33 protein-coding genes and 2 pseudogenes are annotated in these 43,483 nt (G+C 71.1%); 26 read left to right on the top strand and 9 right to left on the bottom strand.

Going from position 1 to position 43,483, the window contains the following annotated elements; genetic code table 11:
* The first annotated feature begins 34 nt into the window (after nucleotides 1-34).
* Entirely contained in the window at nucleotides 35-2,260 is a 2,226-nt protein-coding gene (locus tag DMH12_RS16705; protein ID WP_125492373.1) for a DEAD/DEAH box helicase, read from the top strand.
* Between the two features lie 7 nt (nucleotides 2,261-2,267).
* Here the strand turns inward: DMH12_RS16705 and DMH12_RS16700 are convergent, their stop codons facing one another.
* Complete coding sequence (locus tag DMH12_RS16700; protein WP_125492372.1) at nucleotides 2,268-3,200, bottom strand: LysR substrate-binding domain-containing protein; 933 nt, start codon at nucleotides 3,198-3,200, stop codon at nucleotides 2,268-2,270.
* A gap of 115 nt (nucleotides 3,201-3,315) precedes the next feature.
* Between DMH12_RS16700 and DMH12_RS16695 the strand changes: the two genes are divergently transcribed.
* The 9 genes from DMH12_RS16695 (at nucleotide 3,316) to DMH12_RS16655 (ending at nucleotide 14,117) form a co-directional block, all read left to right on the top strand.
* Complete coding sequence (locus tag DMH12_RS16695) at nucleotides 3,316-4,146, top strand: oxidoreductase (RefSeq protein WP_125492371.1); 831 nt, start codon at nucleotides 3,316-3,318, stop codon at nucleotides 4,144-4,146.
* Nucleotides 4,147-4,388: 242 nt separating this feature from the next.
* On the top strand, nucleotides 4,389-5,969 hold the full coding sequence (locus DMH12_RS16690; RefSeq protein ID WP_125492370.1) for a S8 family peptidase: 1,581 nt from the start codon (nucleotides 4,389-4,391) through the stop codon (nucleotides 5,967-5,969).
* A gap of 243 nt (nucleotides 5,970-6,212) precedes the next feature.
* On the top strand, nucleotides 6,213-7,424 hold the full coding sequence (locus DMH12_RS16685) for a DUF4190 domain-containing protein (RefSeq protein WP_125492369.1): 1,212 nt from the start codon (nucleotides 6,213-6,215) through the stop codon (nucleotides 7,422-7,424).
* Between the two features lie 147 nt (nucleotides 7,425-7,571).
* Nucleotides 7,572-8,324: a GntR family transcriptional regulator gene (locus DMH12_RS16680; RefSeq protein ID WP_064729647.1), complete on the top strand. Its 753-nt coding sequence runs from the start codon at nucleotides 7,572-7,574 to the stop codon at nucleotides 8,322-8,324.
* Between the two features lie 553 nt (nucleotides 8,325-8,877).
* Entirely contained in the window at nucleotides 8,878-9,069 is a 192-nt protein-coding gene (locus DMH12_RS16675) for an SPOR domain-containing protein (RefSeq protein ID WP_122616045.1), read from the top strand.
* Between the two features lie 43 nt (nucleotides 9,070-9,112).
* Nucleotides 9,113-9,535 (top strand): (deoxy)nucleoside triphosphate pyrophosphohydrolase, encoded by a 423-nt coding sequence (locus tag DMH12_RS16670; RefSeq protein ID WP_125492368.1) that lies wholly within the window; start codon nucleotides 9,113-9,115, stop codon nucleotides 9,533-9,535.
* A 134-nt stretch (nucleotides 9,536-9,669) separates the two neighbouring features.
* Nucleotides 9,670-10,080, top strand: a complete 411-nt coding sequence (locus DMH12_RS16665) for an ATP-binding protein (protein ID WP_185832356.1) — start codon at nucleotides 9,670-9,672, stop codon at nucleotides 10,078-10,080.
* A 229-nt stretch (nucleotides 10,081-10,309) separates the two neighbouring features.
* Entirely contained in the window at nucleotides 10,310-12,898 is a 2,589-nt protein-coding gene (locus DMH12_RS16660; RefSeq protein WP_125492366.1) for a SpoIIE family protein phosphatase, read from the top strand.
* A 97-nt stretch (nucleotides 12,899-12,995) separates the two neighbouring features.
* The gene (locus DMH12_RS16655; protein WP_260474230.1) at nucleotides 12,996-14,117 is read left to right on the top strand and encodes a glycoside hydrolase family 18 protein; all 1,122 of its coding nucleotides are present in this window, start codon (nucleotides 12,996-12,998) and stop codon (nucleotides 14,115-14,117) included.
* Nucleotides 14,118-14,126: 9 nt separating this feature from the next.
* On the opposite strand, the gene DMH12_RS16650 is transcribed toward DMH12_RS16655, so the two are convergent.
* The 4 genes from DMH12_RS16650 to DMH12_RS16635 are packed head-to-tail and all read right to left on the bottom strand — an operon-like array spanning nucleotide 14,127 to nucleotide 17,994.
* Nucleotides 14,127-14,894, bottom strand: a complete 768-nt coding sequence (locus tag DMH12_RS16650) for a succinate dehydrogenase/fumarate reductase iron-sulfur subunit (protein WP_125492365.1) — start codon at nucleotides 14,892-14,894, stop codon at nucleotides 14,127-14,129.
* Nucleotides 14,891-16,840 (bottom strand): fumarate reductase/succinate dehydrogenase flavoprotein subunit, encoded by a 1,950-nt coding sequence (locus DMH12_RS16645; protein ID WP_125492364.1) that lies wholly within the window; start codon nucleotides 16,838-16,840, stop codon nucleotides 14,891-14,893. The genes DMH12_RS16650 and DMH12_RS16645 overlap by 4 nt, the downstream gene beginning before the upstream one ends.
* Nucleotides 16,840-17,676 (bottom strand): hypothetical protein, encoded by an 837-nt coding sequence (locus DMH12_RS16640; RefSeq protein WP_125492363.1) that lies wholly within the window; start codon nucleotides 17,674-17,676, stop codon nucleotides 16,840-16,842. The genes DMH12_RS16645 and DMH12_RS16640 overlap by 1 nt, the downstream gene beginning before the upstream one ends.
* A 27-nt stretch (nucleotides 17,677-17,703) precedes the next feature.
* Nucleotides 17,704-17,994: a hypothetical protein gene (locus tag DMH12_RS16635; protein WP_125492362.1), complete on the bottom strand. Its 291-nt coding sequence runs from the start codon at nucleotides 17,992-17,994 to the stop codon at nucleotides 17,704-17,706.
* A 306-nt stretch (nucleotides 17,995-18,300) separates the two neighbouring features.
* On the opposite strand from DMH12_RS16635, the gene DMH12_RS16625 reads away from it, so the two are divergent.
* From DMH12_RS16625 to DMH12_RS16570, 12 genes are all read left to right on the top strand, one after another.
* Nucleotides 18,301-20,532: an ABC transporter family substrate-binding protein gene (locus DMH12_RS16625; protein WP_125492361.1), complete on the top strand. Its 2,232-nt coding sequence runs from the start codon at nucleotides 18,301-18,303 to the stop codon at nucleotides 20,530-20,532.
* A 142-nt stretch (nucleotides 20,533-20,674) separates the two neighbouring features.
* On the top strand, nucleotides 20,675-22,582 hold the full coding sequence (gene typA / locus DMH12_RS16620) for a translational GTPase TypA (RefSeq protein ID WP_125492360.1): 1,908 nt from the start codon (nucleotides 20,675-20,677) through the stop codon (nucleotides 22,580-22,582).
* An 865-nt stretch (nucleotides 22,583-23,447) separates the two neighbouring features.
* Nucleotides 23,448-24,479 carry an ABC transporter permease gene (locus DMH12_RS16615; RefSeq protein WP_125492359.1) on the top strand — a complete coding sequence of 344 codons (1,032 nt, stop codon included), beginning with the start codon at nucleotides 23,448-23,450 and terminating at the stop codon, nucleotides 24,477-24,479.
* Between the two features lie 112 nt (nucleotides 24,480-24,591).
* Entirely contained in the window at nucleotides 24,592-26,391 is a 1,800-nt protein-coding gene (locus DMH12_RS16610; protein ID WP_125492358.1) for an ABC transporter substrate-binding protein, read from the top strand.
* 111 nt (nucleotides 26,392-26,502) lie between these two features.
* Nucleotides 26,503-27,480 carry an ABC transporter permease gene (locus tag DMH12_RS16605; RefSeq protein WP_125492357.1) on the top strand — a complete coding sequence of 326 codons (978 nt, stop codon included), beginning with the start codon at nucleotides 26,503-26,505 and terminating at the stop codon, nucleotides 27,478-27,480.
* Between the two features lie 10 nt (nucleotides 27,481-27,490).
* Nucleotides 27,491-28,552: an ABC transporter ATP-binding protein gene (locus tag DMH12_RS16600; protein ID WP_125492356.1), complete on the top strand. Its 1,062-nt coding sequence runs from the start codon at nucleotides 27,491-27,493 to the stop codon at nucleotides 28,550-28,552.
* 27 nt (nucleotides 28,553-28,579) lie between these two features.
* On the top strand, nucleotides 28,580-29,725 hold the full coding sequence (locus DMH12_RS16595; RefSeq protein WP_125492355.1) for an ABC transporter ATP-binding protein: 1,146 nt from the start codon (nucleotides 28,580-28,582) through the stop codon (nucleotides 29,723-29,725).
* Nucleotides 29,726-29,923: 198 nt separating this feature from the next.
* On the top strand, nucleotides 29,924-31,555 hold the full coding sequence (locus tag DMH12_RS16590) for an ABC transporter substrate-binding protein (RefSeq protein WP_125492354.1): 1,632 nt from the start codon (nucleotides 29,924-29,926) through the stop codon (nucleotides 31,553-31,555).
* 9 nt (nucleotides 31,556-31,564) lie between these two features.
* Nucleotides 31,565-32,488 (top strand): ABC transporter permease, encoded by a 924-nt coding sequence (locus DMH12_RS16585; RefSeq protein WP_125492353.1) that lies wholly within the window; start codon nucleotides 31,565-31,567, stop codon nucleotides 32,486-32,488.
* Entirely contained in the window at nucleotides 32,481-33,461 is a 981-nt protein-coding gene (locus DMH12_RS16580; RefSeq protein WP_185832355.1) for an ABC transporter permease, read from the top strand. The genes DMH12_RS16585 and DMH12_RS16580 overlap by 8 nt, the downstream gene beginning before the upstream one ends.
* Nucleotides 33,462-33,470: 9 nt before the next feature.
* On the top strand, nucleotides 33,471-34,454 hold the full coding sequence (locus DMH12_RS16575) for an ABC transporter ATP-binding protein (protein WP_122616062.1): 984 nt from the start codon (nucleotides 33,471-33,473) through the stop codon (nucleotides 34,452-34,454).
* On the top strand, nucleotides 34,447-35,517 hold the full coding sequence (locus DMH12_RS16570) for an ABC transporter ATP-binding protein (protein WP_125492352.1): 1,071 nt from the start codon (nucleotides 34,447-34,449) through the stop codon (nucleotides 35,515-35,517). The genes DMH12_RS16575 and DMH12_RS16570 overlap by 8 nt, the downstream gene beginning before the upstream one ends.
* Before the next feature lie 131 nt (nucleotides 35,518-35,648).
* On the opposite strand, the gene DMH12_RS16565 is transcribed toward DMH12_RS16570, so the two are convergent.
* A complete protein-coding gene (locus DMH12_RS16565) occupies nucleotides 35,649-37,772 on the bottom strand; it encodes a prolyl oligopeptidase family serine peptidase (RefSeq protein WP_125492351.1) in 2,124 nt (707 codons plus the stop codon).
* A gap of 195 nt (nucleotides 37,773-37,967) precedes the next feature.
* Here DMH12_RS16565 and DMH12_RS16560 point away from each other — a divergent pair, with 195 nt between their 5' ends.
* Nucleotides 37,968-38,162: a hypothetical protein gene (locus DMH12_RS16560; RefSeq protein WP_029393692.1), complete on the top strand. Its 195-nt coding sequence runs from the start codon at nucleotides 37,968-37,970 to the stop codon at nucleotides 38,160-38,162.
* Here DMH12_RS16560 and DMH12_RS16555 read toward each other — a convergent pair.
* The 3 genes and pseudogenes from DMH12_RS16555 to DMH12_RS16545 all read right to left on the bottom strand — a co-directional run bounded on the left by DMH12_RS16555 (nucleotide 38,152) and on the right by DMH12_RS16545 (nucleotide 39,440).
* A complete protein-coding gene (locus DMH12_RS16555) occupies nucleotides 38,152-38,346 on the bottom strand; it encodes a DUF397 domain-containing protein (RefSeq protein WP_125492350.1) in 195 nt (64 codons plus the stop codon). The genes DMH12_RS16560 and DMH12_RS16555 overlap by 11 nt on opposite strands.
* A gap of 41 nt (nucleotides 38,347-38,387) precedes the next feature.
* Nucleotides 38,388-38,504, bottom strand: a pseudogene (locus tag DMH12_RS40510) (DUF397 domain-containing protein); the annotation flags it as partial.
* Between the two features lie 74 nt (nucleotides 38,505-38,578).
* Nucleotides 38,579-39,440: pseudogene (locus tag DMH12_RS16545) on the bottom strand (helix-turn-helix domain-containing protein).
* Between the two features lie 130 nt (nucleotides 39,441-39,570).
* On the opposite strand from DMH12_RS16545, the gene mshB reads away from it, so the two are divergent.
* From mshB to DMH12_RS16530, 3 genes are all read left to right on the top strand, one after another.
* The gene (gene mshB, locus DMH12_RS16540) at nucleotides 39,571-40,464 is read left to right on the top strand and encodes an N-acetyl-1-D-myo-inositol-2-amino-2-deoxy-alpha-D-glucopyranoside deacetylase (protein ID WP_125492348.1); all 894 of its coding nucleotides are present in this window, start codon (nucleotides 39,571-39,573) and stop codon (nucleotides 40,462-40,464) included.
* On the top strand, nucleotides 40,461-40,883 hold the full coding sequence (locus tag DMH12_RS16535) for a DUF6113 family protein (RefSeq protein ID WP_125492347.1): 423 nt from the start codon (nucleotides 40,461-40,463) through the stop codon (nucleotides 40,881-40,883). The genes mshB and DMH12_RS16535 overlap by 4 nt, the downstream gene beginning before the upstream one ends.
* Nucleotides 40,884-41,040: 157 nt before the next feature.
* The gene (locus DMH12_RS16530; RefSeq protein ID WP_125492346.1) at nucleotides 41,041-43,299 is read left to right on the top strand and encodes a hypothetical protein; all 2,259 of its coding nucleotides are present in this window, start codon (nucleotides 41,041-41,043) and stop codon (nucleotides 43,297-43,299) included.
* Nucleotides 43,300-43,483 lie beyond the last annotated feature (184 nt).

The raw sequence follows: 43,483 nt of genomic DNA, 5'->3' as shown, positions 1-43,483 counted from the left end.
GCCGGGGAGCGGCCGGGAGGGGGCGCGGGACCGGATGGGGCGCGATGAGCGGGAGGCGGTCGCACACGGCACCCGGCTGCACGAGGCGGCCCGGTCGCTGGCCGGTGACCACGAGCGGGCCGTCGAGGCGGTCCGGGCGGCGCTGAAGCCGCTGCACGACGAGGCGGTGGAGCAGGCCCTCGACGCCATCCCCGTGGCCCGGTTGCAGGACGTCACCGGCGGGCGGCTGCGGCTCGGCGCCGTCGAGAAGAGCGGCCTGGGCACGGTCCGCGCGGTCCTGGACGCGGGCCCCTACCGGCTGCGGCAGATCCCCGGCGTGGGACAGCGCACCGTCGACCAGATCATCGCCGCCGCACGGCAGTTGGCGGAGGCGGCCGCGGAGGCCGCCGCCGTGCACCTGGACGTGGACCGGCCCGAACCGCGCACGACCGCCCTGGTCGCCGCCCTGCACGTGCTGGTCGGGGCGGGCCCCGAGGCGCGGCGCGCGCTCGACGAGGCGGCCGGGCTGACACGGCGGCTCGGCCCGCTGCTGGCCGACGCCCGTCCGGCCGCCGGACGGATCGGGCTGCTGCTGGCCGGGCGGGCGAAGAAGGCCCGCGCGCTGGAGGCCGTGGCGGAGATCCGGTCCGTCACCGAGGAGGCCGAGCAGGCGGACACGGCCGGACTGCTGGCCCAGGCCTCGGTGGACCTGCTGCGCGGACCGGCGGGCGGCCTCGCGGCCTGGACGGACTTCGAACTGCGCTCCGCCGACTACTACGGCGTGCTGGGCGAGATCGCCGGACACCCCTCCGACACCGCCGCGGCCGAGGGGTTCCTGCCCGACGACATCGCCGAGCGGGTCCGCGGACTGCGGCTCGACGACTCCCGGCGCCGGGTCTCCCTGCGCGGCTACCAGGCGTTCGGCGCGCGGTTCGCCCTCGCGCGGCGCCGGGTGATCCTCGGCGACGAGATGGGCCTCGGCAAGACCATCCAGGCCATCGCGGCCATGGCGCACCTCGCGGCCGGCGGGCACACGCACTTCCTGGTGGTCTGCCCGGCGAGCGTCCTGGTCAACTGGACGCGCGAGACCGAGGCCCGTAGCACCCTGCCGGTCCGCCCGCTGCACGGCCCCGACCGGCAGGACGCGTTCGCCGACTGGCGGGAGCGGGGCGGGGTCGCCGTGACCACCTTCGACTCCCTGCGCGGGTTCCCGGACCCGGGCGGCGACGACGGGCCGGACGGCGCCGGGCCGGCCGGGCCCCTCGCCCCGGCGATGCTCGTCGTCGACGAGGCGCACTCCGTGAAGAACCCGCAGGCCCTGCGGTCGCAGGCGGTCGACCGATGGGCCGGCCGGTGCGAGCACGTCCTGTTCATGACCGGTACGCCGATGGAGAACCGGGTCGCCGAGTTCCGCAACCTGGTCCGGATGCTCGACCCGGCGCTGGCGGACCGGCTGGACGACGGCACCGGGCTGACCGGCTCGGTCGCCTTCCGCAAGGCGGTCGCCCCCGTCTACCTGCGCCGCAACCAGGAGGACGTGCTCACCGAACTGCCCAGCCTCCAGCACACGGACGAGTGGGAGGAGCTGAGCGCCGCCGACGAGGACGCCTACCGGGAGGCCGTGCGCGAGGGCAACTTCATGGCGATGCGCAGGGCGGCGTACGCCCGCCCCGAGAAGTCCGCCAAGCTCGGCCGGCTCCGGGAGATCGTGCGGGAGGCCGGGGAGAACGGGCTGAAGGTCGTCGTCTTCTCGAACTTCCGGGACGTCCTGCGCGTGGCCGAGGACGCCCTCGGCGCTCCCGACGGTGCGGAACCCCGGGCGCATGGACCGGTGTTCGGCCCGCTCACCGGCGCAGTGCCGCCCGCCCGCAGGCAGGCGCTCGTCGACGCGTTCACGGCGGTGTCCGGACCCGCGGTGCTGCTGGCGCAGATCCAGGCGGCGGGGATCGGGCTCAACATGCAGGCCGCCTCGGTGGTGGTCGTGTGCGAGCCCCAGATCAAGCCGACCATCGAACACCAGGCGGTCGCGCGGGCCCACCGCATGGGCCAGGTCAGGCCGGTGCGCGTGCACCGGCTCCTCGCCACCGGCGGGGTGGACGAGCGGATGGTGCGGCTCCTGGAGAAGAAGACCCGCCTCTTCGACGCCTACGCCCGGCGCAGTGCGGTGGCCGAGGCGACGCCGGACGCCGTGGACGTGTCGGACACCGACCTGGCGCGCAGGATCGTCGAGGAGGAGCAGGCCCGCCTGGGCGTGAGCGACGAACGGACCGGGACGCCCTGAACACCCGTCACCCTGCCTCATCCTCGGCCCGCACCCGCCGGTACGCCTCCACGTACCCCCGCACCAGGGGCCGCCCCTCGTCCTCCCGGCGCCGGGCCAGGGCGTAACGGCAGGGGCTCAGGCCGCGGACCGGGCGGGTGGTCACGCCCCCCAGGGTGATCAGCGGAGCGTTGCCCTCGGCCACGAGGCAGATGCCGAGGCCCCCGACCAGCGCCTCGTACGTCTCCTCCGTGCCGGCGATCTCCGCCCCGATGCGCGGCGGCCGGGCGGCGGCACCCCCGAGGGCCCGCCGTTCCTCCAGCGCCAGCCAGAAGTCGCGCAGCACGCCCGCCTCCGGCGGCAGGGCGAGAAACGGCTCGTCGGCCAGGTCGGCGAATTCGAGCACCGGGCGCGCGGCGAGAGGGTGGGTCTCGGGGAGGGCGACCATACGGGGCTCCTCGGCGACCACCGTCCAGGCGTAGCGGCCGGCGTCGGGCAGCGGCAGCCACACGTACGCGACGTCGGCCGTACCGTCGGCGAGGCCCGCCGTCGGGTCCTCCCAGCGCGTCTGCCGCAGCCGCACCAGCGTCTCCGGGTGGGCCGCTGTGAAGCGGGAGCGGATGGAGGGCAGCAGACCGTCCCGGCCGGGACTGGTGCTCATGCCGACCACCAGGGTGCCGCGCCGCGCGGCCCGGACCGCCTCGACCGCCGCCGCGCCCTCGCCCCAGCCGGCCAGCACCCGCCGGGCGTGCGGCAGCAGCGCGGCGCCCGCCTCGGTGAGCGACACGCCCCGCGGCTCACGGCGGAACAGTTCGGCGCCCAACTGCCGCTCCAGCGCCCGGATCTGTTTGCTCAGCGCCGGCTGGGACACGTACAACCGCTCCGCGGCCCGCGTGAAGTGCAGCTCCTCGGCCACCGCGGTGAAGTAGCGCAGCTCCCGCACATGTACGTCCGTCGTCATGCCCGTTGGCTATCAGCGTGGGTCTTGGACGGGCAACCGGGTTTCCCGGCAGGGTGGTTGGCGGTTGCAGGGATGCGACGGACGCGAGTGACGGACGAGTGACGAGGGAGTCGGCATGAACAAGGTGTGGCTGGTGACCGGTGCGAGCAGCGGCTTCGGGCGGGCGATCGCCGAGGCGGCCCTGGCCGACGGCGACGTGGTGGTCGGCGCGGCGCGGCGCCCCGAGGCGCTCGACGACCTCGTCGCCGCGCACCCGGACCAGATGGAGGCGCTGCGCCTGGACGTCGCCGACACGGCCGCCGCCGGGGACGCCGTGCGGGACGTGGTGGCGCGGCACGGACGGATCGACGTCCTCGTCAACAACGCGGGCCGGACCCACGTCGGTGCCTTCGAGGAGACCGGCGAGGAGGAGCTGCGGGCACTGTTCGACGTGCACGTCTTCGGGCCGGCCGCGCTGACCCGGGCCGTGCTGCCGCACATGCGGGAGCGGCGCTCGGGCGCGATCGTGCAGATGAGCAGCATGGGCGGGCAGATGTCGGTCGCGGGCTTCTCGGCCTACAGCGGCACCAAGTTCGCGTTGGAGGGGATGTCCGAGGGGCTCGCGGACGAGGTGCGGGAGTTCGGGATCAAGGTGCTGATCGTCGAACCGGGCGCCTTCCGGACCAGCCTGTTCGCGGCCGACAATGCCGGGACCAGCGCGGACAGCGGCGTGTACGCCAAGGTCGGCGAGACCCGCGGGATGGTGGCCGGCGGCGACGGCGGCCAGCCCGGTGACCCCGCCAAGGCGGCGGCCGTCATCCGCGCCGCCCTGGCGGCCGAGCACACCCCGCTGCGCCTGCCGCTCGGCGACGACGGGGTCGGCGCGGTCCTCGGCCATCTCGACCAGGTGCGGGCGGACGTCGAGGCGTGGGAGAAGCAGACCCGGGCCACGGCGTTCGAAGACTGAGAACCGGCCGAAAGCCGACTGGTCGCCGCCCGACCCGGCCGGCGAGTCGGGTGCTCAAACGACGCAGGGGGCCGCACATCCGTGCAGGCCCCTTGTGCAATTCCTCTGGAAGCCTCAATCTTTCGGCTGACGCACCAAAACCGCCCCGCTTTGACATGGTCATGACCTATGACCTCCGGGGGGCGGTCTGCTCGGCGTGCACGAACCCCACCACGCACCACCGACTGAGGAGGACCCCTCACATGGCAGTGCTGCGTCACAACCCCCCTCGCACCAACCGGCGAAGACTGTCCGCCGTCGGCGCCGTGGCCACCGCGGCCCTCGCCGCGAGCCTCGTCTCCGCGCTCCCCGCCACCGCGGCGGAGGGCCACGTCCAGTACGCGGACGCGGCGAACGCGGTCGCCGGCAGCTACATCGTGACCCTGAAGGCGGACGAGGCGAAGTCCGGCTCCGCGGAGGGCCGCGCGCTGGCGAAGAAGTACGGCGCCGACATCGAGCGCACCTACACCAAGGCGCTGAACGGCTACGCGGTCGAGGCCTCCGAGACCGAGGCGAAGCGTCTCGCCGCCGACCCGGCCGTCGCCTCCGTCGTCCAGAACCGCACCTTCCACGTCACCGGCACGCAGCCCAACCCGCCGTCCTGGGGCCTGGACCGCATCGACCAGCGCAACCTCCCGCTGAACAGCTCGTACACCTATCCGGCGAGCGCCGGTCAGGGCGTGACGGCGTACGTCATCGACACCGGCGTCCGCATCACCCACAGCGACTTCGGCGGCCGCGCCTCCTACGGCTACGACGCCATCGACAACGACAACACCGCCCAGGACGGCCACGGCCACGGCACCCACGTGGCCGGCACCGTCGCGGGCAGCGCCTACGGCGTCGCCAAGCAGGCCAAGGTCGTCGGCGTGCGCGTGCTGAACAACTCCGGTTCCGGCACCACCGCCCAGGTCGTCGCCGGCATCGACTGGGTCGCCCGCAACGCGGTCAAGCCGGCCGTCGCCAACATGTCCCTCGGCGGTGGCGCCGACAGCGCCCTCGACACGGCCGTGCGCAACGCCATCGCGTCCGGCGTCACCTTCGTCGTCGCGGCCGGCAACGAGTCCACCAACGCCTCCACCAAGTCCCCGGCCCGGGTGACCGAGGCGATCACGGTCGGCGCCACCACGTCGAGCGACGCCCGCGCGAGTTACTCCAACTACGGCTCGGTCCTCGACCTGTTCGCGCCGGGCTCGTCCATCACCTCCGCCTGGAACAGCGGCGACTCGGCCACGAACACCATCTCCGGTACGTCCATGGCCAGCCCGCACGTCGCCGGAGCCGCCGCGCTCCACCTGGCCGACCATCCCTCCTCCACGCCCGCGCAGGTCGCGACCGCGCTGACGTCCGCCGCCACGACCGGCGTCGTCTCGAACCCGGGCAGCGGCTCGCCCAACCGCCTGCTGTACGTCGGCGACGGCGACACGCCCCCGCCGACCGGGGACCGCTTCGAGAACACCGGCGACTACACCATCCGGGACAACGCCACCGTCGAGTCCCCGGTCACCGTCTCCGGCGTCTCGGGCAACGCCCCGTCGTCCCTCGCCGTCGAGGTGAACATCGTCCACACCTACATCGGTGACCTCCAGGTCCAGCTGGTCGCCCCGGACGGCACGGCGTACACCCTCAAGGCGTACGGCACCGGCGGCAGCGCGGACGACATCAACACCACGTACACCGTGAACGCCTCCTCGGAGACCGCGAACGGCACGTGGAAGCTCCGCGTCGGCGACAACGCGTCGTGGGACACCGGGCGGATCGACGCCTGGGCCCTGCAGTTCTGACGAGCTCCGACGGAGTTCTGACGGTGCTCTGACGGCAGTCGGCGCACGAACTCGTCCTCGCGGCGGGGCTGGGCAGGCGACCCGGCCCGCCGCGGGGACGAGGCGCGAACGCCGGAGAGCGGCGCGGAGGCCGGAGCGGCGGTCGCTTACCATGCGCTGAGTGATCGACCGGCCACCGCGTGGGGCCCGGCCGCAGTCCCGCGGCGCCTTCGCGTCACCGTCCGAAACAGGAGCACGGTTCACGTGTCCATACCGCCGCCGCCCGGGCCCCAAGGGCCCCATCCCCAGGGGCCGTACCCGCCGGGACAGCAGCCGCCGCCGGGGCCGTACCCGGCGCCTCCGCAGCCGTACCAGGGTGCCTGGGGGTACCCGCCGGCCGGGCAGCAGTACCGCCCCTACGGGGCGTACCCCGCGCGGCCGTCGGTCAACGGGCTCGCGATCGCCGCCTTCGTGCTCGGTGTCCTGTGCTTCGTGCCGGCCGTCGGGCTCGTGCTGGGCCTGGTCGCGCTGGCCCAGATCAGGAAGCGGGGCGAGCGCGGCAAGGGGTTCGCCGTGGCCGGTTCCGTGCTGTCCTCCGTGGGGCTGGCCCTGTGGGCCGTCGCGCTCGCCACGGGTGGCGCCGCCGACTTCTGGGACGGCTTCCGGGACGCCGCGCGCGGCGAGGGCACCGCCTACGGGCTGGAGAAGGGCCAGTGCTTCACCACCCCCAGCGGCTCCCTCCAGGGCGTGACGTACGACGTCGACGAGGTGCCCTGCGACGAGGAGCACGACGGCGAGGTGTTCGCCGCCTTCGAGCTGCCGCGCGGCTCCTTCCCCGGCGACGCGGAGATCACACGGGCCGCGGACGACCAGTGCTACGCCCTCCAGGACGCCTACGCGATGGACCGGTGGGCGCTGCCGGCCGACGTCGACGTGTACTACCTGACCCCGACCGCCGAGAGCTGGCGGACCGGCGACCGGGAGATCACCTGCCTGTTCGGGAACACGGACGAGCGGGCCACGCTGACCGGCTCGCTCCGCAACGACGGCGCCGGACTCGACTCGGACCAGCACACGTACCTGCTGGCGGAGGGGTACCTCAACCGGGCGATGGACGAGGTGCCCGACGCGGAGACCGTCGAGGACGACCTCGCGGGCTACCGGGTCTGGGCGGGGCAGGTGGCGGAGGCGCTCAGGGGCGAGGTCACGATGCTCGACCGGCACGACTGGGCCGCCGACGTCGACCGTCCGGTCGCCGAACTGGTCGAGGACCTCGAGGCGGCGCAGAAGGAGTGGGCGCTGGCCGCGAAGGCCCCCGACGTCGACGCGTACTACGAGCACTACGGCACGGGCTACGACCTCGTCGTCGCCGACACCACGGTCACCGCCCGCAAGGCTCTGGGGCTGGCCACCACGTCGCCGGAGTACGGCAGCGGTGGCGACGGCGGTGGTGGTGACTCCGGTCTGGAGGTGTGACCGCTCCTATAACGGGGAGAAAGTGCCTGCGTAAAGCCCCCGGGCGGCACAAGTCATCACATCGAGTGATTCTCTGGCCTTTGCTTGCCTGGTACAACCTACGGTTGCCACGCTGTTGCTGTCTGTACAACCTGATGGGAGCGGCCAGTGACATTCGGTGAGCAGCCGGCGTATCTGCGTGTCGCGGGTGATCTCCGCAAGAAGATCGCCGACGGCCTGCTGCCGCCCCATACCCGCCTGCCGTCGCAGGCGCGGATCCGCGAGGAGTACGGCGTCTCGGACACCGTCGCCCTGGAGGCGCGCAAGGTGCTGATGGCCGAGGGGCTGGTCGAGGGCCGCTCCGGTTCCGGGACGTATGTGCGCGAGCGGCCCGTGCCCCGCCGCGTCGCCCGCTCCGGGTACCGGCCGGCCGGCGGTGCCACCCCCTTCCGGCAGGAGCAGGCCGACGGCGACGCGCACGGCACGTGGGAGTCGCGCAGCGAGCAGGCCGAAGCGAGCGTCGCCGTAGCCGAGCGGCTCGCCATCAAGCCCGGCGACCGCGTGATGTGCACGCGGTACGTCTTCCGGGAGGCGGGCGAGGCCATGATGCTCTCCACCTCCTGGGAGCCGCTCGACCTCACCGGCCGCACGCCCGTGATGCTGCCCGAGGAGGGGCCGCTCGGCGGCATGGGCGTCGTCGAGCGGATGGCCGCGATCGACGTCGTCGTCGACAACGTCACCGAGGAGGTCGGCGCCCGCCCCGGCCTCGCCGAGGAGTTGCTCGCCCTCGGGGGTGTCCCCGGACATGTGGTCCTGGTCGTCCAGCGCACGTTCTACGCCTCGGGCCGCGCGGTGGAGACGGCCGAGGTGGTCGTCCCTGCCGACCGGTACCGGGTCGCCTACCACCTGCCGGTGAGGTAGCGCCCTCTTCACCGGCAGGCGCCGCCGCCCGGTCGTCCGTCCGGCGGTCGCGGTCTCGACCGTCACCTGGCGGCGCCCTCGCCCCGTCACCTGGCGGCGTACCAGCCCCGTCACCCGCCGACGGGGCCCCCGCGCGCCGCCCCGGCGCCGCCCCCGCTCGTCAACCAGCGGCGCCGCCGGGTGAGTTGGGGAGCCCCGTAGGGGTGTGAGATGGCGCACGCCTCCCGTGCGCCTCCCGCGCCCCTTTCCCGTGTCCCCCCTCTCGTCCAGCCGCCCGGTTCCGCCCTCCGCGCGGCGCATGAATCCGGTCAATCCGGCCGTTCCCGCAGGTGGCCTCCCCTGGCTCCGGCATGCCTCCGACCGGACGCATCGGGGCGCGGAGGCGGCGCGTTCCGTATCGTGCGCCCCCTGCGTTCTGGCTGGTTGCGTACCTCTTTGTGCAAAGCCGTATTCGCTCCGTGAAGGTTGGGCGTAGGCTCGGGCATATGCGGATCGGGGTTTCCTTGGCGGGTGGGGCGCGGCGCGAGCCGCGGGCGGGAAGTGGAGGGGCGCGATGAACGACAGCACGGTCACTCTTCCCTGGCTGGTCTTCCGGCAGGACGACAACGGCAATCGCTACCGCGTGGGCAGGTACGCGACCCGGGCCGAGGCCCAGAAGATCGCGGACACCCTCGACGGCCGCGGCCACCAGCAGCTCTACTGGGTCGAGCGGCTCGGGGCGAACGGGAAGGGCGGGGTGGACTGACCGGGGCCGACGAGCCCGGCCGGCAGCCCGTAGGCTCCGGCGCATGACGGAACGGATCGTGGTGGGCGCCGCCCTGGTCGACGGCGGACGCCTGCTCGCCGCGCGCCGCAGCGCGCCGGCCGAACTGGCCGGACGCTGGGAGCTGCCCGGCGGCAAGGTCGAGGCGGGCGAGACGCCCGAGGCCGCCCTCGTGCGGGAACTGCGCGAGGAACTGGGAGTGGCGGCCGAAGCCGGGGAGCGCGTCCCGGGGCAGTGGCCCCTGAGGCCACCCTTCGTCCTGCAGGTGTGGACCGCGCGGCTCCTCCCCGGTTCCCCCGCCCCCGAACCCATCGAGGACCACGACGCCCTGCGCTGGCTGACCCCCGCCCGCATCTGGGACGTGCCCTGGCTCGACCAGGACGTGCCGGCCGTCGAGCGGACGCTCGCGCACCTGGGGCTGGGTGCGACGGACGCGCGGGGTGGGTGAACGGGCCGCCATGGGCGCCCCGCACGCCGTTCGTGACACAGTGCGCCCTCCCGAGCGGTACCGAGCCCGAATCCCGGGTATGTGCCCATTAACCCCATGAAACCGGACATGGGTGGGGGATCGCCGGCCAGGAAGTGAGCGGCGTGATCGACAGCGAGGGCGGCCGCGCAGAGTGGGTCTTTCCCGCGGTGCCGGACGCCGTGCGGACCGCCCGGCGGCAGGTCCGCGGTGCCCTGCGCGAGTGGGACCTCGACAGTGTCGGCGACATCGCCATCCTGCTGGTCAGCGAACTGGTGACCAACGCCCTGCGGCACGCCACCGGCCCCATAGGCGTCCGCCTGCTCCGCCGCCCCGCCGCGCCGCCCGGGATCCTGCTGGTGGAGGTCTCCGACCCGCTGCCCGAACCGCCGCGCGAGCGCGTCGCCCGTCCCGAGGACGAGGACGGCCGGGGTCTCCAGCTGGTGGCATCCTCCGTGCACCGCTGGGGCACCCGGGCCGGGGACGCGGGCAAGACGGTGTGGTTCGAACTCACGCTCCCGGGATGACGGAACGGCTACAACTGGTTCAGGCCAGTGGCAGTTGTGGAACAGCGTGATTCGATGCCGTGTCCGCTGGTTAGAAGACTGGAAGTGTTGGCGCGGTCCGGACCGAAAACCATCGGGACCGGGCTGTGATCGTGAACACCGTGTTGTGCGGCGCCGTAGTGCTGGATACTGCGGGCAGCCGCCTTTGGTGACCGGTGCCGGACGCGGTGAGCTGGAGGGGACGGTTCGCGTGAGCGAGATACCAGCGAGGCCCACGAAGTCGGAGGGCCCGTCGGAAGACGCGCCACTCGGTGACGCGGTGTGGCAGAGCAGCCCGCCCGGCTCCATCTACGACTACATCAAGGTCGCGTCCTTCTCCATCGGCCCCGACGGGCTCGTCGACCAGTGGAGCCTGCGCGCGGAGCAACTGCTCGGCATCCCCGCCGAACACGCCGTCGGCACCGACCCCATCGACGCCTTCGTCGACCCCGACCTGCGGGAGCGCGGCCAGCGGAAGATGGCCGAGATCCTCGACGGCCGGGAGTGGACCGGCGTGGTTCCCTTCCGCGCGCCGGACACCGACAGCGGCTCCGGGACGGGGACCGGTCGCGGAGCACGCGGCCTCGCCGAGGTGTACGTCATGCCGACGCGGACGGAGGACGGCGAGAAGGCCGCCGTCTGCATCGTCGTCGACGTGCGCGTCCTGCGCAGCATCGAGACCGACCTCGCCGCCTCGCAGGCCATATTCGGCCAGTCTCCGTTCGGCTTCCTGCTGATCGACCCCGACCTCCGGGTGCGCCGCGCCAACCAGCGGTTCGCCTCCACCTTCGGCGGCACGCCCGACGACCACCGCGGCAAGGGTGTCCACGACTACCTGTCGCGCGCCGAGGCCGACCGGGTCTCCGCGACCCTGCGCCGGGTCCTGGAGAGCGGCGACTCCATCACGGACATGCACGTCACGGGATTCGTGCCGGGTTCCGAGGAGCGCCGCCACTGGTCGGTCAACCTCTACCGCGTCCACAGCGGTTCGGGCCGCCCCATCGGCGTCGCCTGGCTGGGAACCGACATCACCGCCCGCCGCGCCGCCGCCCGCGAGGCCGCCGCCGCCCGCCGCAACCTCGCCCTGCTCAACGAGGCCGGCGCCCGCATCGGCAACTCCCTCGACCTGGAGACCACCGCCCGCGAACTCCTCGACGTCGTCGTCCCCGGCTTCTGCGACCTCGCCACCGTGGACCTCTACCAGGGCCTCCTGGTCGGAGACGAGACCCCGGCCGGCCTCGCCGACGGCTCCGCGGAGCTGCGCCGCGTCGCCTACTCCAGCGCCGTCTCCGACGCGCCCCTGCACGGCGCCGGCGAGCGCGTCCAGCTCGGCGCCGTCCACCACTACCCCTTCAACTCGCCCTGCGCGGACGCCCTGCGCACGGGCCGCCCGCGCACCGTCCCCGCCGAGGACGGCAGCCTCGTACAGTCCACGCTCGCCGTGCCGATGGTCGCCCACGACACGGTCGTCGGACTCGCCCAGTTCGCCCGGACCAAGGGCAGCGAGCCCTTCGGCGACCGGGACCGCGACCTCGCCGTGGAGCTGGCCGCGCGCGCCGCCGTCTGCATCGACAACGCCCGCCTCTACCGGCGCGAGCACGAACGCGCGCTGATACTGCAACGCTCACTCCTCCCGCCCGGCGACCCCGAGGCCTCCGGGCTCGACATCGCCTGCCGCTACCTGCCCGGCGAAGCGGCCACCGGCCGGGCCAGCGAGGTCGGCGGCGACTGGTTCGACGTCATCGAACTCCCCGGCCACCGCACCGCGCTGGTCGTCGGCGACGTCATGGGCCGCGGTCTGCGCGCCGCGGTCGCGATGGGCGAACTCCGCACCGCCGTACGCACCCTGGCCCAGCTCGACCTCGAACCGGCCGAGGTGCTCTCCCAGCTGGACGAGATCGCGCGCGGCCTCGGCGCACCCGGAGGCGTCCAGCAGGCCACCCGGGCCGCCCGCCGTCCCCGGGAGGCCGACCTCTCCGAGGTCTACCTGGCGACCTGCGTCTACGCCGTCTACGACTCGGTGACCCGGCGCTGCACCTTCGCCAACGCCGGCCACCTGCCGCCCGTCCTGGTCGAGCCCGGCGAGTCCGCGCTGATGCTGGACGTGCCGCCCGGCCTGCCGCTCGGCGTCGGCGGGGAGCCCTTCGAGGAGGTGGAGGTCGAACTGCCCGAGGGCGCTTTGCTCGCCCTCTACACCGACGGCCTGGTCGAGAGCCGCGACCACCCCCTCGACGAGGGACTCCAGGCCTTCGTGGGCGCCCTCACCGACCCCACCCAGCCCCTGGAGGACGTCTGCGACCAGGTCCTCAACACCCTTGACAGCCACCACGGCGAGGACGACATCGCCCTGCTGATGGCCCGCGTCCAGGGCCTGCCCACGGAGTCCGTCGGCGACTGGACCCTGCCGCGCGAGCCGCGCAGCGTCGGCCGGGCCCGCGAGCTGGCCCGCGCCCAGCTGCTCGACTGGGACATGGAACCGCTGGTCGACACGACGGAGCTGCTGGTCAGCGAACTCGTCACCAACGCGCTCCGGTACGGCGAGGGCGAGATCAGGCTCCGCCTGCTGCTCGACCGCACCCTGGTCTGCGAGGTCTGGGACTCCGGCCTGGTCCAGCCCCGCAGGCGCCGCGCCCGCGACACCGACGAGGGCGGCCGGGGCCTGCAACTGGTCGGGCTGCTCAGCGCGGCCTGGGGCTCCCGCCGTACGCCACGCGGCAAGACGGTGTGGTTCGAACTGCCCCTGCCGGGCGGCGACACCCAGCTCACGGACCCGGCGGAGGCGCTGCTCAGCCTGTTCTGACCCACCACGCCCCCCTGACCGCAACCGGAACACCGGTTCGACTCGTCCCCGCAGGCAACACGCGGGGCGCGTCGGCGCTCCGCAGGGAGGGGACCCGGTGGGACACACGGAAGCGAAGGCCGACGGCGAGAGCCAGAGCGAGAGCGAGAGCCAGAGCGAGAGCGAGAGCCAGGGCAAGAGTCAGAGCGAGAGCAAGAGCAAGGGCCGGAGAAGAAGACGGATCCGCCGCATCACCCTCGCCGTCCTCCTGGTCCTGCTCCTCCCCCTCCTCACCGCCGAGACCGCCCTCCGCGTCAACTACATGGGCGACCCCGCCGACGGCACGTACACCCGAAACCGCGACGCGATCTGGCTCGGCCACGCCTGGGTCGACGGCCGCAAGGACGACGCCGACCTCACCGCCTTCGCCCGCCGCGTCAAGTCCACCGGCATCCGCGACCTGTACGTCCACACCGGCCCGATGGAGCACGACGGCACCCTGCCGAAGTCGCTGTACCCCAAGGCCCGCTGGCTGATCGACACCGTCCACCGCGACCTGCCCGGCGTCCGCGTCCAGGCCTTCCTCGGCGACGTCCTCGCCACCGAGGGCCCGGACGGCATGCGCCTGGCCGACGCCGGCACCCGCGCCGCCGTCGTCGGCTCGGCCCGCCAGGTCCTCGACGCCGGCTACGACGGCGTCCACCTCGATCTGGAGCCGCTGCACTCGGGCGACCGGGACTACCTCTCCCTCCTGGACGACGTCCGCGAGGTCACCCGGGCCCGCGACGCGCAACTCTCGGTCGCCGCCCACCAGATCGACCCGCTCCCGGCCCTGCACTCCGTCTTCGGCTTCTTCACCGAGCACCCCAAGTGGTGGTCCCAGGAGTACTTCGGGCAGGTCGCCCGCCGCGTCGACCAGATCGCCGTGATGTCGTACGACACCGCGCAGCCCCTGGAGGGCACCTACGGCGGCTACGTGGCCCAGCAGACCTCCCTCGCCCTGGAGGTCACGCCGCCCACCACCCACCTGCTGATGGGCCTGCCCTTCTACCACGAGAGCAACTTCGACCACTGGGGTCACGCCGAGACCGTCGCCGCCGCCGTCCGCGGCGTCCGCCTCGGACTGTCGCGGACGGACGCCGACCGGGAACTGTTCGGAGTCGCCCCGTACATCGACTTCGCGGCGACCGAGAAGAACTGGGACGAGTACCGCGAGGGCTGGGTCCGTCAGGAGCCGTGATCAATGCGCCTAGGAGCGGCGCCTGATCTTCGAACCCAGCCAGACCAGCGGGTCGTACTTGCGGTCCACGGCCCGTTCCTTGAGGGGGATCAGCGCGTTGTCCGTGATCTTGATGCCCTCGGGGCAGACCTCCGTACAGCACTTGGTGATGTTGCAGTAGCCGAGGCCGTGCTCGTCCTGGGCCGTGCGCCCGCGGTCCAGGCCGGTGTCGTCGGCCGCGTCGAGCGGGTGCATGTCCAGTTCGGCGACGCGCATGAGGAAGCGCGGACCCGCGAAGGCCGGCTTGTTCTCCTCGTGGTCACGCACCACATGGCAGGTGTCCTGGCACAGGAAGCACTCGATGCACTTGCGGAACTCCTGCGAGCGGTCCACGTCCTCCTGCGCCATCCGGTACTCGCCCGGCCCGAGGTCGGCGGGCGGCACGAAGGACGGGATCTCGCGGGCCTTGGTGTAGTTGAAGCCGACGTCCGTGACCAGGTCGCGGACGACGGGGAAGGCGCGCAGGGGCGTGACGGTGATCGTCTCCTCGCGGGTGAAGACGGACATCCGCGTCATGCACAGCAGCCGTGGCCGACCGTTGACCTCCGCGGAGCACGAACCGCACTTGCCCGCCTTGCAGTTCCAGCGCACCGCGAGGTCGGGGGCCTGGGTGGCCTGGAGGCGGTGGATGATGTCGAGGACCACCTCGCCGTCGTTCACCTCGACCTCGAAGTCCTCCAGTCCGCCGCCCCCGACGTCACCGCGCCACACCTTGAAGCGGGCCTGGTAGCCGCTCATTCGGACCGCCCCTCCAGTTCCTCGTCGGCGAGGTACTTCACCAGCTCCTCCTTCTCGAAGAGGGCGAGCAGGTCGGGCCGGATCGGCTCGGTGGTCTGCCGTTCCAGGGTGATCTGGCCGCGCTCCGGGTCTGTCGCGCCCGGGCCGCCGCCCGCCGGGTCGGCGAGCGAGCACAGCAGGTTGGCCGGGCGCCACCGGCGGTCCATCGACGGGTGGTCCTCGCGGGTGTGCCCGCCGCGGGACTCGGTGCGTTCCAGCGCGGCCCGGGCCACGCACTCGCTGACCAGCAGCATGTTCCTGAGGTCCAGGGCGAGGTGCCAGCCGGGGTTGAACTGCCGGTGCCCCTCGACGCCGGCCCGGCGGGCCCGTGCCCGCAGCTCCGCCAGTTTCTCCAGGGCCTGCTTCATCTCCGGCTCCCGCCGGATGATGCCCACCAGGTCGTTCATCGTCTGCTGGAGTTCCTGGTGGAGGGTGTAAGGGTTCTCCGGCGGCCCGTCGTCGGGAGCCTGGGACTCGGCGGAGAACGGCCTGAGCGCCTCCGCGGCGGCCGCGTCGACCTGGGGGTCGTCCACCCGCGGACGGGTGCCGGACGCGCTGCCCGCCGCGTACTCGGCGGCGTGCCGGCCCGCCCGGCGCCCGAAGACCAGCAGGTCGGAGAGGGAGTTGCCGCCCAGCCGGTTGGAGCCGTGCATGCCGCCGGCCACCTCACCGGCCGCGTACAGCCCCGGCACCCCGCGCGCGGCGGCCGTGTCGGAGTCGACGGCGATGCCGCCCATCACGTAGTGGCAGGTGGGCCCGACCTCCATCGCCTCGGCCGTGATGTCGACGTCGGCCAGCTCCTTGAACTGGTGGTACATGGAGGGCAGCCGGCGCCTGATCACCTCGGCGGGCATCCGGGTCGACACGTCCAGGAAGACCCCGCCGTGCGGGGAGCCCCGGCCCTCCTTGACCTCGGCGTTGATCGCGCGGGCGACCTCGTCGCGGGGGAGCAGCTCGGGCGGACGCCGGTTGTGGTCGGGGTCGTCGTACCAGCGGTCGCCCTCCGCCTCGGACTCGGCGTACTTCTCCTTGAAGACGTCCGGGATGTAGTCGAACATGAACCGCTTGCCGTCCGAGTTCCTGAGCACCCCGCCGTCGCCGCGCACCGACTCGGTGACGAGGATGCCCTTCACCGACGGCGGCCAGACCATGCCCGTCGGGTGGAACTGCACGAACTCCATGTTCAGCAGGGGCGCTCCGGCGAGCAGTGCCAAGGAGTGGCCGTCCCCGGTGTACTCCCACGAGTTGGACGTCACCTTGAAGGACTTGCCGATCCCGCCGGTGGCGATCACCACCGAGGGCGCCTCCAGCACGAAGAAGCGGCCGGTCTCCCGCTCGTAGCCGAAGACGCCGGACACCTGGCGGCCGTCCTTGAGCACCCGGGTGACCGTGCACTCCTGGAAGACCCGGAGCCGGGACTCGTGGTCGCCGGTCTCCCGGAAGTCCTCCTGCTGGAGGGAGACGATCTTCTGCTGGAGGGTGCGGATCAGCTCCAGGCCGGTGCGGTCGCCGACGTGGGCGAGGCGCGGGTACTCGTGGCCGCCGAAGTTCCGCTGGGAGATCCGGCCGTCCTCGGTCCGGTCGAACAGCGCGCCCCAGGTCTCCAGCTCCCACACCCGCTGCGGTGCCTCCTGGGCGTGCAGCTCGGCCATCCGCCACTGGTTGAGGAACTTGCCGCCGCGCATGGTGTCGCGGAAGTGGACCTGCCAGTTGTCCCCGGAGTTGACGTTGCCCATGGCGGCCGCGATGCCGCCCTCGGCCATCACGGTGTGCGCCTTGCCGAACAGCGACTTGCAGATCACGGCCGTACGGGCGCCCCGCTCGCGGGCCTCGACGGCGGCGCGCAGCCCGGCGCCGCCCGCGCCCACCACGACGACGTCCCATTGCTGCCGGTCGACCACGGACATCAGAAGAACCTCGGATCGTCGAAGGCACCGGACGCGACGAGATACACGTAGAGGTCGGCGACCCCCACGCTCACCAGCGACGCCCACGCGAGCTGCATGTGCCGGGCGTTGAGCTTCCCGACCCACTGCCACATCCGGTAGCGCACGGGATGCCGGGAGAAGTGCTTGAGCTTGCCGCCGACGACGTGCCGGCAGGAGTGGCAGGAGAGGGTGTACGCCCAGATCAGCACGATGTTGGCGAGGAACACCAGGGTGCCCAGGCCCATGTGGCCCCACGCGTAGTCCTCGTCGCGGAAGGCGAGCACGGTGTCGTAGGTGAGGATCAGGGCGACCAGCAGCGCCGCGTAGAAGAAGTACCGGTGGACGTTCTGCAGGATGAGCGGGAAGCGGGTCTCGCCGGTGTACTTCCGGTGCGGTTCGGCCACGGCGCAGGCGGGTGGGGAGGCCCAGAAGCCGCGGTAGTAGGCCTTGCGGTAGTAGTAGCAGGTCAGGCGGAAGCCGAGCGGGAAGACCAGGATGATGATGGCGGGGGAGATGCCCCACCACCCGCCGAACAGCTCCCAGTTGGGTCCGCCGCGCATCGGCTCGCAGTTCTCCGCCAGGCAGGGGGAGTAGAAGGGCGAGACGTACGGGGCCGCGTAGTAGTCCGCGTTGGCGAAGGCCCGCCAGGTCGAGTAGACGACGAAGGCCAGCAGGCCCGCGGCGGTGGCGGCCGGGGCCAGCCACCAGCGGTCGGTGCGCAGGTGCGGGGCGCGGATGGCGGCGCGCGTCGGGGTGTGGACGCCGCCGCCCCGGGGATGGGGGTCGGTGTCTGGAGGTTCGGTACCAGTGGCCACTGGGCGACTCCGGTCGTCGGGGCGGGTTCAGGGGGCGTGGCGGTCACGGGCGCCCAGTCCCTCGTCGTCCGTGTCCGTCCACAGCGAGAGGTCGTACGGATCGTCGGAGATGGTGACGAGGTCGGGCCGCTTCGGCGCGTCCGGCGAGGCGGCGGCCTCCCGCAGCAGCGCGACGCTCTCGCGCAGGTGCTCGGCATCGGTGCGGACCCGGCGGATCTCCAGGCCCCCGCTGCCGACCTGCTGTTCCAGGCGGCCCACCGAGCGGGACAGGTCGTCGAGGGTGTGCTGGATCCTTGTCAGTTCCTCGTGCACGGACATGACGTGACCTCACTTCCTTCGGCCGCGGCCAGAGGCCGGCCTTGGACGGCGACGTTCATGCGCCTGCGAGTGTTGCGCGTCACACCCGCCGGTGGGAAGGGATGTGCACCGATTGACCGAGGCGCGTGGACGCACTCCTGGGTCCGTTGCTCCACTCGGGTGGCCTTACCCGCCGTCGCCGACGTGTCGCCCTCCGTTGCCGAATCCTTTCCCCTTCAGTGGCCACAGACCGGCTGAATACAAATGATCAACTCCAAATACCGCTAAAGCGATCACCGCGCCCGCGGCCTTCCGGAGGTAGCAGAGATGTCCCACGTCGGCGTCGGACCGCGCGCTGTGATGCGCTCGGTCGCCTTCCTCACCGCGGGCGCGCTCGCGGTCCCCGCGCTGGCCGCCTGCACCTCCGAGGAGCCGAAGGGCAAGCCGCTCGCCGGGCCGGACACCGCAGCCGCGGCCCGCGCCCGGATCGCCGACGGCGGCACCCTGCGCTGGGCCGCGGACTCCGTGCCGGAGACCCTGAACGCCTTCCAGTCCGACGCCGACGCGACCACGACCCGCGTCGCGCAGGCCGTGCTGCCCTCGATGTACCGGACGGACGAGACCGGCCGCCCGGTCCGCAACCCCGACTACCTGGAGTCCGCCGAGGTCGTCGACACCGAGCCCAAACAGGTCGTCGTGTACAAGCTGAACCAGCAGGCGGTCTGGAGCGACGGCCGGGAGATCGGCGCCGCCGACTTCGCCGCCCAGTGGCGCGCCCTGTCCGGCAAGGACAGCGCGTACTGGACCGCCCGCAACGCCGGCTACGACCGCATCGAGAAGATCGAGCGCGGCGGCGACGACCTGGAGGTCAAGGTCACCTTCAGCCGGCCCTACGCCGACTGGAAGTCCCTGTTCACGCCGCTGTACCCGAAGGACGTCATGGGCACCCCCGACGCCTTCAACGACGGCGCCCGCCGCGAGCTGAAGACGACCGCCGGGCCCTTCGCGGTCAAGGAGGTCGACACCAAGGAGGACGAGGTCGTCCTCGCCGGAAACCCGCGCTGGTGGGGCGAGCCGGCCAAGCTGGAGCAGATCGTCCTGCGCTCCGTCCCCCGCGAGAAGCGGATCTCCCAGCTCGCGGCGGGCGAGCTCGACCTCGCGGAGATCGACCCGGAGACCGCCGAGGAGGTCGCCGTGGCCGCCGGTCCCCGCGACGCCGGCACCGGCACCCCGCTGATGGGCCCGCAGGGCAGCCCCTCCGCGAGCCGGCAGGGCAGGTCCGCCGCGCAGGCGCTGCGCTCCTGGGCGATCGCCAAGGGCTCCGACGAGGACGCCGCCGACGAGGAGACCCTCGCCCGCGAGGAGCGGGAGGAGGCGCTGGCCAAGCGGGAACGCAGGCAGCGTGCGCTGAGCGGCTTCGAGGTGCGCAAGTCCCTGGAGCCCGCCTACACCCAGCTCGCCCTCAACGGCGCCGACGGTCCCCTCGCCGACGAGCGCGTCCGCCGCGCCGTGGCCCGCGCCCTGGACCGGGGGAAGCTGGCCAAGGCGGTCCTGGGGCCGCTGGGACTGCCGGCCGAGCCGGTCGGCAGCCACATCGCGCTGGCCGGTCAGCCCGCCTACGCCGACGGCAGCGGCGCGCTCGGCGAGCAGAACGCCAAGGAGGCCAGGGCCCTGCTCGCGGACGCGGGATGGGTGCCCGGCGGCCCGGTGAAGAAGCGCAAGGAGGGCGAGAAGGCGGCCGGCGCCGAGGGCGACAAGGACGGCGAGGGCAAGAAGTCCGAGGACGGCGACGACGACGGGACGTACATCGTCGGCGAGGACGAGAAGAACGACGGCAAGAACGAGGGCGGCGCCGGGAACGAGGACGACGGCACCGACCAGGAGAGCGGCGAGAAGCACAGCAGCGGCAAGAACACCGCGCAGGGCGGCGCCCCCGGCGCCTACGCCCCCAAGGGCACCGCCGCCCCGGCCGCCGCCGAGGCCCCCGTCGCCAAGGACGGCAAGGCGCTCACCCTGCGCTTCGTGCTCCCCTCGGGTCCGGGCTCCGACGCGCTGCGCACCGTCGCCGACCGTGTCTCGGACATGCTGGAGAAGATCGGCGTCGGCACCGACATCACCAAGGTGCCGGACGAGAGCTACTTCAAGGACCACATCGCCTCCGGCGAGTACGACCTGGCGCTCTACTCGTGGCCCGCCTCCGCCTTCCCGGCCACCGACGCCCGCCCCATCTACGCCAAGCCCGTCCCGGCCGCCGACGGCTCCCTGAACGTCGCGCAGAACTACACCCGGGTCGGCACCGACCAGGTCGACCAGCTCTTCGACCGGGCCATGGGGACCCTGGACGAGGGGGAGGCGCGGGACCTGCTGCGCAAGGCCGACTCGCGGATCTGGGCGGCGGCCGGCTCCATCCCGCTCTACCAGCGCCCCCAGCTGATCGCGGCCCGCAAGAACCTCGCCAACGCGGGCGCCTTCGGCTTCGAGACGCCGGTCTACCAGGACATGGGCTTCCTGAAGAAGGGTGCGAACGGCTCCCGGCCCTCGGCCACGCCCTCGTCCTGAGGCCGCCCACACCCTCCCGGCAAGCCCCAGTGCCCGGGGCCCCGTACCATTGGGTGAGGCCGTGGCATGTACCGCCCGGCAGGCCCGCGTGACACGGACGTACGCGAGGGCCGTCCTCACACCCTCCGGGAGTACGCCTCATATGGCCACGCGCCACGACATCCGCAACGTCGCCATCGTCGCCCACGTCGACCACGGCAAGACCACCATCGTCGACGGCATGCTGAAGCAGGCCGGTGCCTTCGCCGCCCACCAGCTCGAGGGCGTCGACGACCGCATGATGGACTCGAACGACCTGGAGCGTGAGAAGGGCATCACGATCCTCGCCAAGAACACCGCGGTGAAGTACCACCCGAAGGACGGCGGGGACCCGATCACGATCAACATCATCGACACCCCCGGCCACGCCGACTTCGGCGGCGAGGTCGAGCGCGGTCTGTCGATGGTCGACGGCGTCGTCCTGCTCGTGGACGCCTCCGAGGGCCCGCTCCCGCAGACCCGCTTCGTGCTGCGCAAGGCGCTCAGCCAGCGGCTGCCGATCATCCTCTGCATCAACAAGACGGACCGCCCGGACGCCCGGATCGACGAAGTCGTCAACGAGACCTACGACCTCTTCCTCGACCTGGACGCGGACGAGGAGCAGATCGAGTTCCCGATCGTCTACGCGTGCGGCCGGGACGGCGTCGCCTCCCTGACCAAGCCCGACGACGGCACGGTCCCCTCGGACTCCACCAGCCTGGAGCCGTTCTTCTCGACGATCCTCGACTACATCCCCGCCCCGGTGTACGACGAGGCCGCCCCGCTCCAGGCGCACGTCACCAACCTGGACGCGGACAACTTCCTCGGCCGCATCGCCCTGCTGCGCGTGCACCAGGGCGAGCTGAAGAAGGGCCAGACCGTCGCCTGGATGAAGCGCGACGGCTCCGTGTCCAACGTGCGGATCTCCGAGCTGATGATGACGGAGGCCCTCACCCGCAAGCCCGCCGAGAAGGCCGGCCCGGGCGACATCTGCGCGGTCGCCGGTATCCCGGACATCATGATCGGCGAGACCCTGGCCGACCAGGAGAACCCGGTCCCGCTGCCGCTGATCACGGTGGACGAGCCCGCGATCTCCATGGTCATCGGCACCAACACCTCCCCGCTGGTCGGCCGCGGCGCCACGGGCAAGGGCGCGGACAACAAGGCGGCCGTCAAGGACCGCAAGGTCACCGCCCGACAGGTCAAGGACCGCCTGGACCGCGAGCTGATCGGCAACGTCTCGCTCCGCGTCCTGGACACCGAGCGCCCCGACGCCTGGGAGGTGCAGGGCCGCGGTGAGCTGGCGCTGGCCATCCTGGTCGAGCAGATGCGCCGCGAGGGCTTCGAGCTGACCATCGGCAAGCCGCAGGTCGTCACCAAGGAGGTCGACGGCAAGACGCACGAGCCCGTCGAGCGCATGACGATCGACGTGCCCGAGGAGCACATGGGCGCGGTCACGCAGCTCATGGGCGTGCGCAAGGGCCGCATGGACAACATGTCCAACCACGGCTCGGGCTGGGTCCGCATGGAGTTCGTGGTGCCCTCCCGCGGTCTGATCGGATTCCGTACGGAGTTCCTCACCCAGACCCGCGGCACGGGTATCGCCCACTCCATCCACGAGGGCCACGAGCCCTGGTTCGGCGCCCTGACGACCCGCAACAACGGCTCCCTGGTCGCCGACCGCTCCGGTGCCGTCACCGCGTTCGCGATGACGAACCTCCAGGAGCGCGGCGTGCTCTTCACCGAGCCCGGCACCGAGGTGTACGAGGGCATGATCGTCGGCGAGAACTCCCGCGCCGACGACATGGACGTCAACATCACCAAGGAGAAGAAGCTCACCAACATGCGGTCGTCCTCGGCCGACTCGTTCGAGGCGATCGTCCCGCCGCGCAAGCTCTCCCTGGAGCAGTCGCTGGAGTTCTGCCGCGACGACGAGTGCGTCGAGGTGACCCCGGAGGCGGTCCGCATCCGCAAGGTGAACCTGGACGCCCGTGAGCGCGCCCGCGCCGCGAGCCGGGCCAAGCACGGCTGACCCTCCCGTAGCGAACGGCACCGGACACCACGGCTGACGTGGTGTCCGGTGCCGTTTCGTATGGCCGAAGCGAACAGGTAGGGAAAACCCTCGATTTTGCCGCGGTCCGGCGCCGGGCGGTCCCGTCGGCACTAACCTGCGCGGGAGCACCCGGGGCATCGCGCTCGAGGACGAGGTCCGAGTCCGACGCGAGACAGAGCTGTCTGTCAGCTTGCACCTCCCGAGGGTCACGCGCAATCAATTTCTGTCGCGCGGACGTCCGTTATACGGACAGTGACTCCCGTTAGATGTGTAACAAGTCCGTTTCGCAGCGATCTCGCACCAAACCCTTTGTCCGGATTTTGAAAGATCTGGCCCCTATCTGTGATCGAACCGAGACCTCGAACCTGTGGTTCGTTAGCCGGAGGATGGCAGATAGTTAGGCGCGTAGAGCTCGGATAAACGGGTCACGCGCTGACGGGGCGCAGGCTCGCGAGCACGAGGACGCCAGGCGGTCTCCGGTCATCGGTGAGTGGCCGGGATGTGTCGCGTGCTCCTCTTTGCGGTGAACCAGCGGATTCATGAGGAGGAACCCATGCGAGGTGCCACAAGCGCCATATGGGTCGCATCGTTCCCGATGGCAGGTGTAGGCCCCGCGGGTACGTTCCGTGCCGTCACGGATGATGCGGCAGCGGCGAGGCGTCGCCAACTTCCTTGACGACGCGTGCCGTCGGTCGGTGGTTCCGACCGCGAGCCAGGGTTCTCCAGGGGGCGGTGCCGCCCCTGAGTCGTTGTTCCCCTCGCGCGCTGCGAAAGACGTACGCCGTGCGAAGGCCGTCGGACTCGTGCACTCCCGACGACCTCCAACCTGTGAAATGGACGAATCATGACGAGTCCAATCGAGATTGAGGGTGCTGAAGCCTCTTCCGTCTTGGACAAAGAGAGCGCGCCGCAGGGTGACGCCCCGGAGACCAAGGAGCCGGAAGGGCGCACGCCCGGGCAGTTGATGTGGGCGCGCTTCAAGCGCGACCGCGCCGGTGTGATCTCTGCCTGCATCGTCCTGTTCTTCTTCGTGGTCGCGGCGGCGGCTCCGCTGATCTCGATGGTGTACGGCAAGGACCCGTACACGCTCTACGGGCAGGACAATCCCGAGCTGCTGGACATGTTCACCATGCCCGCCGCACCGTTCGGCGGCATCGACGGCGAGTTCTGGTTCGGTATCGAACCGGGCCTGGGCCGGGACGTGTTCACGCAGCTGCTGTACGGCATGCGCAACTCGATGGCCACGGCACTGGCCGCCACCCTCATCATGACGGTGCTGGGTGTCCTGATCGGCCTCGCCGGCGGCTACTTCGGCGGGAAGATCGACTACTGGCTCGGCCGGATCACCGACTTCTTCATGGCCCTGCCCAACCAGCTGTTCTTCGTCGCGGCGATGCCCGTCATCACCACGGTGTTCGTCGCCCCGGACAAGGAGACGCCCACCTACGTGCGCGCCAGCGCGATCATCATCGTGCTCTCCTTCCTGGGATGGATGAGCATGGCCCGCATCGTCCGCGGTGCCACGATGTCCCTGCGCGACCGGGAGTTCATCGAGGCGGCGCGCATCTCCGGGGCCTCGCCCTGGCGCATCCTCCGTAAGGAACTGCTGCCCAACATCGTCACCCCGACGCTGGTACAGGCGACGCTCACGTTGCCGAGCACCATCCTCAGCATCGCGTTCCTGTCCTTCGTGGGCGTGGGGTACGTCGAGCCCACGCCGGACTGGGGACGGATGTTCGCCATCGGCGCCAACATCGTCGAGCAGGATCCGTACTACATGCTCTTCCCCGGAGTGGCCATGGTGATCTTCATGGTGGCCTTCAACCTCCTCGGTGACTCGGTACGGGACGCCTTCGATCCCAAGACGAACCGCTGAGATCCAGGGGATATCCCCCCACATCCTCGCCCGGCCGGTTCGGTGCCGCTCAGCCCGGCCCCGGCCACGTACCAGCAGTGCTCACTACTCACAGGCAGGTGGATTCGTCCCTATGAGCATCTTCCGTAACCGCACCGCCACGGCCGCCATAGTCGCGGTCGCCGCCGGCGCACTGACTCTCACCGCCTGCGGTGGTGGCAGCGACAGCTCCTCCAAGGACAACAGCAAGCAGAAGGAGGACGCCAAGTCGCAGTCGAAGCCGGTCAAGATCGGTGACGCCGCGGCGTCCACCGGTCCGGCCCCCGACGTCGAGGGCGCCAAGCCGGGCGGCGTCGCGACCGTCTACCAGGAGGCTGACTTCTCGCACCTGGACCCGGGGCAGATCTACGTCTCGGACGGCAAGCTGCTCAGCCGCCTCATCTTCCGCGGCCTGACCCAGTACGACGAGGACGAGAACGGCAACCTGACCGTCGTGGGCGACCTCGCCACCGACGCGGGCAAGTCCTCCGAGGGCGGCAAGACCTGGACGTACACCCTCAAGGACAACCTGAAGGACGCGAACGGGAACCCGATCAACTCCGCGGACATCCGCAACACGGTCGAGCGCCTGTACTCGAACTACATCACCGACGGCCCGACCTACCTCCAGCAGTGGCTGTCCGGTGACGGCACCACCTACCGCGACGCCTACGCGGGTCCGGACAAGGGCAAGCACCTGCCCGACACCGTCCTGGAGACGCCGGACGACAAGACGATCGTCTTCCACTTCAAGGAAGCCCGTCCGGACGTCCCGCAGATGCTGACCATGCCCGGTTACAGCGTCGTGCCCGAGGAGACGGACACCAAGGAGAAGTACGACAACGCCCCCGTGGCCGTCGGCCCGTACAAGATCGCCGACTTCAAGCCGGGCAAGTCGATGAAGCTGGTCAAGAACACCCAGTGGGACCCCAAGTCCGACTCGGTGCGCCACCAGTACGTCGACGGGTTCAACATCTCGATGAACCACGACGACGAGGACCAGACCAAGACCCTCCTCGCCGACCAGGGCGAGGCCAAGAACGCGATGATGTTCACGGGCCAGGTCGCCACCACCCAGCTCCAGAAGGTCGTCGGCGACAAGCAGGCGATGCAGAACCGCACCATCCAGGGCTACGCCCCGTACGTGTGGCAGCTCAACTTCAACCTGGACCGCATCAAGGACAAGAAGCTCCGTGACGCGATCACCCTGGCGCTGCCCTCCGACTCGGTCTTCAAGGCCGACGGTGGCGCCTACGGCGGTGAGGTCGCCAACTCCCTGATGTCGCCCACGACCCCGGGCTACGACGGCGAGTTCGACCCGTTCAACCGGGCGAAGAAGCCGAACGGTGACATCGAGGCCGCCAAGAAGCTGATCAAGGAGGGCGGCTTCGAGGGCAAGAGCCTCGTCTACGCCTACGGCAACACGCCGACCCGGCAGAAGCAGGCCGTCCTGATCGCGACCGCGCTGGAGAAGATCGGTCTGGACATCCAGAAGAAGGAGATCGACTCCGCCACCTGGTACGAGCAGGTCGGCAAGGTCAAGAACGGCTACGACCTCTACATGACCGGCTGGGGCCAGGACTGGCCGTCCGCCTCCACGGTCATCCCGCCGTCCTACGACGGCACGCAGATCCAGGACGGTGCGTCGAACTACTCGCACATCAACGACGACCACGTGAACTCCGAGATCAAGCGCATCCAGAAGATCACCGACCCGGCGGAGGCCACGAAGGGCTGGGCCGAGCTGAACGAGTACATCTCCAAGGAAGTCAACCCGGCCGCCCCGATCTACTACACCAAGGTCTTCCAGATCTTCGGTTCGAACATCGGCGGCATCCGCTACAGCTCGGACTCGAGCTACGTGGACGTGACGCGGGTCTTCCTCAAGAAGTAGTCCGTTCGGTCGGGAAACCGGTGGGGGCGCGCGGCGGAGCGCCCCCACCGGGCCCGGATTCCTCCAGCCCTCCCCATCCGACTGCCGCAGTCCTGAGAGCAGCTGTCTGCCATGCTTCAATTCCTCATTCGCCGGTCCTTCGGCGCGGTGCTGATCCTGGTGTTGATCAGTGCCTTCACCTTCTTCATGTTCTTCGCGATCCCGCAGGACCCGGCCCTGCTGGCGTGTGGCAAGAACTGCACTCCGGACGCGCTGGAGATCATCCACAAGAACCTGGGCCTCGACAAGCCGGTCACCGTCCAGTACTGGAACTTCCTGATCGGCATCTTCGCCGGCCGCGACTTCGCCGTCGGACACTGCGCCGCCCCGTGCTTCGGTGTCTCCTTCGCGAACAACCAGAACGTCTGGGACACGATCATGGACCGCTTCCCGCTGACGGTCTCGCTGACCGTCGGAAGCCTCGTGGTCTTCCTCATCGTCGGCCTCGGCGCCGGTCTGCTGGCCGCCAGGAACCGCGGTACGTGGATCGACAAGGTGTTCAGCTCCGGCTCGCTGGTCATCAGCTCCCTGCAGATCTACTTCCTCGGCCCGCTCGTGCTGCTGGCCCTGGTCTACAGCACCGGCTGGCTGGAGAAGCCGAAGTACGTTCCGATCTCGGAGGACGCCGCCGGGTGGTTCGCGGGCCTGCTGATCCCATGGCTCGTCATGGCGACCATCTTCACCGCCAACTACACCCGCATGAGCCGCTCGTCGATGATCGAGCAACTGCAGGAAGAGCATGTGAAGGCCGCCCGGGCCAAGGGCATGTCGGGCAACTACACCTTCTTCCGCTACGCCTGGCGCGGCTCGCTCGTCCCCATCGTCACCATCCTCGGTATCGACCTGTCCGCGCTGATGGGCGGTGGCATGGTGACGGAGATGACGTTCGGCCTCGCCGGGATCGGCCGGCTCGCGCTGGAATCCGTCATCAACAAGGACCTGCCGATGCTGATGGGCGTCATGCTGGTCAGCGCCGCGCTCATCATCGTCTTCAACCTGATCGTGGACGCCCTGTACGCCGTCATCGACCCGCGCGTGCGCCTGTCCTAGGAGAACCACCGTGACCACTCAGACCAAGCCCGAAGAGGCCCCGGCCGCCGCCGCGGGGGACGCGTTTCTCTCGGTGCGCGACCTCAAGGTCCACTTCTCCACCGAGGGCGGCGTCGTCAAGGCGGTGGACGGACTCTCCTTCGACCTGGAGCGCGGCAAGACCCTCGGCATCGTGGGCGAGTCCGGCTCCGGCAAGTCGGTGACCAACCTGGCCGTCCTCGGCCTGCACGACCGCCGCAAGACCGCCATCGACGGCTCGATCACCCTGGACGGCCAGGAGCTGACCGACGCAGGTGAGAAGCAGCTGGAGAAGCTGCGCGGCAAGAAGATGGCGATGATCTTCCAGGACGCGCTCACCGCGCTGTCGCCGTACTACACGGTCGGCCGGCAGATCGGCGAGCCGTTCATGAAGCACAACGGCGCGTCCAAGCGGGACGCCCGGGTGCGCGCCATCGACCTGCTCCAGAAGGTCGGCATCCCGAGTCCGGAGAAGCGGGTCGACGACTACCCGCACCAGTTCTCCGGCGGTATGCGGCAGCGGGCCATGATCGCCATGGCGCTCTCCTGCGACCCGGACCTGCTGATCGCCGACGAGCCGACCACGGCCCTCGACGTGACGGTGCAGGCGCAGATCCTCGACCTGCTCAAGGACCTCCAGCAGGAGTTCGGCTCCGCCATCATCATGATCACTCACGACCTCGGCGTGGTCGGCAACATGGCCGACGACATCCTGGTCATGTACGCGGGCCGGGCCGTCGAGCGCGGCACGGTGCGCGAGGTGCTCAAGACGCCGCAGCACCCCTACACCTGGGGTCTGCTGGGATCGATGCCGAGTCTCTCCTCGGACATCGACGAGCCGCTGATGCCGATCCCGGGTGCGCCGCCCTCGCTGATGAACCCGCCCTCGGGATGTGCTTTCCACCCGCGGTGCGGCTTCACCGACCTGGTCTCCGGCACTCGCTGCTCGGGTGAGCGTCCGGTGCTCCCCGGGGGCCGCGCCGCCGCCTGTCACCTGACGGCGGACCAGCGGCAGCAGGTGTTCATCGAGAAGATTCAGCCCCGGCTGGGCTGAGCGGAAACCGGCGACTGGGGCATCACCATGAGCGACAACACCAAGACGACAACGGCGGTGGCCGACTCCTTCCCGCAGCAGCGGGAGGGCGACACCGCGCCGCTTCTCCAGGTCAAGGGCCTGACGAAACACTTCCCCATCAAGGGCGGCTTCCCGATCAAACGCACCGTCGGCCACGTCAAGGCCGTCGACGGCGTCGACTTCGCGGTCTACCCCGGGGAAAGCCTGGGCCTCGTCGGCGAGTCCGGCTGCGGCAAGTCGACCACCGGCCGGCTGCTGACCCGTCTCTACGAGCCCACGCAGGGCACGATCGAGTACAAGGGCCAGGACATCACCCGCGCCAGCCGGCGGCAGCTGGCGCCGATCCGGTCCGAGATCCAGATGATCTTCCAGGACCCGTACGCGTCGCTGAACCCCCGGCAGACCGTGGGCACGATCATCTCCGGCCCGATGGAGATCAACGGGATCAACCCGCCCGGCGGCCGGGAGAAGCGCGTCCGCGAGCTCCTGGAGATCGTCGGTCTCAACCCGGAGCACTACAACCGCTTCCCGCACGAGTTCTCCGGCGGTCAGCGCCAGCGCATCGGCGTCGCGCGCGCAGTCGCCCTCGAGCCGAAGCTCATCGTCGCCGACGAGCCGGTCTCGGCCCTCGACGTGTCGATCCAGGCCCAGGTGGTCAACCTGCTGCAGGAAGTGCAGCGGGAGATGGGCATCGCGTTCGTGTTCATCGCCCACGACCTGGCGATCGTGCGGCACTTCTCGCAGCGCGTCGCGGTGATGTACCTCGGCAAGGTCGTGGAGATCGCGGACCGCGACTCGCTCTACAACCGGCCCCGCCACCCGTACACGCACGCTCTGCTGTCGGCGGTGCCGGAGGTCGACGTGGACGCGGAGAAGCGGGAGCGGATCCGCCTGCAGGGCGACGTGCCCTCGCCGGTCGCCCCGCCGTCCGGCTGCCGCTTCCGCACCCGGTGCTGGAAGGCGCAGGACAAGTGCGCCACCGAGGAGCCGCCGCTGGTGCAGCTCTCCGGCAACCGCGCGGGCCACCTGACGGCCTGCCACTTCCCCGAAGAGCCCACGACCGAGGCCAGGGACGTGGACATCGTCATGGACCCGGGTCTGAAGGCGCTGGAGGGCGACGCCGACGGCGGGACGACGCTCACCAAGAGCTGAACCGGCACCTCCGATACGAAGGGCGGGGACGGGAGCACACTTCCGTCCCCGCCCTTCGTCGTGCCCGCCCACCGCCGACACCCGTCCGGCGGACGTCCGCAACCCGTACGGACCGTACGGGTGTGCGCCGCGCCACCAGCCCCCCGAAGCTGACCGGGAACGCACCAGCGGACGAGTCAGGGCACGAGGAGGCACTCCATGCGCGGAGCGACGCACGCCAAATGGGCCGCATGCGCGGCGGCGGCAGCCCTCGCGGCGACGGCCTGCGGCGGCGGGGGCGGGGACAGCGGTGGGGACAGCGGCGGCGTGCTCAGCTCCTCGTGGGGCGACCCCCAGAACCCGCTGGAGCCGGCCAACACCAACGAGGTGCAGGGCGGCAAGGTCCTCGACATGATCTTCCGGAACCTGAAGAAGTACGACCCGAAGACCGGCGAGGCCAAGGACATGCTCGCCGAGAAGATCGAGACCTCCGACTCGCAGACCTACGACATCACCGTCAAGGACGGCTGGACCTTCAGCAACGGCGAGAAGGTCACCGCCCAGTCTTTCGTCGACGCCTGGAACTACGGCGCGAGCCTGAAGAACAACCAGCGCAACGCCTACTTCTTCGCCTACATCGACGGCTACGACAAGGTGCACCCCGAGGACGGCGGCGACCAGAGCGCGGACACGCTCTCCGGGCTGAAGGTGACCGGGGAACGCACCTTCACCGTCAAGCTCAACCAGAAGTTCTCCAGCTTCCCCGACACCCTCGGCTACAACGCCTTCGCGCCGCTGCCGAAGGCGTTCTTCGACGACCACGACGCCTGGCTCCAGAAGCCCGTCGGCAACGGCCCCTACCAGGTCGACAACTACACCCGCGGCAACCAGATGTCGCTGCGCACCTGGGACCAGTACCCCGGCGACGACAAGGCCCAGAACGGCGGCGTCGACCTGAAGGTCTACACCGACAACAACACGGCCTACACCGACCTGATCGCCGGCAACCTCGACCTCGTCGACGACGTCCCGGCCGCCCAGCTCAAGAACGTGAAGAACGACCTCGGCGACCGGTACATCAACACCCCGGCCGGCATCATCCAGACCCTCGCCTTCCCGTTCTACGACGACGACTGGAACAAGTCCGGGTCGGAGAAGGTGCGCAAGGGCCTGTCCATGGCGATCGACCGCAAGCAGATCACCGACACGATCTTCCAGCAGACCCGCACCCCGGCCACCGACTGGACCTCACCGGTCCTCGGCGAGGACGGCGGGTACAAGGCCGGCCTCTGCGGCGACGGCTGCGACTACAACCCCGAAGAGGCGAAGAAGCTGGTCAAGGACGGTGGCGGCCTCCCCGGCGGCCAGGTCAAGATCACCTACAACGCCGACACCGGCTCCCACAAGCAGTGGGTCGACGCGGTCTGCAACTCCATCAACAACGCCCTGGACAACGACCGCGCCTGCGTCGGCAACCCGGTCGGCACCTTCGCCGACTTCCGCAGCCAGATCACCGACCGGAAGATGAGCGGCCCCTTCCGCGCCGGCTGGCAGATGGACTACCCGCTGATCCAGAACTTCCTCCAGCCGCTCTACTACACCAACGCCTCCTCCAACGACGGCAAGTGGTCCAACCAGGAGTTCGACGACCTGGTCGACAAGGCCAACGGCCAGACGGACGAGGCCGAGGCCGTCAAGACCTTCCAGCAGGCCGAGGAGGTCGTCCGCGACAACATGGCCGCCATCCCGCTCTGGTACCAGAACGGCAGCGCCGGCTACTCGGACCGCCTCTCCGACGTGGAACTCAACCCGTTCAGCGTCCCGGTGTACAACGAGATCAAGGTGAGCTGAGGGGGCGCCATGGGACGCTACGTCGTCCGGCGGCTGCTCCAGATGATCCCGGTCTTCATCGGGGCCACGCTGCTGATCTTCCTGATGGTCAACGTGATGGGCGACCCCGTCGCGGGGCTCTGCGGCGACCGGGAGTGCGACCCGGCCACCGCGGCCCAGCTGCGGAAGGAGTTCGGCCTCGACAAGCCCGTCTGGCAGCAATACCTGACCTACATGGGCAACGTCTTCACCGGCGACTTCGGCACCGCCTTCAACGGCCAGCCGGTCACCGAGCTGATGGGGACGGCGTTCCCGGTCACCATCCGGCTCACGGTCATCGCGATCCTCTTCGAGATCGTCGTCGGCATCGTCCTCGGCGTCGTCACCGGCCTGCGCCGCGGCCGTCCCGTCGACACCGGGGTGCTGCTGCTCACCCTGGTCGTCATCTCCGTGCCCACCTTCGTCACCGGCCTGCTGCTCCAGCTGCTGCTCGGCGTCAAGTGGGGCTGGATCGACCCGGCCGTCTCCTCCGAGGCGCCCTTCGACGAGCTGATCGTCCCGGGCCTGGTCCTCGCCTCGGTGTCCCTGGCCTACGTCACCCGGCTGACCCGCACCTCCATCGCGGAGAACCGGCGCTCCGACTACGTCCGCACGGCCATCGCCAAGGGCCTGCCGCGCCACCGGGTCATCACCCGGCACCTGCTGCGCAACTCCCTCATCCCCGTCGTCACCTTCATCGGCACCGACATCGGCGCCCTGATGGGCGGCGCCATCGTCACCGAGCGGATCTTCAACATCCACGGCGTCGGCTACCAGCTCTACCAGGGCATCCTGCGCCAGAACACGCAGACCGTGGTCGGCTTCGTCACCGTCCTGGTCCTCGTCTTCCTCGTCGCCAACCTCGTCGTCGACCTCCTGTACGCCGTACTCGACCCGAGGATCCGCTATGCCTGAACAGGAGCCCTACCAGCCCGAGCGCGCCATCGCGGGCACCGGCATGGGCGGCACCATGGACCTGGGCGCGAGCGAGGCCGCGACCCTGGAGAAGGCACCGGGACCCGACGGCGGCAGCCCGCAGGACAAGCCCCGCAGCCTCTGGTCCGACGCCTGGCACGACCTGCGCCGCAACCCCGTCTTCATCATCTCCGCGCTGGTGATCCTCTTCCTGGTCGTCATCTCCATCTGGCCGTCCCTGATCGCCTCCGGCAGCCCCCTCAAGTGCGACCTGGCCAAGGCACAGGAGGGCTCCCAGTCCGGCCACCCCTTCGGCTTCAACGGCCAGGGCTGCGACGTCTACACCCGCACCGTCTACGGCGCCCGTACGTCGGTGGCGGTCGGTGTCCTCGCCACCCTCGGGGTCGCCGTCCTCGGCAGCGTGCTCGGCGGGCTCGCCGGGTTCTTCGGCGGGGGAGGGGACGCGGTCCTCTCCCGCATCACCGACATCTTCTTCGCGATCCCGGTCGTCCTCGGCGGCCTGGTGCTGCTCTCCGTGATCACCAGCAACACCGTCTGGCCCGTCATCGGCTTCATCGTGCTGCTCGGCTGGCCGCAGATCTCCCGCATCGCCCGCGGCTCCGTCATCACCGCCAAGCAGAACGACTACGTCCAGGCCGCCCGCGCCCTCGGCGCCTCCAACTCCCGGCTGCTGCTGCGGCACATCGCGCCCAACGCCGTCGCCCCCGTCATCGTCGTGGCGACCATCGCGCTGGGCACCTACATCTCCCTGGAGGCGACCCTGTCCTTCCTCGGCGTCGGCCTGAAGCCGCCCAGCGTCTCCTGGGGCATCGACATCTCCGCCGCCGCCCCCTACGTCCGCAACGCCCCGCACGCGCTGCTGTGGCCGTCGGGCGCGCTGGCCGTCACCGTCCTCGCTTTCATCATGCTCGGCGACGCGGTGCGCGACGCCCTCGACCCGAAGCTGAGGTGAGCCGGCGCCATGCTGCTCGAAGTGCGCGACCTGCACGTGGAGTTCCACACCCGGGACGGCGTCGCCAGGGCCGTCAACGGCGTCAGCTACGGCGTCGACGCGGGCGAGACCCTGGCCGTGCTCGGCGAGTCCGGCTCCGGCAAGTCCGTCACCGCCCAGACGATCATGGGCATCCTCGACATCCCGCCGGGCCGGATCACCTCGGGCGAGATCCTCTTCGAGGGCCGGGACCTGCTGAAGCTGAAGGAGGAGGAGCGCAGGAAGGTCCGCGGCGCCGAGATGGCGATGATCTTCCAGGACGCGCTGTCCTCGCTGAACCCCGTCCTGACCGTCGGCGACCAGCTCGGCGAGATGTTCACCGTGCACCGGGGCATGTCCCGCAAGGACGCCCGCGCCAAGGCCGTCGAGCTGATGGACCGGGTCCGCATCCCGGCCGCGAAGGAGCGGGTGCGGCAGTACCCGCACCAGTTCTCCGGCGGCATGCGCCAGCGCATCATGATCGCCATGGCGATGGCCCTGGAGCCCAAGCTGATCATCGCCGACGAACCGACCACCGCCCTCGACGTCACCGTCCAGGCCCAGGTCATGGACCTGCTCGCGGAACTCCAGCGCGAGCTGCACATGGGCCTCATCCTCATCACCCACGACCTGGGCGTGGTCGCCGACGTCGCCGACAAGATCGCCGTCATGTACGCGGGCCGCATCGTCGAGACCGCTCCCGTCCACGACATCTACAAGAACCCCGCCCACCCCTACACCCGCGGCCTGCTGGAGTCGATCCCGCGCCTGGACCAGAAGGGCCAGGAGCTGTACGCCATCAAGGGCCTGCCGCCCAACCTCACCCGCATCCCGCCCGGCTGCGCCTTCCACCCGCGCTGCCCGATGGCCCAGGACGTCTGCCGCACCGACGTACCGCCGCTGTACGACGTCACCGAGTCCGACGCGGAGCGGGGCAGCGCCTGCCACTTCTGGAGGGAGTGCCTGCATGGCTGAGCCGATCCTTCAGGTCACCGGCCTCGTCAAGCACTACCCGCTGACGACCGGCATCCTCTTCAAGAAGCAGGTCGGCGCGGTGAAGGCGGTCGACGGCGTCGACTTCCACCTCGACCGCGGCGAGACCCTCGGCATCGTCGGCGAGTCCGGCTGCGGCAAGTCCACGGTCGCCAAGATGCTGGTCAACCTGGAGAAGCCGACGGCCGGCGAGATCCGCTACAAGGGCGAGGACATCACCAAGCTGTCCGGGAAGGCCCTCAAGGCGGTCCGCCGGAACATCCAGATGGTCTTCCAGGACCCCTACACCTCCCTCAACCCCCGCATGACGGTCGGCGACATCATCGGGGAGGCGTACGACATCCACCCCGAGGTGGCGCCGAAGGGCGACCGGCGGGCCCGGGTCCAGCACCTCCTGGACGTGGTCGGCCTCAACCCGGAGTACGTCAACCGCTATCCCCACCAGTTCTCCGGCGGCCAGCGCCAGCGCATCGGCATCGCGCGCGGCCTCGCCCTGCGCCCGGAGATCATCGTCGCCGACGAACCCGTCTCGGCCCTCGACGTCTCCGTCCAGGCCCAGGTGATCAACCTGATGGGCCGTCTCCAGGACGAGTTCGACCTGTCCTACATCTTCATCGCTCACGACCTGTCGATCGTCCGGCACATCTCCGACCGGGTCGGGGTGATGTACCTCGGCCGCATCGTGGAGACCGGCCGGGACGCCGAGATCTACGACCACCCGACCCACCCCTACACCCAGGCCCTGCTGTCCGCCGTACCGGTGCCCGACCCGGAGGCCCGGGAGCGCCGGGAGCGGATCATCCTGGCCGGCGACGTCCCGTCCCCGACGAACATCCCCTCCGGCTGCCGATTCCGCACCCGCTGCTGGAAGGCGCGGGAGCGGTGCGCGCTGGAGGTACCGGCGCTCGCCGTCCCCGCGGAGTTCCGCTCGGTCTCCGGACCCGCGGCCCACGACTCGGCGTGCCACTTCGCCGAGGAGAAGCAGGTGGTGCCGCCCGAGAGCGAGGGCGACGGCACCGGGGGCGACGGCAGCGGGCCGGGGTGACATGGCGCTTCCCGGCCCGCTTACAGCACCCGCACGGCCGTACGCTGAACAGCCTCGCGCGTCCGTATATCGGAGCCGCTTCGGCGAAGTTGCCTGTGTGTTAAGGCGGTTGGCCGTACGGGTGACGGGTCCTACGACGGTGCGGGCAGCGACCGCTTGAGGAAGTCGACCTGGAGCAGCAGCAGGTTCTCGGCGACCGACTCCTGCGGGGTCATGTGCGTGACGCCGGACAGCGGCAGCACCTCGTGCGGGCGGCCGGCGGCCAGCAGGGCCGAGGACAGGCGCAGGGAGTGCGCGACCACCACGTTGTCGTCCGCGAGCCCGTGGATGACCATCATCGGGCGGTGCGGCTCGGCGGCGTCCACCAGCCCGGCGTCGTCGATCACCGAGTTGCGCCGGTAGACGTCCGGCTGCTCGCCGGGGTCGCCGAGGTACCGCTCCTGGTAGTGGGTGTCGTAGAGCCGCAGGTCGGTGACCGGCGCCCCGACCACCGCCGCGTGGAAGACGTCCGGCCGGCGCAGGGCCGCCAGCGCGGCCAGGTAGCCGCCGAAGGACCAGCCGCGCACGGCGACCCGGTTCAGGTCCAGCGGGAAGTCGGCGGCGAGCGCCTGGAGCGCGTCGACCTGGTCCTGGAGCACGACCGCGGCCACGTCGTCCTTGATGGACTTCTCCCAGGCGGGGGAGTGCCCCGGCGTGCCCCGCCCGTCGGCGACGATCACCGCGAAACCCTGGTCGGCGAACCACTGCGAGGTGAGGTGGGCGTTGTGCGCCGCGACCACCCGCTGGCCGTGCGGGCCACCGTACGGGTCCAGGAGTACGGGGAGGAGGGTGTCACCGTGGTAGTCCGTTGGCATAAGCACGGCGCACGGGACAGCACGTGCGCCCCCTCGGGTGAGTGTCACGCGCGGGGACAAACCGGGGTCTTCGGCATACGAGGCGACGGTGGCCGCCGTCTTGCCGTCCCGCAGAACCCGGACCCGGGCGCCCGGGTGGTCGAGCGTCGCGGTGACGAGAACGGACACGTCCCCGGAGCGCACCGCGGTGTGCACGCCGGGCTCCTGCGAGACGCGCTCCACGCCGAGTTCGTTCACCCGGTAGACGTGCACCTCGCCCGTCTCCGGGTCGGCCGCCTCGGCGCCCGCCGACGCCGAGACCAGCACGTCGTCGTCCCCGACGTCCAGCACCGCCCGCAGGTGCAGCTGGCCGCCGGTCAGCAGCCGTTCACCGACCGCCAGCACGCGCGCACCGCCCTCGTCGGCGATCCGCACCAACTGCCCGGACGGGCTCCAGCACGGCACACCGGGGAAGAGTTCCAGCCAAACTGGATCTTCGTCGGCGTGCACCATCCGGGTCGTCCCGGACACCGTGTCCACGGCCAGGAACAACTGGCTGCGCTGGTCGCGCGCCTGTACGAGAAGGAGCGGCGCACCCGACGCCGACCAGTGCACTCGCGCCAGATACGGGTACCGCGCCCGGTCCCACAGAACCTCCGTGCGCCCCCCGTCGAGGCCGAGGACGAACAGCCGTACGTCCGCGTTGGCGGTGCCGGCCGCCGGGTACGGCACGTGTTGTGGATCACGTTCGGGGCGGGCCGGGTCGGAGATCCACCAGCGCTGCACGGGCGTGTCGTCCACCCGTGCCACCAGCAGCCGGTCCGAGTCAGGGCTCCACCAGAAGCCCCGGCTGCGGCCCATCTCCTCGGCGGCGATGAACTCGGCGAGCCCGTACGCGACGCCCTCGCCGTCCGCCTCGGCCAGGGCCCTGTCCCCGTCCCCCTCGGCGCCCACGACCCGCAGGCCGCCCCGCGCGGCATAGGCGATGTGCCGGCCGTCGGGGGAGGGGCGGGGGTCGATCACCGGCCCGGGCGTGGACAGTTCGCGGGCGGTGCCGGCCCTCAGTTCGGCCGCGAAGAGCCGCCCGGAGAGGGCGAAGGAGGCCAGCTCGACCGCCGAGTCGGTGGCGTAGTCGACGATGCCCGCACCTCCCTCGCGGCTGCGCTCGCGCCGTGCCCGTTCCTCGGGCGACAGGGCCTCCTCGGCACCGCCGAGCAGGGCTCGCGGGTCGGCGGCGACGCGCTCCGTGCCCCCGTCGATGTCGAGAACCCAGAGGGAGTTGGCCCGGTCCGTGCCGGTGCCGGAGCGCAGGAAGGCGACCCGTGAACCGTCGGGCGCCACGGTGAACGAACGTGGCGCGCCGAGCGTGAACCGCTGGGTGCGGGCGTGCCGTTTGGGGAAGGAGTCGGACTCGGTCGTCATGCCTCGACCATATTGGCCATGCGCCCCCTTGTGCGGCCGTGCGCCGAGAGATGCGCGCGCACGGATAGTTATGATCACTAGCGCATAGTGGGTATCAACCAGGTGCCCGCAGCGTGGATTTATCTGCGTGCACTGTCCCAAGCTCCGACTGCGACCGACCCCCCATGTCCCTGGGCCCATTGGAGGTGAGCCGCCGTGGCACTCTCGATTTCGGCGGTTGTGCTGCTGGCGATCATCGTCTTCCTGCTGGTCAAGAAGTCCGGTCTGAAGGCGGGGCACGCGGTGGTGTGCATGCTGCTCGGCTTCTACCTGGCTTCCTCGACCGTCGCGCCCACGATCAGTGAGCTGACGACGAACATCGCGGGGATGATCGGGAGCATCAACTTCTGACGGCGGCCACGAAGTCGGCCCAGGCCTCCGGAGCCAGCGCGAGCCGGGGGCCGGCGTCCGGGCGGTGCTTGGAGTCGCGGACGTGGACGGCGCGGGGTTCGAGGGCGACCTCCACGCAGGAGTCGCCCTCGCTGCTGCTGCTGTAGCTGCTCTTGAACCACGCGAGATCGTTCTTGCGGGTCATGTCTCCCCCAGCAGTCGTTCGATGAACGCGGCCGACTCACATCAACTTCTGACGGCGGCCACGAAGTCCGCCCAGGCTCCCGCAGCCAGCGCGAGCCGGGGGCCGGCGTCCGGGCGGTTCTTGGAGTCGCGGACGTGGACGGCGCGGGGTTCGAGGGCGACCTCCACGCAGGAGTCGCCTTCGCTGCCGCTGCTGTAGCTGCTCTTGAACCATGCCAGGCCGGTGTCGCGGTTCATGTCTCCCCCAGCAGTTGTTCGATGAAGGCTGTCGACTGACGCGGCGAGAGGGCCTGAGCCCGGATGATCCCGTACCGCAGTTCCAGGATACGGAGTTGCCTGGGGGTCGACACAGGCCGTCCACCGGCGACGGCTGGCGAGCGCCCGACCGCCGACCCGTCCGCGAACTTCAGTACCTCGATGCCGCCGTCCACCCCCGCGTGTTCCTCGCGGTCCATCGGCATCACCTGAAGCTCGATGCTGGGCAAGCCGCTGACTTCCAGCAGATGCGCGAGCTGGCCGCGCAGGGTCTGCCTCCCGCCCAGTGGGCCTGAGCGTCCACTCCTCCAGGATGAATCCGAGTTCGGGTGCGGGCTCCCGATCGAAGATCGCCTTGCGTGCGAGGCGCGCCGCGATGAAGCGCTCGATCTCGTCGGCTGCATAGGTGGGACGCCGCATCGACAGAAGGGCACGCGAGTACTCGGGGGTCTGCAGGAGGCCGTGGATGTGCAACGGGTCGTACAGCTGAAGCTCCACCGCCCGCGCCTCCATCTGCGCGAGATCCCGCACCTTCTTCGGATACCGGACCCTCCGCACGTCCTCCTTCATCGCGGAGATGAGCCCGCCCGCGTCCAGCACGCGGTCCGCCGTGTCCAGGTAGTCGAGCCGGGGGATCCGCTTCCCGCCCTCGACCTTGTAGACCAGGTCCTCCCCGTACCCGACCGCCACCGCGAAGTCGGCGGCCCGCATCCCCGCCGCCTCGCGCCGCAGCTTCAGCTGCCGACCCACCGTCGCGATCACGGCGAGCGCCCAGTCGTCGTCGGGGTCCACCTCCCACCCCGGCTCGTCCACCTGTTCCGTCTCGACGTCCACCGACATGTCGCGCCCCTCCGTACTCCCGTGCCGTACCGCCACGCCTTACCCGGGGCAACGCACGGACAGCCCGGACGGCACTGGACAAGCCCTGGACAGTTACGAGAACGGGGGCGCGGCCTCTTAGGGTGGCCTCATGAAGGCACTCCCCGCCCGGCGTCTGCTGCTGGTGCACGCGCACCCGGACGACGAGTCGATCAACAACGGCGTCACCATGGCCAGGTACGCCGCCGAAGGCGCCCACGTGACGCTGGTGACCTGCACCCTCGGTGAGCGGGGGGAGGTCATCCCGCCGGAACTGGCGCACCTGTCCGGTGCCGCCCTGGGCGGGCACCGCAGGGGTGAGCTGGCGGACGCCATGCGCGCGCTCGGCGTCGAGGACTTCCGTCTGCTCGGCGGGCCGGGCCGGTTCGCGGACTCCGGGATGATGGGCCTGCCCGACAACGACGACCCCGGCTGCCTGTGGCAGGCGGACCTCGACGAGGCCGCCGCGCTCCTCGTCGAGGTGATCCGCGAGGTGCGCCCCCAGGTGCTCGTCACCTACGACCCCGACGGCGGCTACGGCCACCCCGACCACATCCAGGCCCACCGCATCGCCATGCGGGCGGTGGAACTGGCGGCCGAGGCGGGCTGCCCGGTGCGGAAGGTGTACTGGAACCGCGTCCCGCGCTCCCGCATCGAGGACGACTTCGCACGCCTCCGTGCCGACCTGCCGGGCACGCCGTTCGACAGGGCGGCCGGCGTCGAGGACGTACCCGGCGTCGTCGACGACGGGAAGATCACCACCGAGATCCGCGGCGAGGGCACCGCGTACGCCGCCGCCAAGGCCGCCGCGATGCGCGCCCACGCCACGCAGATCACGGTCGCCGAACCGTACTTCGTCCTCTCCAACGACCTGGCCCAGCCGGTCCTCACCACCGAGTACTACGAACTCGTGCGGGGCGAGCGGGCCGGTGAGGGGCGGGAGAGCGACCTCTTCGCCGGGATCGGGACCGGAACCGGGACCCACGAGACAGAGGAGGCGCCGTGACCGGACGCACCCCGCCGACCACCTCCGCGCTGGCCCAGCCCCTGCGCCCGCCCTCGCTCGGCCGCGCCGCCCTCTACGTGGTCCTTTTCGTACTCGGCGCCGTGATCGGCGTCGCCGGGGCGCTGCTCCAGCCGGCCTGGTTCCCCGGGGGGCTGCTGCTGGCCCTGGCCGCCGAGGCCGGGCTGTGCCTCGGGGCGGGCCGTGCCGTGGGACGCCGGGGCGGCGCCGTCGCGCCGGCCGCCGGCTGGGCGCTCGCCGTGGTGCTGCTCACCACCAGCCGCCCCGAGGGTGACTTCGTGTTCGCCGCGGGGGTCGGCTCCTATCTCTTCCTGCTCGGCGGGATCGCGGTCGCTGTGATGTGCGCCACCCTCGCGCCGGTGAGGCAACCGGACGGCGACGCCGTCCGACTTCGCAAGTGACGTAGTACTTCGCCATACCGTGCTCGTGCGAGTCCCGTGTGGGTTTCCCCGGCGGTCACGGGATACGCGTGAGAAGTGGCCAGTATGGTGGTGCGCGCCGCCGAGCCGCCCGCTCCGAAGGGGTGACGGGCGGCGGAGCCAACCGGGAGAACCTGCCTTGAGTCGTGAAACTGACAGTTCGTCCTCCGGCCCCCACGGGCGCGGCGGAGCCGCGTACCCGTCGGGCACCCCGCCCTACGGGACACCCACGGCTTCCGACGCCGGTGCGGACGCGGGCCGTTCGGCCGCGCGACCGGAGGACCGCAAGACCGAGACGACGCTGACGACCCGTATCCGGATCAACATCCCCGGGTCGCGGCCCATCCCGCCCGTCGTCGTGCGCAAGCCCGTCACGGATGCCGAGAGCGGCGCGGGCGACGCGGAGACGACGGCCGAGCAGCCCGCGCCCGGCGCGGCCGCGCCCGCGAGCGCGCCCGAGGCTCCCGCCGAGCCCGTCGGGTCCGCCGAGGAGAAGCCGACCAGCGACTGGTTCGCGCCCCGCAAGTCCGGTCCTGGCAAGGGCACTCAGGGCGGAGGCTCCGCCAACGGCGCCGGTCTGCCCGGCGGTTCCGGCCCGGCCCCCGGCGGCCCGGCCGGCACACCCGGCCCGTCCGGTCCCGCTGCGTCCGGTGCCGGTACGCGTCCGGGAGGCGGCAGCGGCCGTCCCGGTGGCGTCGTCGGCTCCATGAACGTGCCCGGCGGCTCCCGGCCCGGCTCCACGAACGGCGCCGGTCTCCCCGGGGCGACGGGCGGTCCCGTGGCGCCCGGCCACGGCGGAGGCACCGGTTCCTTCGACGTGACCGAGGCGCTGGCGGCCGGACCGCTCGGCGGCAACGGCGCCCGCCCCGGCACCGGCCCCGGCGGCGAGCCGCGCCGCGACGACCTGCCGTACTTCTCCGGCGAGGGACCGGGCACCCAGGGCGGCGGCCCGAAGGGGCAGTCCCCCTACGGCGGCGGCCCGGGTGGCCCCGCGGGTCCGACCGGCGGCCCGGTCACCGGGGAGGGCCGGCTCTCGCCGCCCCCGGTGGGCGACCTCGGCGACCTCGGCGACTTCGGCGCCCCCGGGGCGGCCGCAGGGGCCGGAGCGCCCCCGGCACAGCGCGGGCCCGCGCCGGCCGGCGTGCGGGGTCCGGGAGGGCCCGCCGCCCCCGGCAGGACGCAGGGTCCCGGCACCGGCCCCGGCGGTGGGCTCAGCGACGACACCGCGATCCTCACCCCGCAGAAGCCGGCCCCCGAGCCGGGCACGCCGGGCTACGGCAACCCGGAAAACATCTCCGGCAACACCGTCACCAGCGGCATCCCCGTCGTACCGAGCGAGCGCAGCGCGCCGTTCCAGGGCCAGCGCCCCGGCGGCGACGGACCCCTGCCGCACACGCCCCCCAAGCTGCCCGAGCCGGTCTCCACGCCCCCGGCCGCCTCCGCCAAGCCCGCGAAGAAGAAGGGGCGCGGCAAGCTGCCGCTGCTCGTCGGCGGCGTGGTCGTGATCGCCGGTGTCACCTACGGCGCCGGCCTGCTGATGAACCGCTCCGACGTGCCCAAGGGCACCACCGTGCTCGGCGTCGACATCGGCGGCGGCACCCGCGACGACGCCGTCGAGAAGCTGGACGACACCCTCGGCGCCCGTGCGGGCAAGCCGCTGAAGCTCACGGTGGGCGGCGAGAGCGTCTCCCTCAAGCCGGACCAGGCCGGGCTCCAGCTCGACGCGCAGGCCACCGCCAGCGCGGCGGCCACGAGCGACTACAACCCGGTCTCCGTCATCGGCTCGCTCTTCGGCCAGAAGCGGGTCGTCGAACCGGAGATGCCCGTCGACGAGGAGAAGCTGCACGCCGCCCTGGAGGACGCGGCGGGCGGCGCCGGATCCGTGACCGAGGGCACGATCGAGTTCGAGTCCGGCAGGGCCGTGCCGGTCTACGGCAAGGCGGGCAAGGGCATCGACGTCGCCAAGTCGACCGAGTCCGTGCAGGCGGCGTACCGCACCCAGGTGGAGACCGGCACCGCCGCCGCGGTGAGCGTGCCGACGACCACCCAGCAGCCGACGGTCTCCAAGGCCGAGGTCGACCGGATGCTGAAGGAGTTCGCCGAGCCGGCCATGTCGGGCATAGTGACGGTCCGGGCGAGCGGCGTCGAGGTCAAGTTCAGCCCCGAGAAGTCGCTCTGGAAGTTCCTCGGCGTCACGGCCGTCGGCGGCAAGCTGGTCGACAAGCCCGACCTGAACGCCCTCAAGGGCCTCTACGGCCAGACGTTCGACGGCGTGCTCATCACCCGCGCCAACGGCAAGAAGACGGCCGTCACCCCCGAGGACGTCTACGGCGCCCTGCGCCAGGCCCTGAAGAGCAAGACCGACCGGGTGGCCGTCATCGAGACCAACCCGAGCTGACGAGCGGCGCCGGGCACATGCCCGGCGCCCCGAAGGGGCGCGGGGCCGCATCGATGTGCGGCTCCGCCGCGTGGGCGCGCCCAGCCACGCACGAGCGTCAGTCGCAGGACAGCAGCACCTCCACGGCGCCCAGGCGCACGCCTCAGTTCAGCATCGCCCGCGCCGCCCGCGCCTCCCCCCGAAC

The organism is Streptomyces sp. WAC 04229 (genome assembly GCF_003947455.1).
In the GTDB taxonomy this organism is placed as follows: domain Bacteria; phylum Actinomycetota; class Actinomycetes; order Streptomycetales; family Streptomycetaceae; genus Streptomyces.
This window is presented reverse-complemented; position numbering and strand designations above follow the sequence as displayed.

Coding starts and splice junctions, on each gene's coding strand:
- DMH12_RS16650 (WP_125492365.1), bottom strand. CDS start 14,894: ATGAGCGGCTACCAGGCCCGCTTCAAGGTGTGGCGCGGTGACGTCGGG.
- DMH12_RS16615 (WP_125492359.1), top strand. CDS start 23,448: ATGACGAGTCCAATCGAGATTGAGGGTGCTGAAGCCTCTTCCGTCTTG.
- DMH12_RS16555 (WP_125492350.1), bottom strand. CDS start 38,346: ATGACCCGCAAGAACGATCTCGCGTGGTTCAAGAGCAGCTACAGCAGC.
- DMH12_RS16695 (WP_125492371.1), top strand. CDS start 3,316: ATGAACAAGGTGTGGCTGGTGACCGGTGCGAGCAGCGGCTTCGGGCGG.
- DMH12_RS16645 (WP_125492364.1), bottom strand. CDS start 16,840: ATGTCCGTGGTCGACCGGCAGCAATGGGACGTCGTCGTGGTGGGCGCG.
- DMH12_RS16700 (WP_125492372.1), bottom strand. CDS start 3,200: ATGACGACGGACGTACATGTGCGGGAGCTGCGCTACTTCACCGCGGTG.
- DMH12_RS16675 (WP_122616045.1), top strand. CDS start 8,878: ATGAACGACAGCACGGTCACTCTTCCCTGGCTGGTCTTCCGGCAGGAC.
- DMH12_RS16635 (WP_125492362.1), bottom strand. CDS start 17,994: ATGTCCGTGCACGAGGAACTGACAAGGATCCAGCACACCCTCGACGAC.
- DMH12_RS16570 (WP_125492352.1), top strand. CDS start 34,447: ATGGCTGAGCCGATCCTTCAGGTCACCGGCCTCGTCAAGCACTACCCG.
- DMH12_RS16610 (WP_125492358.1), top strand. CDS start 24,592: ATGAGCATCTTCCGTAACCGCACCGCCACGGCCGCCATAGTCGCGGTC.
- DMH12_RS16580 (WP_185832355.1), top strand. CDS start 32,481: ATGCCTGAACAGGAGCCCTACCAGCCCGAGCGCGCCATCGCGGGCACC.
- DMH12_RS16625 (WP_125492361.1), top strand. CDS start 18,301: ATGTCCCACGTCGGCGTCGGACCGCGCGCTGTGATGCGCTCGGTCGCC.
- DMH12_RS16690 (WP_125492370.1), top strand. CDS start 4,389: ATGGCAGTGCTGCGTCACAACCCCCCTCGCACCAACCGGCGAAGACTG.
- DMH12_RS16595 (WP_125492355.1), top strand. CDS start 28,580: ATGAGCGACAACACCAAGACGACAACGGCGGTGGCCGACTCCTTCCCG.
- DMH12_RS16705 (WP_125492373.1), top strand. CDS start 35: ATGGGGCGCGATGAGCGGGAGGCGGTCGCACACGGCACCCGGCTGCAC.
- DMH12_RS16575 (WP_122616062.1), top strand. CDS start 33,471: ATGCTGCTCGAAGTGCGCGACCTGCACGTGGAGTTCCACACCCGGGAC.
- DMH12_RS16590 (WP_125492354.1), top strand. CDS start 29,924: ATGCGCGGAGCGACGCACGCCAAATGGGCCGCATGCGCGGCGGCGGCA.
- DMH12_RS16565 (WP_125492351.1), bottom strand. CDS start 37,772: ATGACGACCGAGTCCGACTCCTTCCCCAAACGGCACGCCCGCACCCAG.
- DMH12_RS16605 (WP_125492357.1), top strand. CDS start 26,503: ATGCTTCAATTCCTCATTCGCCGGTCCTTCGGCGCGGTGCTGATCCTG.
- typA (WP_125492360.1), top strand. CDS start 20,675: ATGGCCACGCGCCACGACATCCGCAACGTCGCCATCGTCGCCCACGTC.
- mshB (WP_125492348.1), top strand. CDS start 39,571: ATGAAGGCACTCCCCGCCCGGCGTCTGCTGCTGGTGCACGCGCACCCG.
- DMH12_RS16670 (WP_125492368.1), top strand. CDS start 9,113: ATGACGGAACGGATCGTGGTGGGCGCCGCCCTGGTCGACGGCGGACGC.
- DMH12_RS16585 (WP_125492353.1), top strand. CDS start 31,565: ATGGGACGCTACGTCGTCCGGCGGCTGCTCCAGATGATCCCGGTCTTC.